The 57,671-nt window shown below is 54.2% G+C and carries 49 protein-coding genes and 2 tRNA genes (2 of these 51 only partly in view); 24 read left to right on the top strand and 27 right to left on the bottom strand.

The window, feature by feature from the left end; translation table 11 throughout:
* The 11 genes from MTP39_RS03200 to MTP39_RS03150 all read right to left on the bottom strand — a co-directional run.
* On the bottom strand, positions 1-367 hold the 5' end (the start) of the coding sequence (locus MTP39_RS03200) for a polysaccharide biosynthesis protein (RefSeq protein ID WP_249241420.1). The gene continues 680 nt to the left of window position 1, outside the view; only the first 367 of its 1,047 coding nucleotides appear in the window; its start codon is at positions 365-367; the stop codon falls past the left edge of the window.
* Between the two features lie 2 nt (positions 368-369).
* Positions 370-1,782 carry an oligosaccharide flippase family protein gene (locus MTP39_RS03195; RefSeq protein WP_249241419.1) on the bottom strand — a complete coding sequence of 471 codons (1,413 nt, stop codon included), beginning with the start codon at positions 1,780-1,782 and terminating at the stop codon, positions 370-372.
* Positions 1,779-2,888 carry a polysaccharide pyruvyl transferase family protein gene (locus MTP39_RS03190; protein ID WP_249241418.1) on the bottom strand — a complete coding sequence of 370 codons (1,110 nt, stop codon included), beginning with the start codon at positions 2,886-2,888 and terminating at the stop codon, positions 1,779-1,781. The genes MTP39_RS03195 and MTP39_RS03190 overlap by 4 nt, the downstream gene beginning before the upstream one ends.
* The gene (locus MTP39_RS03185; protein WP_249241417.1) at positions 2,885-4,072 is read right to left on the bottom strand and encodes a glycosyltransferase; all 1,188 of its coding nucleotides are present in this window, start codon (positions 4,070-4,072) and stop codon (positions 2,885-2,887) included. Before MTP39_RS03185 ends, MTP39_RS03190 begins: the two co-directional genes overlap by 4 nt.
* 9 nt (positions 4,073-4,081) lie before the next feature.
* Positions 4,082-5,257 (bottom strand): O-antigen ligase family protein, encoded by a 1,176-nt coding sequence (locus tag MTP39_RS03180; protein ID WP_249241416.1) that lies wholly within the window; start codon positions 5,255-5,257, stop codon positions 4,082-4,084.
* A 39-nt stretch (positions 5,258-5,296) separates the two neighbouring features.
* Complete coding sequence (locus MTP39_RS03175; RefSeq protein WP_249241415.1) at positions 5,297-6,457, bottom strand: glycosyltransferase; 1,161 nt, start codon at positions 6,455-6,457, stop codon at positions 5,297-5,299.
* 17 nt (positions 6,458-6,474) lie between these two features.
* Positions 6,475-7,566 carry a hypothetical protein gene (locus MTP39_RS03170; RefSeq protein WP_249241414.1) on the bottom strand — a complete coding sequence of 364 codons (1,092 nt, stop codon included), beginning with the start codon at positions 7,564-7,566 and terminating at the stop codon, positions 6,475-6,477.
* Positions 7,563-8,774, bottom strand: a complete 1,212-nt coding sequence (locus MTP39_RS03165; protein WP_249241413.1) for a glycosyltransferase family 4 protein — start codon at positions 8,772-8,774, stop codon at positions 7,563-7,565. Before MTP39_RS03165 ends, MTP39_RS03170 begins: the two co-directional genes overlap by 4 nt.
* Positions 8,775-8,798: 24 nt before the next feature.
* Positions 8,799-9,857, bottom strand: a complete 1,059-nt coding sequence (locus tag MTP39_RS03160) for a polysaccharide pyruvyl transferase family protein (RefSeq protein WP_249241412.1) — start codon at positions 9,855-9,857, stop codon at positions 8,799-8,801.
* Positions 9,858-10,538: 681 nt separating this feature from the next.
* The gene (locus tag MTP39_RS03155; protein ID WP_249241411.1) at positions 10,539-11,894 is read right to left on the bottom strand and encodes a sugar transferase; all 1,356 of its coding nucleotides are present in this window, start codon (positions 11,892-11,894) and stop codon (positions 10,539-10,541) included.
* A 90-nt stretch (positions 11,895-11,984) separates the two neighbouring features.
* Complete coding sequence (locus tag MTP39_RS03150) at positions 11,985-14,210, bottom strand: Helicase associated domain protein (protein ID WP_249241410.1); 2,226 nt, start codon at positions 14,208-14,210, stop codon at positions 11,985-11,987.
* Between the two features lie 261 nt (positions 14,211-14,471).
* On the opposite strand from MTP39_RS03150, the gene MTP39_RS03145 reads away from it, so the two are divergent.
* Complete coding sequence (locus tag MTP39_RS03145; RefSeq protein ID WP_249241409.1) at positions 14,472-15,623, top strand: tyrosine-type recombinase/integrase; 1,152 nt, start codon at positions 14,472-14,474, stop codon at positions 15,621-15,623.
* 404 nt (positions 15,624-16,027) lie between these two features.
* On the top strand, positions 16,028-16,363 hold the full coding sequence (locus MTP39_RS03140) for a hypothetical protein (RefSeq protein ID WP_113992188.1): 336 nt from the start codon (positions 16,028-16,030) through the stop codon (positions 16,361-16,363).
* Between the two features lie 35 nt (positions 16,364-16,398).
* On the opposite strand, the gene MTP39_RS03135 is transcribed toward MTP39_RS03140, so the two are convergent.
* On the bottom strand, positions 16,399-16,725 hold the full coding sequence (locus MTP39_RS03135) for a hypothetical protein (RefSeq protein ID WP_249241408.1): 327 nt from the start codon (positions 16,723-16,725) through the stop codon (positions 16,399-16,401).
* Here MTP39_RS03135 and MTP39_RS03130 point away from each other — a divergent pair.
* From MTP39_RS03130 to MTP39_RS03075, 12 genes are all read left to right on the top strand, one after another.
* Positions 16,697-18,577 carry a DUF1887 family protein gene (locus MTP39_RS03130; RefSeq protein WP_249241407.1) on the top strand — a complete coding sequence of 627 codons (1,881 nt, stop codon included), beginning with the start codon at positions 16,697-16,699 and terminating at the stop codon, positions 18,575-18,577. The genes MTP39_RS03135 and MTP39_RS03130 overlap by 29 nt on opposite strands.
* Positions 18,578-18,846: 269 nt before the next feature.
* Positions 18,847-19,299: a hypothetical protein gene (locus MTP39_RS03125; RefSeq protein ID WP_249241406.1), complete on the top strand. Its 453-nt coding sequence runs from the start codon at positions 18,847-18,849 to the stop codon at positions 19,297-19,299.
* 4 nt (positions 19,300-19,303) lie between these two features.
* Entirely contained in the window at positions 19,304-20,683 is a 1,380-nt protein-coding gene (locus MTP39_RS03120) for a hypothetical protein (protein ID WP_249241405.1), read from the top strand.
* A gap of 52 nt (positions 20,684-20,735) precedes the next feature.
* Positions 20,736-20,876 (top strand): hypothetical protein, encoded by a 141-nt coding sequence (locus MTP39_RS03115; RefSeq protein WP_249241404.1) that lies wholly within the window; start codon positions 20,736-20,738, stop codon positions 20,874-20,876.
* A 14-nt stretch (positions 20,877-20,890) separates the two neighbouring features.
* Positions 20,891-21,532 (top strand): hypothetical protein, encoded by a 642-nt coding sequence (locus tag MTP39_RS03110; protein ID WP_249241403.1) that lies wholly within the window; start codon positions 20,891-20,893, stop codon positions 21,530-21,532.
* Between the two features lie 16 nt (positions 21,533-21,548).
* On the top strand, positions 21,549-22,874 hold the full coding sequence (locus MTP39_RS03105; RefSeq protein ID WP_249241402.1) for an FtsW/RodA/SpoVE family cell cycle protein: 1,326 nt from the start codon (positions 21,549-21,551) through the stop codon (positions 22,872-22,874).
* A 2-nt stretch (positions 22,875-22,876) separates the two neighbouring features.
* Positions 22,877-24,283 (top strand): penicillin-binding transpeptidase domain-containing protein, encoded by a 1,407-nt coding sequence (locus MTP39_RS03100; protein ID WP_249241401.1) that lies wholly within the window; start codon positions 22,877-22,879, stop codon positions 24,281-24,283.
* Positions 24,280-25,161 (top strand): PP2C family protein-serine/threonine phosphatase, encoded by an 882-nt coding sequence (locus MTP39_RS03095; protein ID WP_249241400.1) that lies wholly within the window; start codon positions 24,280-24,282, stop codon positions 25,159-25,161. The genes MTP39_RS03100 and MTP39_RS03095 overlap by 4 nt, the downstream gene beginning before the upstream one ends.
* Positions 25,162-25,175: 14 nt before the next feature.
* On the top strand, positions 25,176-26,414 hold the full coding sequence (locus MTP39_RS03090) for a protein kinase domain-containing protein (protein WP_249241399.1): 1,239 nt from the start codon (positions 25,176-25,178) through the stop codon (positions 26,412-26,414).
* 13 nt (positions 26,415-26,427) lie between these two features.
* Positions 26,428-27,186: a transglutaminase domain-containing protein gene (locus MTP39_RS03085; protein WP_249241398.1), complete on the top strand. Its 759-nt coding sequence runs from the start codon at positions 26,428-26,430 to the stop codon at positions 27,184-27,186.
* A gap of 224 nt (positions 27,187-27,410) precedes the next feature.
* Positions 27,411-28,157 (top strand): hypothetical protein, encoded by a 747-nt coding sequence (locus tag MTP39_RS03080; RefSeq protein ID WP_249241397.1) that lies wholly within the window; start codon positions 27,411-27,413, stop codon positions 28,155-28,157.
* Positions 28,158-28,818: 661 nt separating this feature from the next.
* Complete coding sequence (locus tag MTP39_RS03075) at positions 28,819-29,109, top strand: DUF6465 family protein (RefSeq protein ID WP_249241396.1); 291 nt, start codon at positions 28,819-28,821, stop codon at positions 29,107-29,109.
* A 119-nt stretch (positions 29,110-29,228) separates the two neighbouring features.
* Here the strand turns inward: MTP39_RS03075 and MTP39_RS03070 are convergent, their stop codons facing one another.
* Both MTP39_RS03070 and MTP39_RS03065 read right to left on the bottom strand, forming a co-directional pair.
* Positions 29,229-29,879 (bottom strand): metallophosphoesterase family protein, encoded by a 651-nt coding sequence (locus MTP39_RS03070; protein WP_249241395.1) that lies wholly within the window; start codon positions 29,877-29,879, stop codon positions 29,229-29,231.
* Between the two features lie 35 nt (positions 29,880-29,914).
* Positions 29,915-31,846, bottom strand: a complete 1,932-nt coding sequence (locus MTP39_RS03065) for a BMP family ABC transporter substrate-binding protein (protein WP_249241394.1) — start codon at positions 31,844-31,846, stop codon at positions 29,915-29,917.
* 175 nt (positions 31,847-32,021) lie between these two features.
* Between MTP39_RS03065 and MTP39_RS03060 the strand changes: the two genes are divergently transcribed.
* The 4 genes from MTP39_RS03060 to MTP39_RS03045 all read left to right on the top strand — a co-directional run bounded on the left by MTP39_RS03060 (position 32,022) and on the right by MTP39_RS03045 (position 33,475).
* Entirely contained in the window at positions 32,022-32,585 is a 564-nt protein-coding gene (locus MTP39_RS03060) for a DUF1643 domain-containing protein (RefSeq protein ID WP_249241393.1), read from the top strand.
* A 27-nt stretch (positions 32,586-32,612) separates the two neighbouring features.
* Positions 32,613-33,149 (top strand): phosphatase PAP2 family protein, encoded by a 537-nt coding sequence (locus tag MTP39_RS03055; protein ID WP_249241392.1) that lies wholly within the window; start codon positions 32,613-32,615, stop codon positions 33,147-33,149.
* Between the two features lie 167 nt (positions 33,150-33,316).
* Positions 33,317-33,390 (top strand) — tRNA-Arg (locus MTP39_RS03050).
* An 8-nt stretch (positions 33,391-33,398) separates the two neighbouring features.
* A tRNA-His gene (locus MTP39_RS03045) sits at positions 33,399-33,475 on the top strand.
* Between the two features lie 103 nt (positions 33,476-33,578).
* On the opposite strand, the gene MTP39_RS03040 is transcribed toward MTP39_RS03045, so the two are convergent.
* The 10 genes from MTP39_RS03040 to MTP39_RS02995 all read right to left on the bottom strand — a co-directional run bounded on the left by MTP39_RS03040 (position 33,579) and on the right by MTP39_RS02995 (position 43,167).
* A complete protein-coding gene (locus tag MTP39_RS03040) occupies positions 33,579-34,919 on the bottom strand; it encodes a cell envelope biogenesis protein TolA (protein ID WP_249241391.1) in 1,341 nt (446 codons plus the stop codon).
* An 18-nt stretch (positions 34,920-34,937) separates the two neighbouring features.
* On the bottom strand, positions 34,938-35,123 hold the full coding sequence (locus MTP39_RS03035; protein WP_055185609.1) for a hypothetical protein: 186 nt from the start codon (positions 35,121-35,123) through the stop codon (positions 34,938-34,940).
* Positions 35,111-36,991, bottom strand: coding sequence for a hypothetical protein (locus tag MTP39_RS03030; protein ID WP_249241390.1), 1,881 nt, complete (start codon positions 36,989-36,991; stop codon positions 35,111-35,113). The genes MTP39_RS03035 and MTP39_RS03030 overlap by 13 nt, the downstream gene beginning before the upstream one ends.
* Positions 36,992-37,003: 12 nt before the next feature.
* Positions 37,004-37,387, bottom strand: a complete 384-nt coding sequence (locus tag MTP39_RS03025) for a hypothetical protein (protein ID WP_249241389.1) — start codon at positions 37,385-37,387, stop codon at positions 37,004-37,006.
* Between the two features lie 66 nt (positions 37,388-37,453).
* On the bottom strand, positions 37,454-37,666 hold the full coding sequence (locus tag MTP39_RS03020; protein ID WP_005927203.1) for a hypothetical protein: 213 nt from the start codon (positions 37,664-37,666) through the stop codon (positions 37,454-37,456).
* 10 nt (positions 37,667-37,676) lie between these two features.
* Complete coding sequence (locus MTP39_RS03015) at positions 37,677-38,675, bottom strand: N4-gp56 family major capsid protein (RefSeq protein ID WP_249241388.1); 999 nt, start codon at positions 38,673-38,675, stop codon at positions 37,677-37,679.
* 24 nt (positions 38,676-38,699) lie between these two features.
* A complete protein-coding gene (locus tag MTP39_RS03010; protein WP_249241387.1) occupies positions 38,700-39,626 on the bottom strand; it encodes a ribosomal-processing cysteine protease Prp in 927 nt (308 codons plus the stop codon).
* A 1-nt stretch (position 39,627) separates the two neighbouring features.
* A complete protein-coding gene (locus tag MTP39_RS03005) occupies positions 39,628-41,412 on the bottom strand; it encodes a portal protein (protein ID WP_249241386.1) in 1,785 nt (594 codons plus the stop codon).
* Positions 41,413-41,437: 25 nt separating this feature from the next.
* On the bottom strand, positions 41,438-42,883 hold the full coding sequence (locus MTP39_RS03000) for a terminase large subunit domain-containing protein (protein WP_249241385.1): 1,446 nt from the start codon (positions 42,881-42,883) through the stop codon (positions 41,438-41,440).
* Positions 42,880-43,167 (bottom strand): chemotaxis protein, encoded by a 288-nt coding sequence (locus MTP39_RS02995; RefSeq protein WP_249241384.1) that lies wholly within the window; start codon positions 43,165-43,167, stop codon positions 42,880-42,882. The genes MTP39_RS03000 and MTP39_RS02995 overlap by 4 nt, the downstream gene beginning before the upstream one ends.
* Positions 43,168-43,878: 711 nt before the next feature.
* On the opposite strand from MTP39_RS02995, the gene MTP39_RS02990 reads away from it, so the two are divergent.
* From MTP39_RS02990 to MTP39_RS02965, 6 genes are all read left to right on the top strand, one after another.
* Entirely contained in the window at positions 43,879-44,925 is a 1,047-nt protein-coding gene (locus MTP39_RS02990; protein ID WP_249241383.1) for a substrate-binding domain-containing protein, read from the top strand.
* Between the two features lie 158 nt (positions 44,926-45,083).
* Positions 45,084-46,625: a sugar ABC transporter ATP-binding protein gene (locus MTP39_RS02985; RefSeq protein WP_249241382.1), complete on the top strand. Its 1,542-nt coding sequence runs from the start codon at positions 45,084-45,086 to the stop codon at positions 46,623-46,625.
* Positions 46,626-46,643: 18 nt separating this feature from the next.
* Entirely contained in the window at positions 46,644-47,642 is a 999-nt protein-coding gene (locus MTP39_RS02980) for an ABC transporter permease subunit (RefSeq protein WP_249241381.1), read from the top strand.
* Positions 47,643-47,756: 114 nt separating this feature from the next.
* Positions 47,757-48,068, top strand: a complete 312-nt coding sequence (locus MTP39_RS02975) for a hypothetical protein (protein ID WP_249241380.1) — start codon at positions 47,757-47,759, stop codon at positions 48,066-48,068.
* Between the two features lie 48 nt (positions 48,069-48,116).
* Positions 48,117-50,870: an insulinase family protein gene (locus MTP39_RS02970; RefSeq protein ID WP_249241379.1), complete on the top strand. Its 2,754-nt coding sequence runs from the start codon at positions 48,117-48,119 to the stop codon at positions 50,868-50,870.
* Between the two features lie 300 nt (positions 50,871-51,170).
* A complete protein-coding gene (locus MTP39_RS02965) occupies positions 51,171-52,541 on the top strand; it encodes an NCS2 family permease (RefSeq protein ID WP_249241378.1) in 1,371 nt (456 codons plus the stop codon).
* Positions 52,542-52,870: 329 nt separating this feature from the next.
* On the opposite strand, the gene MTP39_RS02960 is transcribed toward MTP39_RS02965, so the two are convergent.
* The 3 genes from MTP39_RS02960 to MTP39_RS02950 all read right to left on the bottom strand — a co-directional run.
* Positions 52,871-56,137, bottom strand: coding sequence for an FtsX-like permease family protein (locus tag MTP39_RS02960; protein WP_249241377.1), 3,267 nt, complete (start codon positions 56,135-56,137; stop codon positions 52,871-52,873).
* 5 nt (positions 56,138-56,142) lie between these two features.
* Positions 56,143-56,847 carry an ABC transporter ATP-binding protein gene (locus tag MTP39_RS02955; protein WP_005927166.1) on the bottom strand — a complete coding sequence of 235 codons (705 nt, stop codon included), beginning with the start codon at positions 56,845-56,847 and terminating at the stop codon, positions 56,143-56,145.
* 166 nt (positions 56,848-57,013) lie between these two features.
* On the bottom strand, positions 57,014-57,671 hold the 3' portion of the coding sequence (locus tag MTP39_RS02950; RefSeq protein ID WP_249241376.1) for a ribose-phosphate pyrophosphokinase. Its footprint extends 485 nt past the window's final position; the window shows 658 of its 1,143 coding nt (coding positions 486-1,143); its start codon lies off the right edge, out of view; the stop codon is at positions 57,014-57,016.

Genomic DNA, 57,671 nt, shown 5'->3' with positions numbered 1-57,671 from the left:
CGGCATCAATAGCAGCGTGCAGGACGTTATCGGTACCGATGATGTTGGTCTGGACGGCCTGCATGGGGAAGAACTCGCAGGAAGGAACCTGCTTCAGAGCAGCAGCGTGGAAGATGTAGTCAACACCGGGCATTGCGTCACGGATGGACTGAGGATTGCGGACATCACCGATGTAGAACTTGACCTTCTTGGCGTTCTCCGGGTGCTTGGCCTGAAGCTCATGGCGCATATCGTCCTGCTTCTTTTCGTCACGAGAGAAGATACGGATTTCCTTCAGGTCAGAATCCAGAAAGTGCTTCAGAACGGTAGAACCAAAAGAACCAGTACCACCAGTGATCATAAGGGTTGCGTTATCAAATGCAGACATTTTTATTTCCTTCTTTCTATAATTGTCGTAATCTTATCATACAAAATACTATTCCTTAGTTTTTTGTATGCGGCAGCAATGACAAGTAGTACAATAACAAATGACAAAAACATTTTGTACTCAAGAGATGACAATTCAATCACTATTTGAAAAGCAATCAGAACCATTATTATCAGAGAGTTCCTGTCTATAAATCCTTTTTCCATTTGTTTTTTTGCAAGCAGTGCACGAATGAGCCAAACGCATACATAGCTGACAAGCGTTGCAAATGCAGCTCCATACAAACCGTAGCACGGAATAAGAATAATATTTAGTGCTATATTCACACATGCTGCTGCCAAGGTTGAATAAAATAAAACGCTCGTCTTTTTTGTTGCAGTGTATATCGTACCAATAAGAGATGACAGTGAATTAAAAACAAATGCAAAAATTAGAATACAGCCAACCATCCAGGCGCTATAAAAACTATTTTTGTATAGAACAACTGCTAAATACTTAGATGCAAAAATAAGCATGGAGGCAGCCACAAGCAGTGCCATCATAACGCTTGTATATACAGTTTTGAAGAAATTCGAGCCATCTTCTTTTTTGAACTCGTCAAATATTGATATTTGAAAAGCAGAAACAAATAGAGACATAACCATCGTTAGTAGAGTAGGAATTTTATACGCAATCGAGTATAATCCAACTTCTGCAGATGACAAAAACCACAGTATTACATATTTATCCGACGAGTCACTTACCCACCAACTTATGGAGTTCGGGATCATAGGGACGGAAAAACGCAACATATCTTTATATACATTTCTCGGTATCGAAAGCGGATTGACTACATACGTCCACAATTTGTTATGGATGATAATTATGAGCGATACAAGCAGATGTGACATCGTTGTCGCTAGAAGATATCCCACAATTCCGTAATTTCTAATAACCAGAAAATAAATATTCAAACTCAGGGTTGTCATTGTGCTAATAACACCCATTATTGAATATTGCATCACCTTATTAATTCCCTTCAGGAACTGAATTAGCACCGTGTGCAAATTCATCACAAAGAAGAAAATAACTATCCAGATTCTATACTTCGCTATTGACCCAACAAAGGAAAATATTGGTGACAGCAGGATAAGAACTCCACTACCCAGTACAACTAACGTTACACCAATAGTAAGTACATATCGATTGTCGTAATCATTGTCTATTGCGAAACGCAGGATAGCTTCAGATATTACAAGCGTCAGAAATGGTGTCAATAGTGTAACGGTCGTTACGATTATATCGTAAATTCCATACTCCTCTGTAGAAAGAATTGACGTATATAATGGTATAAGAAGGAAGCTAAGGATCTTACTAGAAAATTGGCCAACTGTCATTGCAGCTGTATTAGATAGGAGTTTTTTGTATTTATTCAATCAGTATCACCTCCTAGTGCTTCTCTCAAAAAGCTTTTAGAAGAAATCTCAATTCTTCTTATCCTGTCTTCAATCGCTTCATAATCAATATGTTCAAAGTTCGATTCGCACTCATTTGCTGCCACAATACGGTTCATCAATCCTATTTCGTTTAGTAAATCAATAACGCGGCTTGTTCTTGTTCTTGGTAAGACTACGTTGAAATCTTTTTTGTAAATCAGCGAAAATGCCGTCCCGTGAAAAGAATTTGTGAGAATATAGTCAGCATTCTTTATAAGTGATAAAAATTCAGTCGGTCCTGCATCTCGTACTTCATATGATTTCTTCCTCGAGTAACTTATATACCCGACAAGCATTCGAACTTTGAGATTTTTTTCATTTGCAATTCTAAACGCAAGTTTTTCCATTTCCTCATTCTTTTGCAATTCATATACGAGAATATACGGATCAGTTTCTTGCGCCTTATCTTGCACTAAGGTATTATAATCGTTGGCAGAAAGCAAGAAAGTTGGATCCAATGTACAGGTATTATTAACACCCTTTTCATGAAGAAACACAGAAAGACTTTTTTCTCTTACTCCCACATAATCCAATTTACTGGTATATTCAATTAGGTTATTAGTCTGAGCTTCAGATAAAGCAGAAACATCCCCACAACTTGCAGCATATGCCACATTGGTTTTTCCTTTGATAAGCTTTGACTGTCCAAAAAATTCTGCTTGAAAGCCACCTGTAATATCCGGATTCCATATTTGATCACTACCAAGTACCACAGCATCATATATGTGAGTCTTATCGTATGAAATCACCGATAGGTTACGTTTTTTAAATTCCTGAAATCGTAGATACTTTCTTCTGTAGCTTTTTTCGAAGTACAAAGACATCATTATTTTTTTATAAATTGATACGATTTTTTTCTTACTTTTACAAGCAATTTTTATAAACTCAGTTGGTTCAAACTCAGATCCATTTCCTTCACATTGAAAGTCCATAATATCTACATGATAGCCAAAACTCGCCTCAATATAATGCGCCAGGGCATATGTTTGAAGAACCGCACCATAATTAGGGACATTATGAAACGTAAAAATACACGCTTTTTTCACTTAATCACCTCCAAATACAAATTTTCATATGCTGTCGCCATCGCTTTATCAGAATACATATATTCAGCTTCAAGTGCTATTTGGTTTGAATGAGTATCCTTATAGTCAATCCACTTGTTCCTTATTATGTCTGCCAGTTTCTTAACATCGCCAAACTCAACAAATTGTGTATGATTAGAAAGCGCAATGCTCTCGGACCCACCATTTTTAAACCCCACAACCGGAGTTCCGCAAAGCAGCGCCTCTGCAACAGTCATTCCATATGTTTCTCTCTGACTTAGTGTTAATGCCACATCTGCCTTCCGGTAGAAATCAGCTAATTCATTCTTATCATGCACGGGTCCAATTATTCGAACATTATCCTCTTCTACCTTTTTGCTTGCTGTTCTTCCTACAACTTCAAATCGTATTTTTTCATTTTTCAGGAGTCTTGCCAATTCTAGCAGATAAAATCCACCCTTGCTGTACTTGTCTGTAGTGCTGAAATCAGCTGTAACAAACAGAACTGTACGCCAATCATCCGCCTTCAAAAATCTCTTTTCAAAGAAGATACTTGCATCTATTCCATTCATTATGCAGCGTTGCTGCACTCCCGAAAATATCGGTGATTCCAACGCCCTCTTCTTTTGCCATGGGGAAACAGATACCACATAGCATTGTTTGGCTCCGGCAAATGCCTTTTTCATTTTCTCCCATGCGTTTGCCGTTATGTCTCTCCATGTATTTGCCGCAAACCTTAGCTGAGGACAGTTTCCGCAACCGGACTTCCACTTTTCACAATTGAATGCATGGCTACACGATCCCGTATAAAAAAACTCTGCATGATTGGTAATGATAAAAGGAATCTTATTCTGTTTAAGAAATCTTAATAAAGAGTATATATTAACAACATTGCAATTTGCCGAGTGAATATGAATAACGCTTGGATTCTCCTTTTTAATAATCCGTTTAATTTTAAGTGTTGATACAGGTGCAAATCCGTACTGATAGCCCAAAACATACGCTATACGTTTGTACACTCCCAGTTCATGCGGTACACACACACCATACGTCTTCAACTTCTCATGTTGCTTAGTAATATAAGGGGTACATAACACATGCTCGAATTCGCTATACTTTGCAATGCTGTCAATTATTGCACCTGTACTCCCGTAATCGGCACAATTAATATGCAAAACTTTCATTTAGTTACCTCATCCCCCTACTGAAATTCGCTGATCCTTTTCATACTCTGAAAATCCAACGGATATAATAAACAACAAGAAAACATTATAAGTTGGATATATAATCAAATGACTAACACAGGATAGAGTGATATAAATTAGTAGCGCAGCTGTAATGGCTGCAAAGGATTCACACTGTGCTTTTCTCAGTTTTACTGCTTCAAAAATGAAATTAAACAAAAGTAAGACATAAAAAAGCAATCCGATTGCACCATAATCATAAAGCACTTCCAAAAAATCATTGTGCGCAGATGAAATCGATATTTTATCAAGATAAACAGCATTATATCCATGCCCGATTACCTGCTTAACAATGTTTGAACTCTTAAATGCTTCCCAAACAAGTGCATAGGTTGTTGTCCGACCTGACCCCCCATCCTCCTGCAAACTTTGCATACGTTCAATAATAGTTATATTTATTGATTTAGATAGATACTCCGATACATACACAAGCATTATACACACGATCATCAAGAGCACCATTGTCCCAGTTTTTTTCTTTCCTCTTTTATCGTCTTTTTCAAGCAGCGGTGGAAGGAATCCACAGAGAATAATGGAAATCAACGCTGTTCTTTTTCCGGAGATAATTGTCAACAATGCCGCAATGAAAATCATTGAGTATTTGACCGTCTTTTTATCAGCCAAATAACATAATGGCAAGAGGAGAACGCAATAATATATTGAATTTATTCCCCCAGAACTCCAATATCTATTGCTACTCAGAAGCCATATAGCATATCTTAGTGAGAACACATAAAATGCGATTACTCCAATGTTAATTATTTTCTTTCTCTCATCATCCCTGACTCGTATGAGAAGTAGGTACGAAATGATCAAGAAAGATGCCCACCACATCTGGGTTAGAAAGTTTGTCAGTATATCTATTGCACCTGAATAGTTTTGTAGCCCTGTTAAGAAAAACCAAAAACTACTTCCCACTGTGAGAATGATCATGCTTTTATTCGGAATGAACTGTACACGAAAAATTAACAAAAACGAAAGTGCAATAATAGCAACCCTTCCAATAAGTAAGAATTGCTCGATAGTCGACCCTCTTGTAAAATAGGAGTTCATTCGAAAAAACAGATACACAAACACTATCAGTATATAGTCCCTGAGTTTTTTATAAGTCAAAGATTGATTCATATTTTGAATTTCCTCTCTCGTTACTGCAACATCGCCCTCTTACTTTGCCTCCAGCATTGAGAGAACACGTTTACTTTGAAATAAATTATTTTTCTCATTTAAAACAAATTCTTGTGCACTATGTCCTTTTCTGTCTCTTTCGCTTCGCACAGTATCGAAAGTAGTCTTTATTGCTCTTGCAATCCCCTCCGCCGACTCGTCCTCGATCAAGTAGACATACTGCTTATATTCTTCTGGCATACCGGGAAGATTCGTCGTAAGAACTGGTGTGCCAGATGCCATATATTCCATATTCTTTGAAGGGAACGAATACTTGGTAAACTCTTCATGGGTCGGGCGCGGATTGATAAGCAAGTCGGCCTCTATTTCTGCCTGAACCACTTCATCATTCATAGCAATTCCGTGGTAAATCACATTCGGATGCTCCTGCGTCACCTTCTGCAACTCATCCACATAAGGACCATTTCCATAGATATGCAGTTCTAAATCCGGTACATTGGCAAGGACAAATCCATCCACCATAGCCTTTACTCCGTATCGAGCATCTAGCAAACCAGCATACATACACTTCTTAGTACAACTCGTTTGCGCTTTTACCTCCGGCTGCGGTTTTATCGTTGAATCGCACAATGCTTCAACAATCACATAAGGTTTATGTTCAGGGTTTACCGGTTCGTTCATCGCTTCTGTAAGGAGAACATATCCGGTACACTTCTGCATAATCTTCCGCACGAGCTTCACATGGTTTTGGTTTGTTCCAGTTACCATTAATTCCGGAAGATCGGTCACAATCCCGATACATGGTTTCTTTCGCAAACGAGCTGCTGTCACAGCGCCATAGGCCACCGAAGCATTCAGTACATCCGTAACGACCGCATCACAGCCGCCAAACACAACCGTTACGAACGCAGAAATCGTCTGCCATAAGATCTTGATACCCTTTACATTCAGTACTGAACAATAATGGTATCTTACCTTTCCCCGTTGGACGCTATTGGCTGAGAGGAACTTGCTCGGACAATTCGTTCCAGTCACAGGTCGTGCCGTCACAGCCCGTACTACTGCACCATTTTCCGCTAAGCCTTGTATCATCAGACGGTTGAATTTCTGTGCCTGCTGCCCCGGTGCTTTCGGACTATTCTCAAATAGGTTTGCGAAGTCTTGCGCATCCATTGCGCTGGACGCATAATCAATTCTCATCTGAGTTCTCCACCCTATTAACCAATAAAAGCTAACAGCCTTGCTTTTGTCATTTTCTGCTCATTTAGAACGCTTTCCAAGGCATCCTCGCATTTTACCTCAAACTTTTCCCAATCGATATTGTGGTAATATGCCCAAATTTCATCTGCCATGTTATTACTGTCAAGTGACACAGCCATACCGACCTGTCGTTCCGTAACAACATCGCCCATATGGGAGCCTACCGTGCATATCTGGGGAATGCCAAAAATAATACCGTCATAGTATTTATTGCCCATTGCATTCCCCGTAGTGTGCCCACAGTCATAAACGTTATGGATCATATCTGTATTTTTAGCAAACTCATACCGATCAGTTGGCATATACGCGCCGTGGAAAAACACATTATTATATTTCTTACCCCGGGCATACTGTTCCATATCTCTTCCGTCCTGCTGCATTCTTCCGTAATAATGCAGTTCAAAGCGAGGATCATTTCCCAATGCGTCCATCAGTTTTTTATTCACGTCGACCTGTCGGACAAGCCCCCAATAGCTAATGCGAATCGCATTGCGCTCTCTTGCATCCTGTTTACGGAGCATTTTATGATTCAGGGAATCCTCCAGATAGTTATGAATCGTCATAACATTCTTTTCCGTGGGGAGAAACTTCCGGAACGCATTGGAGCTGACGAAAGTCACGGCGCTGTTTTTAGAAAGGATACCAACCAGCTTATGATATACCGGGATATACTCGTAAGATACATCTCGAAAATCCAGAAGATACCGTCCTTTATACTTCCGCACCAGATAGTCCAGCAAAGTCAATCCCGGTGTCGTATGCAGCACAATAATTCTGTCATAGGAATTATTTTTTAAGACATTCAATGCAAACCTACGATACTTTGCAAAATACTTCAGTTTTTTCTTGAACGGAAGTTGCTCTTCCAGATGCTCCTCGAACTTATATGCCTTTGAAATTCTCTGTGGCACTTCCGCATCAGACTTCCCGTCACGATCCCAGTAAATCAGTTCAAACTGAATATCCCGTTCCTTGAGTGCATCCAGATAAAAGTTCATATAAGGCATATATGCAATTTTTCCAAAGCCCAATAATAGAACTTTCATCATGCTTTTCCTCCAATTCTGCGATACAGATCCTCATAAAGCTTGGTGTTCACCGTTCTTGTGTAGACGGCTTTTCCATATTTTTGGGCGTTATCGGCTAATCGACTGCAATACTCCGGCTCGTCCCTCAATTTTAAAATACCTTTGGCAACGCCATCCGAATCGTCGCAATCAAACGCCATACCAATCTGTTCTCTTTTGAACATATCGTTGTAATCCGATCCCTCATCTGCCGAGGTCACAATAACTCTATGACATGCCATTAAAAGTCCGGCTTTGCTTGGAACTGAATTTCCAATAACTCCACGAGGAAGCGGAATCAAACATGCTGAACAAGCACTATACACATGTGGAACCATCTCTTGCGGCTCCAGTGGCAGAAACACGATATTATCAAGCTTTTTTTCTTGCGCCGCATGAACAAAGTCATCCTTCTGGCTTCCCTGACCAATCATCTGGAACACTATTTTCTTTTCCTGTTTCAATTTCTCAGCAACTCGAAGCACCATCTTATAATCAAAGTTCATGCCCATAGTTCCTGCAAACTGAACATAGAAGCAATCTTTTTTCAAGTCGTATTTTTTTACAAACAAATTATCTTCCCACGGAATTTCTCGAACGCTCTTATCATCATACCAGTCTGGGATAACTGTAATCTTGGCAGCCGGAACGCCCTGCTCTATCACTTTTTGCTTCATATCCTCTGAAATCACAGAAATATGATCTGCTCTTCGATATGCAACCTTCTGAAACATATAGAAAATCTTCTGCATCCATTTCTGCTTCATTGCACCATTCGCTATAGAAGCCCCCGGAAACATATCTTGACTATTATAAATCACCGGAGTCTTCACGTAGCTTTTTGCGAATGTGATCGCAAAAGGTGCCCACGGACACGATTGAACCATCATTACATCAAAATTCTGCTGAGCCTTAAAAACCTTCCGAGCCTTAAAACAGTATTTAACACCCACCAGATATCTCTTGGCGAATGCTTTTTTTGCAACCGTTTCTATATTGATGGTTTCATAAGAGAAATTTTCAAGTCCTTTCAGTCTTTCAGGACAATCCGGATTAATTCCGGTAGAATGGCTCTCGATTAAATGTACCTTATGTCCATAAGAAACAAGATCTTCGATTAGCGCCGTGTATAGATGCCATGAAGGACCCGGTGTATCAAGGCCGCTGGACATGAACAACAAAATATTCATTAACTTCTCCTTTTCGACAACACTTTATAGAAGCACAGTTTTTAACCACTGAACAAGTTTATTTTTCTCTTCTGAAATAAGTTCCATATCCAATTTGACAGGTTTCTTTGTTATTTCACCTGCTCCAACTCGCTCGAGCAGACCCACCCGATTGGTCTTCACAAAGAGCATTGCAGAATGACCGTATGCAAGCGTCACAGCACAGGAATGTACTCTATCGGACAGAGTCAACTGAGAATTTGCATACAGATTAATATACCCGTAAGGGATATCTGCACAGAAGGAGTTTTTATATGCGTAGATTTTGCTTCTAAAATGCGGGTGGAATCTTTGATCCGTTCTTACCAACTTATACCGCCCGATTTCGTTTTCACGTTTCGGTGCTGGCAGAAGGCTTCGTACATAAATCAATGCATCTGTAAACCGATCTGTTTTTGCTGCAACCGTAGAAGGCGAATTAACGAAAATCCTTTGATTGTCAAATTCAAATTCATGGGTGTGTTTACGACTAGAATCATCGGTCCAGATTTCCGGCTCAATAATTTTATCAAAATTAGAAATCCAGTACGGCTGCCCGAAATCAATCTTGCAGGGAGCATAGTAATCCGGGGTAAAGAAGGAGAAGCAAATTCCATCATACGCATTAGTTGCGTATTTCCCAAATGCCTCATAGGTTTCACGTTCTCTAGACGAAAAAACAAACGGAGGACACTGCTTAAAGAATTCTTCAACCTCACATCTGGCAGTAGCATCAAGCTTCATAGTACCAGCACTCAAAATCATATAACCTACGCCACGTTCTTTGAGTTCCAGCAGAATGTCTTTCCACAGTGGGAGGAAATACTTAGAAATCACAGGTCCGGCAAGCACAATATAATCCACATCGAGCTTTGCGATGTACTCAAGCTGATTCTTATGAGGATACAGCCGCTTTCCGTAACTTGTTGTGTAAGTTTGATAATCTGAAACGACTGTCACATTCTCTGCGCCCAGAATTTTCTTAAGCACATACTCTACACCCAAACTAAAAAAGCCGTTTCCGATATTCGTGCACCAAAATCCAGTGCAATACGCCACCTTCATATCTTTGTACTCCTCATCAATGAAATATTATCAACCACAAAACAACCCAGGCTCATCTCAAAGAGTCTGATCCGTTTATTCCTTATAAAGCTCTACTAATCGTCCTCAGCAGTGTGAGTCACACTGCCGCTATGTCTTGTTGAACTGGTGCACTGGGTCTCCACTTCGCTCTAAATTGCACCATTTTAATGTCCCTTTGTTATGGAAAGACCTTTGTTTATTCCTGATGTCACATTCTCGAAAAATCATTGTAGCACCAACGCTTTTCGGTGTTTTCTACGTTCATATCATCTCGGTGGACTCTGGCATAAACTCAACCTACTGTAACAATCATCTGTGAGCCTCATTTTCGGCTCATCGTCCCGCAACAGTAACCGCTTCGTTTATGCCTGACTCCACAGAACCTCGAAATATGCCGTAGTATCAATACTTTTCTGGGTTTTGCTCATCTTTTCCGCTTCGGTGTACTCTGGTATAAACACCTCTTTACCGTAGCGTCTTTATGAGCAGCACACTCTTATCTTCAAGACCAATTTCAGTCTCAGATGATATTTTCATCGTCCCACAAGGCCCGCAGAATGATATTGTCATCGAAAGCCCTATGTTTATTCCTGATGTCACATCAGGCGGATTTCTGCTCGATTTTTGTCTATATCGCTACGAAATTAAGCCATTTACCCATCACTTTTTGCCACTCATGGCAGTAGTCTGCCCCTCGGAGACGCCCTCTGTGGACTCTGGCATAAACAGGATCTTCACAGTCGCCAGCATGATTTTCAAATCCTCAATCAGACTGGGATGCGCAATATACATCAAATCCATCTGCAGCTTATCGTAGGGGGTGGTGTTGTACTTGCCATACACCTGCGCATAACCAGTCAGACCAGCCTTTGCCTGCAAGCGCAGTGCAAACTCAGGCATCTCCTCGCAGTACTGAGCAGCGATCTCCGGCCGCTCCGGGCGCGGACCAACAACAGACAAATCACCCTTTAGGATGTTCAGCAACTGGGGCAGCTCGTCCAGGCGGCAGGCGCGAATAATGTGGCCGACCTTTGTAATACGGTCATCTTTGTCGCCGGTGGAAAGACGTGCCACGCCATCCTTTTCCGCATCCACACGCATAGAGCGGAACTTCAGAATCTCGAACTGCTTGCCGTCCTTGGTCAGGCGAACCTGCTTGTAGAAGGCGGGACCACCATCGGATTTGACCGCAATGGCCGTGATCAGGAACAGTGGGCTCAAGATGATCAGTGCCACCAGCGAGATCACAATATCCATCGCACGCTTGATGAACAAGAATTCCGGACTTGCCATGTAGCGACCGACGCGCAGCATCGGCAGATGGAACATATGCATGGGCCACGCGCCGCTCATAATAACGTCGCCAACGCGGGGAATGACGAACATATTGATGCCCTTCCCTACGCAGTGCTTCAGGATAATGTTGCGCTCATGGCTGTGAACACCACTGACAAAAACAGTCTCCATGCCGTCCAGAATGCTCAGGTCTGCCAAGCACTCCGACACGCTCAGGGTAACCTGCACGTCGTATTTCTGGCTCAGACCATACTCGTTGATGAGCTTTTCCATACCATGACGTACATCGTAGACAACTGCGGTCTTCTGCGGCGGGAAGGTCTTGTAGTACCATTTATGTGCACAAGATGCCCAGATCGCAGCCATCACCAGCTGCCCTACAATTGCCGCAATACCCGGCAACAGATTGCAGAGCTTTGCCGACATCAGGCAGATTACAATGTATAAAATACCATCGGTTGCCATAGCGCCAAGTATCTGGCCGTACACCAGTTCTGAGACCCGCTGCATCGACATCCAGAACGCATCGTAGATTTTACCGAGTACAATGTACAGGATAAAAAACAGGCCCAAAATCGCAAAATGACCCTCCCATGCCAGATTTGCATAGGTCTGGTGCGAGTAGTACAGGAACCAGCAGGCCGCAAACGGCAGCTCGATCATCAGAACATTCAAGATCTTTACAATCCGCAACATTACATCATGCTGAAACTTTGACATAATCCTCTCCAATAACTCCTTTAGATTTTCTTTTTACGACTCACGTAACTTCTCCGACCCAAATTGCAGCAAGTGCTTTGGATCGCGCTATCAACTACACAAACCGATATCTTCCCCCGTTTTGTGGTTAGCTGAAACATTCAGTTTTTCGCTTTCCCTATGAGGTCCTTGTGCCAACTCCAACCGGCGCGGTCTCAAATCCGCTTTCTCCCACCGCATCCCGATGGTATCCAGCTTTGCAATACGCTCCTCTGTCAGCACAGCACAGCTTTTTTCGGGGTTATGGCGGGTATACCGCTGCCGCTTGACCCAATTTCCAAGGTTGTAACCGCCCGGTGACACATAATCAGCCGGGACGTTCAGATTGCCGTGGGCATCAAAATAGCGCTTGGCTTCCTGATATCCTTCGTTCCACTGGCGGTCATTGCGGTTGCCCCAGTACATTCCGATACGGTTGAGCCGTTCGACCTGCTCGTCTGTCAGCTTTCCTTTCGGGTACGCCCATTGCTGGCTTGCGACCCATTGCCCCAGCCGTTCACCAGCCGCTGTCACATAGGAACGTGGGATATTCAGGTTGCCGTTTTCCTCATAATAAGCCGCAGCCAGCGCATAAGCCTTTTCCCACTTGGCATCGAAAATGTTCCACACCATGCCGATCTCATCAAGCTGTGCAATGCGTTCTTCCTTTAAGCGTCCGTTCAGTTTTTGCTGCCGGGTCTTGATGATCCACTGTCCCAAGGGATAGCCGTCCGGGTCTACATATTTTCCGGGCACCATCAGGTTCCCGTAGGTGTCGTGGTATTTTTTCGCAACCTCAAATCCGTGCTGCCACGCGATTTCTTTCCGGTTGCCCCAGACCATCCCGATGCTGTTCAGCCGCGCGATCTGCTGCTCGGTCAGGTTGCCTTGGATCTGTCCCTCGCGCACCCGGCGCTGGGTCACCAGCCACACACCAAGGCTCAGACCACCGGGCGTCGTATACAGTTTCGGGACGTTCAAATTGCCGTGCTCCGCATAGTAGATGCTCGCCTCAGAGAAGTAGTGCTCCCAACCGGAAGAAAGGCTTGCCTGCAGCTGCTCAAACAGCACCCGGCAGTCGTGCACCTGTTCGATGACCTCGAACCGTTCGGTCACGATCTTGTCGCCCTCGCCGTTGGCATACAGACGATGGACTGCTTCCTGCATCTCGCTTTGCAGACCGGAAATACTGGTCAAGCCCTCAAAGTTGTTGACCACATCGAGAATCAACGGGGCTGCGGTGTCCCCGGCGGTCAGGGCACGTCCGATCTGTTGCTTGTAGATGATAGGAGAAATGGTAGGTCGGAACAGGATGACCCCGGAAATCCCCTCCACATGAACACCCTCGTTGAGCATATCAATGCAGAACAGCAGCTTCAGCCGGTTGCTGGTGTCTGTCTTGAAGTCCGCAAAAGCCTTGTCGGTGTTCGGGTCATCTGAATAGGCCTGATACACCACAACGTCCGGGTTGACCCCTGCAAACCATTCCGGCACATGGGATACCATCTCGTCCATGTGCTCCTTGTTGGCGCAGAACACGATGTACTTGCCAGCCTTATTCGTGATATGATGTGCAAAGACCCTATCCAGACCATCCGCTTGTTCCAGTGCGCGGCGCAGCGCGTCCAGATATTTCTGATTCACATCCTGAATGCCCGGTGCCCGCAGGTTGTCCACCCGTGCCTGATACTTTGCAAGCGCTTTCTGGTACTGGTAGACCGTAGTCACATATTTCGGGGCAGGCAAAATGCCCCTGACGACTGCTTCGCCAAGGGTCATGTTGCTCGCAACACGGCTATCGAAAAGTTCTTCGGCCATATCGCGGTTATTATCCAGATAACGGATGTTTGTTGCTGTCAGCCCCAGAAGCTTTGCATCCGGGCATAACTTTAATAAAGCCACCGTGCTTTCGCCCCAACATTCCGCACCGGCACGGTGAAATTCATCGAGTATAATATAGGCAGGCTTCTGCGCCGCAATTTTCTCCAGCTGCGCCTGGGTGCAGCACATCAGTTTGGCGTAGGTGTAAAAGTGGACGTTTGCCAGCGGAAAGCCCGGGTCGTTCTTTTTCAGGTTTTCCAGCTGGGTCTTGAAGATATATTCACTGGGGGAAAGCCAGAGCACGACCTTCTCCGGGTTTTCCTCGATCAGCTTGAACGCAATGTAGCTCTTTCCGGTGCCGGTGGGATGAACAATGGCAGCCTTGCCATACTGGTCCATCATCCGGACTGCCGCATGATATGCTTTCTCGTTGTGCTCAAACAGACATAATGCCACCTTGTTCACCCCTTCCCGCATAAAGGGGTATCCTCCACAGTGATAATGGAGGATACCGATCTTTCGATATCGTTGTTTGAATTCTTCTCTTATTTTATCATGGTTATATCTGGGAATCAATAGAAATCCTTACAAATGCATCCCACCTGACCTTAGAAAAAAACTCGCAGAAGCTAAAAGTTTTTTGCACATTGCCCAGTTTCGCATGAAAAATTCAGCAAAAAACGAAGGTGGACAGAATAAGTGGTCAGGTGGGTGTCCAAGCCGCAGGAGGAAACAGAAATGGCACGACGGGGAGAAAACATTCACAAACGCAAGGATGGCCGGTGGGAAGGCCGCTACATCAAAGCGCGTACACCGGAGGGAAAGATCCAGTGGGGCTACGTCTATGGCACGGTCTATGCTGAGGTCAAACGTGTGCTGATTCAAAAGAAAGCAGAGGCAGGCTTCTACAATCTAAAGAGAACCGACCTGACCTTTGAAGCACTGGCTGAGGTATGGCTGCACTCCCAGCGGAATGCCGTAAAAGAATCCACCTATGCGCATTACTCGTACACGCTGCACAAATATCTTCTTCCAGTTTTGAGTAAAGTGCCAGTTGCATCTCTTGAGGAAAGTTTTCTGGAACAGGCTATGCAGCAGATCATTGCGCCGATAGATGCCGCACACAAGCCGCTGGGGAACTCCTCTGCCCGGGAATGCCTCTCCATGCTGCGCCGTATCTGCAAATATGCCGCGCACTTGCGCCTGATCCGTCCGATGGAGCTGGAAGTAGCGCTGCCAAAAGCCATCGACAAAATTTCTGTGCCCCTCTCCCCGGCGGAGCAGCAGCGGCTTTATCAGTATGTACAGGAGAACCCAACGCCTCGTAAAATCGGCTTATTACTGGGGCTTGAATTAGGTCTGCGTATTGGCGAGATTTGCGGCTTACAGTGGGGTGATTTTGACCTGAAACTCGGAACGCTGAAAATCAATCGGACGGTCTGCCGAATTTCCTGCGGAAACGGTCACACGAAGGTAGTCATCCAAACGCCCAAATCCCGCACCTCCCGCCGGGAAATTCCAATCCCAAAGCAGCTGCTTATTATGCTGAAAAAGCTGCGCGGATGTGTCAGCAATGCTGCATGGTTTCTGTCCGGCAACGAGTCCAAGCCCACCGAACCCCGTTGCTACCGAAAAAGCATCAAAGCATATCTGAAACAGGCAACTGTCCGGCAGGTACGTCCGCACGCGCTGCGCCATACCTTTGCAACGACCTGTCTGCAGGCGGGGTGCGATGTAAAGACCCTCAGTGAATTGCTAGGACATGCTAACGCCAACATCACTTTGCAGCGCTATGTGCACTCTGACCTGACCCGAAAGCGCCGGGAGATGAACCGAATATTCTCCCATCAGGTGTCCATGAGGGGCAGGAGCATGCTAAATATGACGTAGCGGCGCACGATTTATTTGCCGTTCCTCCATTATCACTATGGAGGATACTTTTTTATTAAATATATTCTTTGCAATTACGCGGCTGCACATTCTCTGTATCATAAAATACTTTTGCATCATACACAGATGCGTATGCATAGCTGCACGGATTTCTGTAACATCATAGTGAGGTGAACTTCATCACGACTGTAAAAGATGCCGTTGCCAAATGCTTTGAACAGTTCTACGACCAGCGGGAGATACATCCCAACGAGTTAGCAACCCACGCCGGTGCATATTCCAAAATCGATTTATTGTTTAACACATAAACATAAATATATTTTTATTCTACAAACTGCACCTCTTGCGAACACAAAAAACGAGTGTTATACTAAAGCCATCAAAAAACATTGGAGGTGTCCCTTATGCCCCGTCCCAAAGGAAGCAAGAACAAGACCAAGACCGTAAAAGCAACTGTTGACTTTGCTGCACAGATTGCTGAAAAGCAGTCTGCAAAGGAAGCCGCTGCTGCCGAAATTGCATCGATCACCGCTAATATCGATGCGCTGAAAGCTGACCTGAAAGCCAAGAAATCCGAGCTGAAATCCATCGACAAGGAAATCGCCAGAATCGAGGCTAAAAAGGTCAAAGCTGAAACCAAAGCAGCGGAATCCGCAAAGAAAGCCGAAGCAGAGGATGTTCTGAAAAAACTGCTGGCAAGCGGCGTGAGCGCAGACGATATCCTCGCAAAGCTGAAGTGATTTAAAATTTCTGACACAGCAGTCGATGAGATCATCTACGTCGCAAGCAGTGCAACTTGGTACCAACTTGCGATTTTTGAATCGGATTTTTCAAAATCCAAATTCAAAATGCTTGTTGGGCTGTGCCCAAACCCCTTGTGTTCTGCATCCGGTGGATGCAGGCTGCGCATTTTTGCAAAATGCTTTTTTGATCTGAGTGCCGATGCCTGTGGTATCGGCACTTTTTGCACAGATAGATTCCCGGAAGCAGATAATAGTGCTATGCAGCACATCCGGGATTGTGCTATACTTGATTTACACAAACCTGTTTGTCCTAAAAAGTTGGAGGTGTTCATGGCTACACGAACCATTTGTTTTCCCATATCCGGCTACCCCTATTGCAAAGAACAGCCGGTGACATTCACATGGATAAAAGGTAGCAAGCGGCAGAATATCCGTGCCGTCCATGATGCCGTCCATACAACAGACCCGGATGTTTCCATTCTGGAAGTCAGTTCCGCATCCGTTCAGCCGGAAGGGGAGGCTGTTTCTTCTCTGCGGCTTCTGCTGCGTCTGGATTCTGTTGCGCAGGATGTGCCCATCAGCACAGTTTTTGAAGCTGCCAAGGTATTTGAACATGGTGGGCCATTCGCTGACCTTCTGACCTGTGCGCCATCCAAAGTCCATAAGGACGCTCGGCTGCGAACCAATGGAAAGTTGCTGCGCTACTCTCTGGAAGGAAGTGAGTATCCGGCAGAGCCATACCCAGATTCATTTTTCGAGTGGCTCTACTGCCGTGCGTTGAAGCAGTTCCCGGAAAAGGCTGCGCAGCTGAGCAGATATCATGCCTTTTCTGATATTGCTGCCGCAGCAGATTCTAAAAAGTATTATGGTGATTCCTCGCGGGCGGCTGCAATCTATGTAGGACTTGCAGCGGCTGGAAAACTTCCGTGCATCGATTCCTATGAATCATTCATTGCGGAAGTTTACACGGAGCCAAAGCCCTTGCCCAAGTCTGGAAAGTCTGAGACTGCTTCAAAAAAGACGCCCGAGGTTTCTGCACCGGCAAAGGAGATTCCGGCAGACGAATCGTCGCAGTCCGATAATGCAAATATTCCGGACTCTGCGCAGATGGAGCATATCCTTGAGCTGCCCAAAGCGACCGGTCTGCTCCTCTCTTTGGCAAAAAATGCTGGTCTTTCTGCAAATAATTCCAGTGAGCTGGCGTATAAGGGAAAGGAATTTTTTCTTGCCGCTTATCAGAAAGCACTAAAAAACAAAACGCTCCAAATCAATATTCATAAGAACAAGATCACTTTTCCGATGGAAGAGCATGACAGCGGATTTCATGCGGTCGGAGTGCTGACCCGTTCGCCTGCTTGGGAATACGGATGGAAGTTCAACTATCTGGCCGAGAATACATCCGGCGCAGAAAAGCCCGAAGTCAAAGCAAAAATCCAGAAGCCTTTGACCGCATTGGAGCATCTGGAACGCTGTGGGTATAAAATCGTTCAGCAGGTCGTGCCGGAAAAACTCCCACCGATTGCTGTTCAGCGGATGGCATGGAAAACAGGCGAAGCTCTTTGCGACCCGGTGGTGGTGGATTTCTTGCAGTTTATCCGAACACATATGCAGAGCGACGGCTCTTTTTCGTTCCGTATCCCAAAGGGTGCGTCCAAAAAATCGTTTACCACACTTTCAGAGATTGCTCAGACGTGGGACAAAATGGGACTTTTTGCAGCCATTGTGATCTACCCGCAGAATATCGTCTATGAACTTGCGCAAAACGAAACCGTCCGGCATTTTTTGAGCGGAAAGTGGCTGGAGCTTTTTGTAGAGCATCAGGTTCAGCAGATCCTGAACCGCTATCAGGAGGAGCAGGGCGCAGAAGTTTCGGTTTGCTCCAATGTGATTCTTTCAGAAACGGCATCCGCAGGGAGCACGCATGAGCTGGATGTCGTGTTCTCCATCAATGGAAAATTTTTCTGGGTAGAAGCCAAATCCTCCAGCCGAAGCATTGATTATGGAAAATATGCTTCTCTGTGCGAAAAGCTGAACGTGACACCAGAAAGCTTGCTTTTGGTCAACAGCGATTTGTCCGTGGAAGAGTGCGAAGGTGTTTCTTATTTCTGGAATTACCGCGTTGCAAATTGTGCAACCATCACGCAGGAACTGGAAAGCATGATCGCTAAACAAATTGAAAGCACCTGGAATACTGCTCTGAGTACAGACTGAGCAATAATCAAAAAAGACCCTGAGAACCCTGCCGGATAAGCGGCAAAGTTCTCAGGGTCTTATTGTTTATCAGGCTGCACAAAGCTTGCAGCCCGATGTTGTGGTGTATGACAGAGCAGCCCCCACAGCACAGCAAAACCGGCATTTTCCATAAATATTCGCAGCATCGCTATTTTTTATTTTTAGAGGTGCGAAAGTGTTTTTGAGTATAATAGAATCGTCCCCGGGGGGCATCGGCCGGGAATAGCAAAACAGAAAGGACGTTGCCTATGAGCAAAGATAAATTTCTCGCAGCCTTGCGGCTGCTGCTGTGCATCGTGCTTTGCATGATCGTAGGGGCTCTCATGGTGTGGTTCCTCACATTGAGCGGGCTGGCAGAGCACGCTGGAACAGCAATTGCATTTATCCGCTCGTTCCCTGGGCACCTCGAAGATGTTGCCGAGGTAATGACCGGCGCGCTTTGCATGGCTCTTGTAGGCGGGATGATATGGGAACTGGTGGTGCACTGGAGGGACCTGCTGGCACTGCTGGATGGTCTGTTTGCGATGGTGGGAGCGCTTGTCAGGATCTTCGATCTGGTCAGCGACGATCCCGGGGAGATTTTTGACAAAAAAAAGACCAAACCACAAGATACAAAAAAAGACAGCAAACCGCCTGAAATCGATCTTTGTGCGGACATTGATGAACTTGCAGACACAATTTTGACAGAGGAGGCATCATAAAAAAATGAAGCTTGAAAAAAAGGAACCCAAACCCGGTATGAGGACTGAGACCCGCCTGTGGGTGCTCTCGTTCGTGTTTGTGCTGGCATCGTTTCTCTCTTGGTATTCCACCCAAAAAGGCATGGTCACGCTGTTTTTCGTGGGTCAGGCCGGGCTAGCACTTCTGGCATCTGCTGTCGTTCAGATCACGGAGATCGTTTTCAGCGGCCGCTGGAAAAGCTTCAGCTTTTGGCTGGCATTTCTGATTTCGGTCAGCCTCTCTTCTTTCCAATTTGTGGAAACTGCCTACCCCGCCGGGCAGTTCAGAGAAGTAGCTGAAACCGGCGTAAACCATATCTACACAGAGCTTCTGCCCAAAATCCAGAAGGACACTGCCGCCCAGCTGGATGACCTGCGCACGACAGTTTTTTCCGAGCTGGACGCATTGGAAGCCGCCGCCGCGGATGCCGAAGGGGCGGCAAGCAGCGGAAATATTTTTACTACAACAGATGCGGAGGCTCTCAACTCCCGGTATGCACAGCAGACAAGCCGTTACCCCAAAGGATATGAAAACGACATCATGTTCCAGAATCTCCTTACGGCGGCAGCGCTGGTGCACAGCGGAGACACCCAGAACGCCCGACTGCTTATCGAGCAAAGCCTTGGCGCACTGGATGAGCTGGTCGATATTGCAGCCACAGGCAAACAAAAAGCCTTCTACCGTGATATCAGAACCGATTTCAATGTCCTTTTGGTCTCTCTGGGTGTACAGGAAAATACCGGTGCAGCAGCGGTGAGCGCCGGTGCCAAGGCGATGCGCAGGGCACTGATGAAGGGCACACTGGACACCGCTGCCTTGCGTGCAGATGCGGACACCCTTGTGGCACAAGCCATGGCAGTGGAGCTTCCCATTGATACCGCGAAATTGGCCATTCTGCGCGACAGCGTGCTGGATTTTGCAGCCTTGGTCGAGCTGAACACCAGCCTGAAGGAACATCAGGCGGAACAACCGGCGCTTGCGCAGCGCCTTGCCGCCGCCGGTGCAGCGGAGGATGACCAGCAGGCGCTGGAAGGGGTGCAGACTGTATGGCGCGAGGAGCTGGAAGGGCTCCGCGCCGAGATCGCGGCCTCTCCTCTTGCGAACCGCGAGAAGCATTTGACAACACTGGATAAAATGACCAGCGTCTATCTCCAAAAAGAGCGTAATTCCATCCAGGCAACGTGGGCTGTGCTGCACATCCAGCAGGTTGGTATCAGGAACGCTCTGCCTGCCATCGGTTCCATCTTACTTGCTGCCCTTTTGGATCTTTCTGCCAGTGCAGCTTTTAAAAGTGCAAAAGAGCTGCGCCGGCAGCGTGCCAAGGAGAGATTTTTTGAAGGCACACAACCAAAAACGCTATACTAGGATCATAGGATCATCGGAGATCCTCTAAATTCATCATATAGGAGAGAAAAGCATGTTTACAATCGTAATTTTTTTGGTGGTCCTAGCAGCAGCTTTGGCGGCGTTGATGCTCATTCTGGATAAGGCTTCAATCAATGATGCGATCGACCGCCTCACTCGTCCCGCCACGCGTAATTATCGTAGTAAAAAGTGAAAGGAGCAAACCCTATGGAACTGTTTTCGGTGTTGGCCGCCTTTTTGGTAAGTCTTGCGGCTATGCTTTTTCTGCTCGCTCGCTCTGGGCGCATTCGTATCAAGCTGCCTTCTTCCCATCATGACCGGGAAGACTGGGAGGATGAGGCGGCCACCGTTGGGGCGGAATGTGTCGTTGTCCGTCAGATTTCTATCGCCAGTCAGCACGCAACCACCGTCGCAACGCATCTCGTCCCTCTCCCTGTGAAGGAGGGTTCCTACACCGCCATCATCCCGCCCCGAGGGAAGGCTGACCCTGAGGCAACCGCAGTGGTCACCCTGAGCAAAACGCCCACCATCGCAACGGTCAGCCATGACGAGCCGCTTATGATCTACAAGGGGCGTAATCAAACCTACTACATCAAAGTTAACCCCGAGAACCTGAACAAAAGCCGTTTTCGCGGAGAGATCGTCGATGAATTGCCCCTGGCTGATGTCTTTTCCGCTAAGGGCAGCTATCAGCCCTTCTTCCTTGGAAAAGAAGCCCTTCTTTTCCAACGCCGCGAGAAGAAGCCGGAGGAAACTACCGGGACTGTGATTCTCGACGACGATACATCTAATAACAAAAAGCAGGCTGCCTTTGAGCGTCCCGCGAAAAAACACAATTTCAAGAATTAAAGAGGAGGGATAAAAGGTGGAAAATATTTCCTACAAGGTCGCCCTTGGACAGCGCCGTATTTTCAGTAGGGAAGGGGCAAAAAAGCTGGTGCCATGTATCACTGCCGTGGTCATTGCGTGGGTCATCAGTGTGCTTTTGACGCTCAGGGCACAGGATGCTGCTGCCGCACAGGCTGCAACGCAGCTCTGGGTGCTGCCCTGCCTCAGCATCGCGGCCATGGTGATCTCCGTCTCCGTCGGGGGAGAAGCAATGATCATCCTCTTCGTAACATTTGTTGCGAATGTAGGCATCAGCGTCCAGCTGCTTTTGGATGCAAGTGCAGCCCAGAGCTTGGAGGCGGCGTACCTTACGGGCTTTGTACTCGCTGTTATTGGTGCATGTGCGGTGAGGTTCATTTCACGCTGCAAAGCGCCCACCGTTGAAGCAATTTCCATTGTGGGGTCGCTGGTCTTGTTTATGGGGGCAATGTTCAGTCCCGCTGTCAATGGCTCTCATATCGCAGTAAAGGTTATGGGGCGCTCGGCTCTGGTCGGTCAACCGATGCTGATGATTGCTCTCGTGGGTATTGCAGCGGCCGTCACAGACATGGAAAGCGGCTCCCCTCAGCGAGTGCTCCATGCAGGTATTCTTTTGTTGACCAATGGGTTCTTCTTTGTGTTAATGAACGAGCTGGGCTCCTTGCTGATCCTTCTCATCACCGTCTCTCTTGTGCTCATCGCAAGCGATGGAGTAAAGCCGATCGATTTGATCCCGGTGGGGTGCCTCTTCGCCAGCCTCAGCTTTTTGGGCTGGAAAGCCCTAAGCATTCTGGGAACGAAGCTCCCTCATTCGCTCTTTGGGAAAATCTGGAATAAAATCAACGCGCGGTTTGCCTATGTTAACGTACTCTCGAAAATGGACAGCCTTTCGCAAGAAGAAACGTTAGGGGCAGCGTATCAGCCAATTCAGGGGCAAAAGGCGATCTTGACCTCGAAGTGGCTGGGACACAGTCCGTATGACATCAGTATCCCAGCGAAAAGCTCGGACTACGTTACATGTTGGATCGCGAACAGATTAGGGCTGGCGGCTGTTTTGGCCGTGGTCGTGCTCGTGTACATTATTTTCATTTATGGCTTGATTTTCAGCAGCAGAAGCCATGGAATGGTGAGTGTGATGGGCGTTGCCTGCGCAAGCGCACTCGCAGCAGGCGGAGCGTTGAACCTTTTGGGCGCGACGAACATCTTCCCGGCAGTCGGCGTATCCTTCCCGCTTCTGAGCGAAGGAACGATGAATATTATCGTGAATTCGATGATGACGGGAGTAATCGTGCTTTCGACCATAAAAGAAAGAGAGGAGAATTGAAGATGCTGAACCTGCCCCGGAAATATTTTTCTCGACGCGCGTTCCTCGGTGCTGCAGCTGCAGTAGGTCTGGCCGCAACGACCGGCAAGTTTTTCCAGCAGGCGGGAGCTGTCCCCTCTGCTGAAAAAGAAAACATCGAAAACTGGCGGACTAAATTTACCAAGGAAGCGCAGCGCAGCCAGACCATCGAGGGCGCCATCGTAGACCGGAACGGTGAGCCCCTGACCGAGCCCGGCGACCCCGGCACCCCGGCCAAGGTACTGGATATCAGCTACGGGTCGCTCATCGGCCTGCGCACCGCAGGCGGCGAGCTGACAGGCTTGCGCAAGACCTATCAGGAGGAGTTGGTGTACAGTACCCTTCCCGGTAAAGGTGCAGGACGCACACTGCATTTGACCATTGACAGCGAATTGCAGAAGGTTGCTTACAGCCTGATTTCTGGCACTCGCGGTACCTGCGCGGTGATGAACGCGCGTACAGGCTCTATGCTGGCCTGTGCCACAAGTCGTGGTACGCTTGAGTTTGACGTAAACCATTACGCAGAGTTGTATGACGTTTATAAGCGTGAGCCAAACTTTTTTGCAGACCCGCTTATCACACCTATGGCACCCGGCAGTGTGATGAAATTGATCACGGCGTCTGCCATGTTGAAAAACGGCGTAGATATGACGTATTACGATGATGGGCCTTACCATGGAATCAGCAATTTCAATAAGAAAAGCTATGGAAAACTTGATTTAAACCGCGCGGTAGTTCATTCGTCCAACACATACTTCGCGCACGGCGCAGAAATGGTCGGTACATCAAACTTTTTGAAAGAAGCCGGACAGTGGGGCTTCGCGGACGCGGTTCCTGCTCCCACGGTGATCCCTTCTTACGAAGGGACGGCTCTGAAGTCCTCTCTCGGTCTCCAAGCAGATAGCAGCGAAGCAAACCTCCGCCAGATCGGCTTCGGCCAGGGCAGCGCCCTTGTGACGCCCATACAGGTCTTGCTTTGGTACGGTGCACTGGCTCTGAATAATGATGAAGCTGTTGGCGCTCCGCATATTGTCGATTACATCGAAGATCCCAATACTGTGGAGGATGCGAAATATATTGAGACAAGACCTGCCCTGCCTGCCATGTTTGCCGGATACGGCAAAACTCAAGAGACCCTGCGCGCGGCTTTTGCAGGCGCGGCCGAAGCTTATAAGCTGAAAAACGACAAATTAAAGGCAATTTATGGAAAAACCGGCACGGCGACCCAGCCCGACGGAAAAAACACGACACTGCTTGCGTTTTCCTTCATCACACAGCGTAAGGAAGCCTATGTAGCCATTATCACCCGGAGCGGTACCGACAAAACATCGGCCATTTTGAAGGAGCCAGCACGGGCACTGTTGAAACACACCTTGGAGGTGATTGAATGAAACTGAAGGTCAGCTGGGCTTCCAGCAGAAACCGGCGCAAAGAGAATCAGGATAATCTCTCCATCGGTGAACAGGCAGCCTTTCCGGAGGGCATCGAGGAGCGCCACATCAGCGGGCAGGTCCTGATGGATATCCGTGAGAATAATGAGGTGCTTTTTGCCACAGCAGACGGCCTTGGGGGGTGCACCAACGGAAAATATGCCGCAGCCCGCTGTCTGGAAGTGCTGAGAGAGAGCTTTTACAGCTTTTATAATACCGCCACTGAAACCGAAGCAGAGGAACAGACGGCTCTCTGTGAACCGCTGCATACCTGTACAACGGGCGAGTCCCCGCTGCCAGTGCTGCGGCCGGTGAGCCAGCTGTTGCCGCTGCGCGCAGCCTCCCTTGAGTATGAAGAAGAAGCAGAACCTGCGCCGTCCCGGCTGATGGCGGCAGCCATGGAGGCGCGGGATGCGCTGGCAGAAACCTACCGCTATGTTGACGGGGGGTGTACGCTGTGTGCAGTCTCGGTGTGCGCAAACGGAGAGGTGGAATGGGTTTCGGCTGGCGATAGTGGCATCTGGTTGCTACACAGCGGCAAATTTACTCTCATCAATCATCCGTTGGATAACCGCTATTATTTCCATAAAGCGCTTGGACTACCCGCGGATCCAAGAGAGAAAAACATTCTGTTGAATTATATGGGGGCGACTGACACAGAGCTTCACGCAGGACACTTCCGCCTCCAACACGGAGACACTCTCGTACTTTGCACAGATGGCGTGGATCTGAATCCGCTCAGCCGCTTTTTGTTAAAGCTAAAGGGCAGCGCTGACCAGCTGTGCGCCATCAGCAATGCCAGCGACAATGCCACCGCAGTGCTTATCAGGTTCGTATAAAAAGGAGTTTTTCTATGGCTGAGAGAAAATACTATACCGCCCCCGATGTGGCAGAACGAGCCATTCGAGGTTGTTGGCCGGAGCTCAACTTCAGGCTTGGAGAGCAGATCGGACACGGCGGCATGTCCGATGTATACAAACTGGCAGCCGGCGGCAGGGTCGAAGCGCTCAAGGTCACTAATAGCGCCGCCCGTGCGGACACGCCGGAGCTGTTTGAAGACCTTTGCTGGCGGGGCGCCAATGAGCTGGAATACGCCCGCCGCATGTCTGAAGCGGGCTGCGGCGTGAAGGTTTATGACACGGCAGAATTTGCTCTTTCGGATTCGGATCGCAATCGCAGGCTGTTCCTCATCCGAATGGAATACCTTCAGTCGTTGCCGAAATACCTCGAACAACTTCAGGAGGCTGAACGCACTGCGACCGTGCTTGCTGCACTGGAGTCCGTCGCAAAAGCCATCCAGAAAATGGAAAAAGAAAAGACGCTGCACCGGGATATCAAGCCGGAAAACATTCTTGTAAAAAACTGCGGTGCATCGCCGGAGTTTTTTCTGACAGATTTCGGGCTGGCCCGGCCGAATTATCTGGAAAGCAAAATGGATAATTTTTCCATCAGCGGGACAGGCTGCTACCGCGCCCCTGAGCTGCTGGAAGGCCGCGAAATTGTTGGCAACAAAAGCGACATATACAGCCTTGGGGTCAGCTTGTACAAGCTGCTGGTGCATAAAGGCAAGAAGCGGCTGCAATTCGACCCGCTTATCTTTGCTCGTCAGGTCGATCAGTACAAGGACGTACCGGACGACATTCTGGAGGTCATCCTTGCTTTGACAAAGAACGACCCGCAGGAACGGCTCTCTCCCCAAAAGGTTGCCACGGCGCTGCACAGAGCGCTGTTGGTACATGACAAGGAACGATATGCCGCAGCGCTTAAAACCGCACTGTATGCTCTCCGCGGGCGTTGTGCCAATGCAAACGAACTGGTCAACAGTCTGCCGCGCGGCGCAGCAGCCACCTTGCTGGCAGCAGCAGCAGCCCTGCAGCACAAGGACGCCAAAACCGCGCAGCAGCTTCTCGCAGGAAGCGATCATCCCGCCTGTTGGTTCTACCTAGCTGGAGTTATTCCCGAGCAGGCGCAGAGCCTTCTCGAACGCGCTGCGCGGGCAGGCTACGCGCCAGCGCGTGCAGCCCTGCTGGGGCTGCCAAGGAACCCCCAAAAGCAGCTGGCAGCCCTGCGCGCCGCCTTGCAGCAACTGTAAAAGGAGATAGGAAATGTCAGGTCCTGCTTTGCCCTGGTCGAAGGGCGGTTATTACTACGCGTACCTCTCCTCTTCCCACGAACAGGAATGCTATTCGTTGATCTACGGGAAGTTGATCGAAGATGAATTCGACGTGGTTCTGCCCTGCAAACTTTCTTCCGAGGAGATCACGCGCATCATCAACGCCCTCAAATATGACAAGCCAGAGCTTTTCTGGGTGGACTTCCGCCACACCCATGTTGGATCCACCGCACTGCGGTTTGAAGCGTTTTACAGCGGAGCAACGCTTGAGCGCTGCAAAAAAACAACATTGAACCGTATGGAAAGCATTCTGACCCGAAGCAAGCAGGCTGCCGGCACGACGGACCGTGAACGGGTCTGCTGGCTGCACGATGTGATCGCCGCTGAGACCACTTATGGCTCCAGCAGCGCCAGCCCCTCTCACGATATTCGCGGCGCTGCCGGCGGCACCAGCGTATGTGAGGGCATCGCCCTGTGGTACTCCGCGCTGGCTACTCGATTAGGTATACCCAACCGGGTGGTGCTGGCTGACTGCCGCAATGCAGGACGGCTGAACCATGCGTTTAATCAGGTCTGGCTGCCGGACGAAGGTTGGAGAACACTGTATATCGACGTTACCGCCGACCTGCGGCATGACATCCTTACACCACCTTCGCGGCTGCATATCGCACCTCCCGATGCTGCTATTTGGCAAGAGCAGGGGTATGCTCCGCTGCCGTCAAGCCAGATCCCGCGTGTACTCTCGTTTTAACGGTCGATGGAAACGCTGCCGGAACTTGACCCGGAGGAACAAAGCGATCTGCGGGAGCTTTGCTGCATCCCATCCACCCCGCCGCCTGCGCCATAAAGCAAGGGACTGTTGCGCAAAAACGCCGCAACAGTCCCTTCGCGCTTTATGCGGCGTTTTTTGGTGCTGGCAGCACAACTATGGTATCATAAAGCCGAAAGCTGCACATCCAGTCAAGGAGGAGGAAAATGAGCAAAAAGGAAAAGCGCGTAACGCTCATCCGTTTTGACCCGCGGCGGATACGCAGGCTGCGGCCGCTGGCAAGGCTGGTCAGTGGGCTGCTGCCGTGGTGCGGTCCGCTCTCGCTGCTGGCAGGCTGCACCGCCATGGCGCTGGCGAGGCTGTCGCTGCGGCAGCTGCTCTTAGAGCTCTGTATGACAGAACTGCTGGTGGCGCTGGCACTGGCGCTGCCTGGGATCGCTTTGCATGAGATCGGCCACATGGTTGCAGCCATAGCCGATGGGTGTGCCGTGGACGAAGTTGGGATCTACGTCTGCGGCTGGCGGGTGACCAGTGCCTATGTAAGCATGGACAAGCATCGTAACGACCGCTCAGGGGTGCAACAGGCGTTGGCGGGAGTACGCGCAGAGAGCCTTTACGCGGGCGTACTGCTGCTTTTGGGCACAGTATGGAACCGCCCTGTTTTCGTTGCAACGAGCGTATGCCACATTTTCTCCATCACGGAACAACTGCTTCCGCTCGCGCAGCATGACGGCGAAGCGGCACTGTCGGCACGGCTCGGGGTGGAAAGTATTGCCGCTCTGGCAAAGATCACCTTTGCACAGCCTGTCCGCTGGCGGCAGCTGCTGCACCGGGGTGCAGACGGGCGGCGAGCGCTGGTGCTGCTGGCGCTGGTGCACTGGGCAGGCTTCCTTGCGATACTGTTCGTCGTGTTGTTTGCCGTATTTCAGGTTCTGGCACTGTTTCTGTGTTGAGCGCGGCCTGATATCATTACTCCCGCTTTTCAGCGTCATCGCATTTTTGTACGGTTTCTTTTCGCTGTATCTGTTATATTTTTTCAAGCAGTTTTAATTGTCAACCGCAAGTTTTGCAAAAATATTTTCGAAATTCTGTTAATTTTACGCAGATAGCGTTCCACAACACGAGCGACGACCTGCCGTAGCAAAAGAAAGCTGCCGCACTGCTTTTTGTGCGGCAGCTTCTGCTTTTTCTCTGCTGCGCCTCTGCGTGCGCCGACAGTTCCGTTCCGCCTTATTCTGCCCCCGCAAAAGGCCGTTTTTGCCCGCCGTATTTGTGGCCGCAGTGCTGCCCGGCTTTCCCGGGAATGGCTGCCTGTTTTGCCGAAAGGTCGTACTATACCCGAGGAAAAAGCATCAGAACACCGCTCCGGGCATTTATTCTACTGTTTCCTCCCGTTTTTACAATGTTTTTTATAAAAAAGTCTTTACAAATGAATTTTAAAAACTTATTATATGATTATAAGTTCAACTTCTTTACGCAAACATTTTCGTTCCGATTCGTATGGGGCAGCGAGGTCTGCGCTTTCCGCGCCGCTTCTGCCTTGCGATAGATCATTGGAGCCCGCCGGTGCAGCCCCGCTGCATCAGATCAAATACAGAAGGAAGGTTATGTATTATGCCTGAAAAGAAAGTTTCTGCTTCTGCAGCTGAAGCTCCGGCTGCCGAGGGCAAGACCCGCAAATCCACCAAGGCTCCCGCCCGCCGTGGCCGTCCGCCGCTGGCACCCGAGCTGTATGTAGAGATGGGCGGTGAGCAGTACAACATCACCGACATCATCGACCGCGCCAAGGCAGACTACCGCACCACCCACAAGGTCGGTGTGCAGTCCTGCAAGGTATACGTCAAGCCCGAAGAGGGCGCAGCTTACTACGTCATCAACAAATTCTCCGGTAAGCTGGAACTGTAATTTTTAAAGGACACAGGCAGCACCGCACTGCTGCCGCGCCCGCCATTCCCGCAATAAGGCTCCATCAAAAAAAGACACCGCACAGCTGTGCGGTGTCTTTTTTTATAGGCAGCAGTCGCTCAGAACCCCAGCATCCGCCAAAGGGACTTACGCTCTTCGGCCGGATCCGGGTCCGGGATCTCGAACACATAGCGCTCGGTGGCGTTGATCACGGTGGTGTTGCCGCGGGTGCATACCCGGGGCAGCTTTGCATCGTAATTCAGGTGTATATGCCCGTGGATGAACCATTTAGGCTGGTACACGTCCAAAATCTCGTTGAAGCACTCAAAGCCCCTGTGGGCACAGTCGTCCCCATCGTTCAGTCCCTTGGCCGGGGCGTGGGTCAACAGCAGGTCGATGCCGCCTTTTTTGTGCGCCTGATGCTCCAGCTTGTGCACACGGCGGCGCATGGCCTTCTCGGTGTACTGGTAGGTATCCTCTTTATTATAGCGCTGACAGCCCCCCAGCCCCATGATGCGCAGACCCTTCCATGTGTACACCTGATCGTCCACGCAGATGCAGCCGCCGGGTTCACCCTGAGTCTGGTAGCTGCCGTCGTGGTTGCCGTGCACATACAGGATGGGTGCAGCGGTAAAGTTTGTGAGATATTCCAGATACTTTTTGGGCAGATCCCCGCAGGAGAGGATCAGGTCGATGCCTTCCAGCCGGGCACGGGTGTCATAGTCCCACAGCGCCTTGGACGGGACATCTGAGATGGCAAGAATTTTCACGTTCGTATGCTCCATTCTTTTCCGATCAGGCCGGCTCATTTCTCCAGACCCTTCACGTTGTCCAATCCGTTGATGGCCAGCACGGTACGGGTCTTGACGTCCAGTTCATCGTAATGGGGCAGCTTGCCGTGCACACAGGCATCCAGCCAATCCATCTCCATCAGCTCTTTGGGGCTGTAAACTTTATTCTCCGGAGAGCGCAGGTTGTCCTCGTTGTCATACAGCTTTTCCGGGAAGATGTGCACATTATCCGAGCCCTGCAGCGTTTCCAGCAGATCCAGCAGCTGCCGCGTACCGCTGGGCAGCGCTTCCTGATACTCCAGATCCTCTGCGCCGCTGCGCAGACCCCACCAGTAGTTCACTGCGCGGGTGGTGGCTGCATTGTCCCAGCTGCCGTCAAAAATGGAGCGCACGATCTGCACATAGAAGGTATCCCACCGCCAGATCGGCAGCCCCAGCGGTTGCAGGCTGCCGTCCGGCAGCTTGCGGCACAGGCCGTAGTCCCGGTGGGTGTTGGCAGGCTCCCGGCTGTCCCGGGCGTAGACCATGTCGATCTCCGGGCAGTCGGCAAAATCCAGCGGATGGGCGGCATCTGGCTGGCAGGCCCAGCGCAGCCAGATACGGCCTGCCGGGCGCACACTCTTCAGCCCCTGCGCAAAGGCGTTGATCGCAGCGGGCACGCCGTACACGGGGTTTGCCGCCACATAGCCGATGTGCCCGGTCTTGGTCATGATACCGGCCAGCATACCCAGCAGATAGGTCACCTCATAGGTGCGGGGGTAGTAGGTGCGCACCAGCGGGTGCGGCGCGTTCAGCGAGCAGTTCAGGATGCGGGTCTTGGGGTGCTGCGCCGCCACTTTCAGGCAGGCGTTGTACATCCGCACGCTGGTGGCGAACACCACGTCCGCATTGTTGTGGGCTACTTCCTCCAGCACCTGCTCCGCGTCCACCTCCGGGTTCACATCCTCGTAGCAGCTGATATACACCTTGTCCGGGAAAACCTTGGCCAGCGCATCGCGCCCTTCGTCATGCGCGCGCACCCACGCGCTGATCTTGGCGTTGTACTCGTGGATAAATGCCACCCGCAGCTCACTGGGCTGTTTGCTGGGGCTGAAGATATTCAGCTTGGACAAAAGCGGCTCTGCGGGGCTCTTGGGCGGTTCCAGCGAAAGCTCCACACCGTGGGGCTCGGTGAGCACCTTCACCTCGTTCCACAGCTTTTCCAGGTTCTGCCGCACCTGCGCCGGGGTGGCGTCGTAGGTATCGGAGTAGCGGTACACCGACAGGTACACCAGCAGCGCATCACCGGTGGTCAGCCCCATGGAAGTGCCACCCAAGGCTTCGAACTGCTGGTGGAACATGGTGTAGAAGGCGGCAAAGTTCAGCCGGTCATCCTCCGACCACGTCTCGCCGCTGGCCTTGCACACCAGCGTCTGCAGCTTGCTGTAGCCGCCCAGCTTGGAAAAATGCACATAGTTCACTTTGGACAGCTTATAGAAATCCAGAAACTCATAGTAGATCTTATTTTCCAGATCCTCGGTGCGGGCAGGAATGAGCCGGGTGACCGTGCCCGGGATCTTGACGGCACCATAATACTTGAGCACCGAGACCCGCTTGTTGCCCTCCTGCACATAGAACTGGTTCATGTACTCAAAGGCGATGATGGGGGTATGGATGCCCTCTTCCAGATGCGCGTCGCACAGGTTCGACCACTTGGCGGCAAACTCGGTGTCCGGCTCCAGCAGAGGCATAAAATCATACGAAAAGGCGGTGTGCCGTCCGCTGGTCTTGGTGCCCACAAGGCTGTCTGACGGGATCTCCACCAGACCCAGCGGCTCCTGTGCCACGATATCCACGCCCTTGAGCACATCGTCCAGAACAGCCAGATAGGGCGACTGGCCGCGGGCTATGCGGGCACGATAGGCGCGCTGCCCTGCGCGCAGTGCACTTTTATAATCTTCCAGCATAAGAACTCCTTCTTTATCATAACCGCAGTGCCGCAGTCCCCCTGCCGCACCGGAACACCCCCAGTATACCACAAAAACAGAAATAAGGCAGTATTTTGGGGCTAAAACTGTTGATTTTCCCGGTAGATTCAGGTACGATAAGAATGCTATTCAAAACCGACAGGAGTTTACGATCATGCAAACCGTTTCTCTGCCCGTGCTTACGGCGGGCGAATACGCCGGTGGCGTCTGGTATTACGAGCCCCACACCTACCAAAACTACCGTTATGTCCTTGGCCGCGTGGGTAAGCACCCGCTGGTGTGCATCGGCATCAACCCCAGCACCGCCCAGCCCGGCGCACTGGACCCCACCTTAAAAAGCGTGGAGCGTCTGGCTGCCGCCAACGGCTTTGACAGCTGGATCATGTTCAATGTCTACCCCCAGCGCGCCACCGACCCCAACGATATGGATAAAGTACCCGACCGCGCCCTGTGCGATGAAAACCTGCGCTGGCTGCGGGCGGTGCTGGCCCAGACCGAGCCTACCATGTGGGCGGCATGGGGCACCCTGATCGAAAAGCGGGACTACCTGCCCGGCCTGATGCGGGAGATGGTGGCCCTGACGCGGGAGCGGGAGATCCCGTGGGTCACCTTTGGCAAGCGCAGCAAAAAGGGACACCCGCACCACCCGCTGTACCTGCGCAAGGATTCCACCCCGGAGCCCTTTGATGTGGAAAACTATCTGGACACCTGTTTCTGATGTCCGCCCGACAGGAGGGGACCTGCTTTGACCGCAGAACAGTATAAGCCCATCTATCACTGGTTCAGCGCCCACCCGGCTGTAAAGCGGCTGGTCGTTTTTCTGGACCGGTGGCTGCCGCTGGTACCCTTTGTGTGCTACCCGGTGCTGCTGTGCCTGCTGAACGTCCGGCTCTCGCGGCTGTTCCTCACCCAGAAGCAGGCCGCGCTGGACTTCATGGTGCTCATCGCCCGCTCCGTCTTTGTGCCGGGGCTGGTGTTCTGGGGCGGCACGCTGCTGCGCACCCGGCTGCACTTCCCCCGCCCCTACGAGCAGCCCGGCTTCACCCCGCTGGTGGCAAAGGAGAGCCGTGGGCACTCCATGCCCTCCCGTCACGCGCTGAGCGCCGCCGTGCTGGCGGCGGTGTGGCTGTATTTCTACCCCGCTGCGGGCTGCGTGATGGTGGGCATCGCCCTGCTCATCTGCTGTCTGCGGGTGCTCACCGGGGTGCACCATGTGCGGGACGTGGTATGCGGCTTTGCACTGGGCTTTGCGCTGGGCTGTGCCGGAATGTGGCTGCTGTAAGGCCGTTTTGTGCACGCCGGAGCGTCTGTTTTTGCCCGCAGCACAAAAAAGTTGAAACTTTTTTCAGATTTTCCTTGACAGAATGCGATGGGTATGGTATTATTTTTCTCGCAGCCTGTGCCGACACAGAACTGCCGCCATAATGGAACCCATTGGGATAACAACGTGCGCCCGTAGCTCAGGTGGATAGAGCAACTGCCTTCTAAGCAGTGGGCCGGGGGTTCGAGTCCCTTCGGGCGCATCTATGTGGTGCCCATAGCGTAGTCGGTTAACGCGCCAGATTGTGGATCTGGAGACCGTGGGTTCGAGTCCCACTGGGCACCCCACCAAAAAGTCCGCTGTTTTCACAGCGGACTTTTTCTTTTGGCAGGATATTATAAAAGTACGGCACCCCGGCAAAGCAGCTGCTTTGCCGGGGTGCCTTTTCTCTTATTTATTCACCTCCTGTAAAATCTTTGCGATCTGGGCAGGGGTATAGCCCTCCTGCCGCAGGGCGGAGGTGATGGCCACATCGCTCTTGCCCTGACTGCGCAGCAGCGCTGCCGTGTAGGGCACCCCTGCGCTGACGGTGCTGCGGCTGCCGCCAGAGGCAGAGCCGCTGCTGCCGGTGGCCTTTCCGCTGCCGGAACTGCCGGACTTTTTGCCCGCAGCCGCCGCCTTACCGGCAGCCTGTGCGGCCTTCTGCTGGGCGTTAGCCTGCTTCAGCGCCCACTCGCCCTTGGCGATGTTCAGCTTCTGGGTGGTCACGTTGTTGTTGAAGGCCTGCTGCTTCAGCGCATCCTGATAGGCACGCTCGCTGGCGGTATTGTCGTACTGCTGCTGGGTCAGTGCGTCCTGCCGCTGCTTCTCCTGCATCTGCTGGCTCCACTGGGTGTCGGCGCGCTCGGCCTCGTAGGCGCGGTTGCCGGAGTAGATGTTGTACCCGGTGTTCAGCAGGCTGCCCGCCAGTGTGCCCAGACCGGTGGTGCCACTGATGGCCAGCTGCACCACGTCTCCGATGACCCCCAGCACGGTCATAACATTGTTGAACGCCTGCTGGCGCTGGCTGATCTGCGCCTGTTCCTGCGCGGTGTAGTAGCCGTGCAGGGTGTCCAGCCGGTTCAGATGTTCCTGATACTGGCCGTAGTCCTTGGCGTAGGCGTCGTTGTAGGCCTCGCCCTTCTGCTGCAACTGGGTGTAGTAGTCCTGCAGTTGACTGTCGTACAGGGTCTGGGCGTTCTGCTCCTGTCCATTCAGCTGATCCAGCCGGTTCACCAGCTCCTCGCCGCCGCTCTGGTAGGTATCCAGCGCCAGACTGTACAGGGTGGGGATGGCGCTTGCCAACCCGCCGATCTGCTGCTGATAGGCCTGCTGCGCCGCACTGGTGGCATAGCTGGAACCGTAGCCGCCGGTCAGGGCAGCAGCCTGCGCCGCCGCGTCCGCGCTGGCGTTGTGGGCGTTCTGGGTGTACAGCTGCTCGTACTGGCGGTAGAGCGGGTCACGGGTGTAGCTGTACTGAAAATTCTCCCGTTCCAGCAGCTGCCCCAGCAGGCTGTTGATCTTATCCTGATAGTTGCTCTGGTAGTCTGCGGGGCGGTTCTGCTGCCACTGCTTCAGGGCATCTGCCGCATCCGTCACCTGCTGACCGGGGCGGTAGCTGGCGTTTGCCATGGCCTTTTCCACCTCGGTGCGGCTGTTCAGCCCCTCCGTGCTGTAAGTGGGCTGCGCGGCAGGCTGTGCCTGCGTTTGCACCTCCGGCTGCAGCAGTTCCTCCTTCTTTTTGGATGCCATAAAATTCTCCTTTCATGCTTATAATCCCTGCAGCTTGCTGCGCAGGGTGTCGGACATATTTTCCGTATCCAGATTGGTCAGTACATACTGCAGCTGCTCCTGCATCTGGTACAGATAGCTGCGCAGTGCCCGGGCATCCTCCGGGTCCATGTGATCGCTGAGCTTGGGCAGGCCCAGCTTGCTCAGGCCGTTCATGCTTGCCATGAGGCATCCTCCTCCCATAATTTTCCCTTTGCCGGGGCGATGGTGCGCACAAGTCCCCGCAGGGTAATCTGTCCTTTGCCGCGCAGCCGCAGCCGCAGCGCCCCGCACCGCCGGGGCACAAAGGGCAGGTCATAGCAGCGGCGGCTGCCTTGGGCGGCAAGGGAAGCTACCGTCTCCCACGCGCCGCCGTCATAGCTTACTGCCACTTCTACTGTGCTGGTGCGTTCGGCGTCCAGACGCAGGGTCAGCCGGGAAAGATACCGCTGCTCGGTGCCGTCCAGTCCCACATCGCCGGTGACCAGTTCAAAGGGGATATCCGTTTCCACGCCGTCGGTGGTCTGCCAGTCCGGCTCGCGGGTGGGGTCTGCCGCCCACAGCGCCTGCCCGTCCCACAGATAAAGCTGCCCGCCGGTGCTGGTCATATCGCAGGAGCAGACGTCCTCCTCGCTCCACAGTCCCTTCTCGGTATCATAGACCAGCAGTCGGGCGCTCTCCCGGGAGATGTGCAGGTAGTACCGGCCATCCAGCGCACCACCCACAGCGCTTTGCACGTTGGCAAGCTTTGCAGCGTCCAGCGCGCCGGACACCTTGGTGGGCAGACTGCCGTCCCACGCCATGACGCCGTCCGGCGAGAGATAATACAGCGTCTCGTTCAGCACGCACAGGCTGCGGGCGGCGTTTTTTGCCACACCACGGCAGCGCAGGCTGGAAAGCTGAAAATCCGAGGGCTTGGAGCCATACAGCTTGTGCAGGGTGTTCTCTTTAAAGAACAGCGCATAGCCCATGCAGGAAGCCGCCCCGGTAAAGGCACCATCGCTGCCCACGGTGACGGCGTAGCTGTCTGCGGCAATGCCCCGGTAGCTGAACCAGTTGGTGGGGTCGCCCAGCTTGCAGCCGTAGATGACGTTCTCTTTGCTGTTGCAGCCCCACACCCGGTTGTCGCACTCGGTCACAAAATCCAGTTCCGGCACCCGGCGCTCCATGGATACCGTCTGTGCGGCTTCCACGCTGCGGCGCTGCTTGCCGTCCATGCTCTGCCACTGGGCGGCGGCGGCGTTCTGCACCAGTGTACCGTAGAAATACTCGCCCTGTGGGGTGCAACGCACCCGCAGCCAGTCCTCGCCCACGTCATACACGATCTGATCTCCGTTCAACTCCGGGCTCTGCCCCGCCGCCTCGGCGGCTGCGCCCTGTACGGTCACGGTGTCCCACTGCCGGAACAGCTTGCCCAGCCCTGCCGCCGTGATGCGGCAGTATTCCAGCGGGATAGCCGCCCAGCTGCCGGAGTTTTTGCTGTACATCTCCAGCGTGCTGTCGTACCGCCACGGATGGTCGGCATCCTCTACCTTTAAGAAAAGCTGTCCGTCTGCCGGTTCGGCGGGCTCCTCCCGGCCAAAGGCCTCCACCTGGTAGGTCTTGCCTGCGGCATCGCAGGGGGCAAAGGTCACGCTTTTGCCCGCCGCCGTCCACAGTGCCCCCAGTGCGGCAACGCTGCCGTCTGCCGTATCAAAGGCCAGCTTGTCCGGGAAGATCAAAATTTTTGTACCGATACCCACCAGTGCCTTGCGGCCGTCGGTCACGGCATCCGGCTTTGTCACCACCGGGGCGGCGGCATCGTCCGGGGTATAAATGATATCCCGCCCGCAGACCGTCAGCAGACCGTTCAGGTGGTACATCCCGTTCAGCCCGGTCAGCGCCCGCAGTCTGCGGCGCGGGGTGCGGGTGCTCAGGGCGGGAAAATCCCGGGTAGAAAAGTTCACTCCGGCGCTGTACTCCGCTTCCGAGCAGCCGTAAGTCTCGTTCAGGCCGCCAAAGGCCCGCAGCAGCTGCCGGGTGTTGGCAAGCCGTATTCTGTCTGCCAGTACCATCGCCTCACCCCCTTACCAGCGCCACTGCGCCCGGCTGCGGGGCGGGTAGTTCTGCCGCAGCCAGACCGCCAGTTCTGCGTACAAGGCGTTGTACTGTGCCTGCTCCCCGGCGTAGCGGTCGGTCTCGCCCAAGGCGGCATCCATCTGCGCACACAGCAGGTGCGGGTACAGGGCATCAAAGGGCGGCGGTGCCAGCAGCGTCTGGTCATCCTGTACCGGCTGCTCCCACGGACGGTCTGCGCCCACGGCGTCAAACGCCCCGGCGGTGGCGCGGTCAAACAGCTTTGTGCGCAGCAGGGCGTCTGCCTCCCGCAGCCATTGCAGCCGGGTCTCGGTTTCAATGCGGCAGTTTGGGCGCAGCTGCTCGGCACGCTCCAAAGCCTCTCCTACAGTCATCTCATCACATCCTTTTTTATAAAAAGCCCGGCCGGGGGCATTTCTCCCAGCCGGGCAGCGTTGTTTTTACTGTGCCGCGTTCTCCGCAGCGGCAATGCGGGCAGCGGTCAGTTCGTCCTGACGCTGGCTGTGCTCCAGCACCTCGGCCACAGCAGGCGGCACTTCCACCTCCACGCCCCGGCGGATCTTGTAGTTCACGCCGTTGACACTGACGAACAGATCGCCCTTGTAGCGGCTGTTGTCCTTGAACAGCCGGATGCGCACGTTCTTTTCAGCCATGGGCACCTCCTTAGTTGGCAGCGGCGGTGGCAGAGTAGCTGGACACGCTCTCGATGCGCACCATGTACTGCTCCACCAGACGCTCGGCGGCGCGCATCCCCTTCCAGCCCACAGAGGCGCGCTGGTTCAGCGGGTCGTCGCCGTAGCCCAGCTGCTTGACGATGTGCTCAAGGCCGCCGCCCTCCAGCTCGGTCACGCCGTAGGCGTGGGCGCCCAGCACCAGCGTACCGAACACCGCAAGACCCGTCGGGCAGGTATCGTCCTTCCAGATCTTGGCCTCGCTGGTCTCGATAAAGCGGATGTTGCCCAGCTTGCCGATCTCGCCGCGGAACATGGTGTCGGGGTCGGCGTACTTGTGCACCTCCATGAACTCCTTGCAGGTCTTGAGGTCGTAGGCCGCATAGGGGTGGATGATGGCAACGTAGCTGTCACCGATGGGGTCGGCGTTCATGGCGCCCAGCTGCGCCGCTGCCTGAAAGAAGAGCTTCGGGGTCAGGGTGCAGCTCTTGTCCAGTGCCTTGCGGCTGGTAACGGCGGTCTCGGCACCGTCTGCGCCCTGCTTCGGGGCGTAGATGACGTTGGTACCGCCCGCCAGCACATCGCGGGTGATACTGTCCATGGTGCGGCCGGCCTGACTTGCCAGCACGCGGGTAGCCTGCACCACATTGTTGTCGATGGCGGTCATCTGCAAAACATCGGTCAGCGGAGTCCAGCCGCCGTACTGGTGCAGGTCGCTGGTGATGCTGGTCACGTTCAGAGCCTGACCGTTGGGGGTAACGCCCTCGGTCAGCGGGGTGCTGGCCTTGGGCAGGCTGTCGTACTTGCGGAACTCGATGGTCTTGCCGCCGTTCTGGGGCACAGGGTAGTAATCCGCAAACTGGTCGTGCACAAGGCGCGGCTCTGCCTGATCGATCAGGCGCTTCTCGTAAAAAGTTTTCATCTCCACCGACATGGTGCCGGTGGTGTTGGTCTGCGCGTCCGCAAACAGCTGGATGTTGAAATTCATCATGCTTTTTTCCTTTCTTCTTTTGGCTTACAATTCGATCTGTGCACCGTGCAGCACACGGCGCTCCAGGGCTTCCCGCTGGGCGCGGGTCATGGCGGCTACGTCCGGCCGTACCGAAGCGGCAGCGCCGGGGCGCAGGCCGTTTTCCAGCGGACGCGCGGCGCGCTGCTGCACCCGCTCCACCACCCCCTGCTCCACGGTCTGTGCCGTGGTGCGCAGGGCATCCTCGTAGTGGGCAAGGCGGTAGGCGTCCTGCACCCGCATCCCGGGCAGCTGCATCAGGCGGCGCATCTCCGGGTTCTTCAGCTCTGCCTTCAGGTCAAAACCCGGCTGGCTGCGGCGCATGGCCGCTTCCTCTGCCGCCCAGCGGGCGTGCAGGCTGCGCACCGTGTTTTCCACCGGCAGCGGCAGGGGCGGCAGCACCGGGCGCTCCGGCTGTGCGGGTGCTTCCGGCTGCGGCTCCGGCTCTGCCGGGGTCTGCCGGGGCGCTTCCGGCTGCGGGGCGGTGGCTTCCGGTTTCAGGGTGCCCGCAGCCACCGCCTGTCGGCTCTGCTCCGGGCTCAACGCGGGGGCAGCTTCCCCCTCCGCAAACAGCTGCAGATCCATCATGCTCTGCTGTCCGCTGCGGCTCACATCCGCAAAGCGCAGGTTATCCGGGTAGCGCTCTGCCAGCAGGGTAAAGCCCGCCTTGGCCAGCTCAAACGCACCCTGCACCCACGGCGCTACCGGAGCCTGTGCCGCCACGGCAAGGCGCGGACCCTCCGGCTCATCCCAAGCATCGCTGCGGGCGCTCTCCTCCCCTGCCAGCAGGTACACCAGCGCCTGCATCAGGGTGCTCGCACCGGCGCATACGATGTCCTGCCCGGCGGGCGCGTAGCCCGCGTGACCGGCGGCTTCCAGACGCAGGCTCAAGCCCTTGGGGCCGTCCAGCTCGCTGTAACACACCTTGATCATCTCACTTCACCTCCTTTCCGTTCCAGTTCATGGCGCGGGCAGCCGCCGCTACCGGCAGCTGTGCTGTCAGACCGGCAGCATCCTGCGCCGTTTGGGTGCTGCCGGGCTGCTGCGCAAGAGCCGCAGACAGTCTTGCCATCTGCCCCTGCAGCTGCACCAGCTGCTGCGCCAGTGTGCCGTTCTGCCGCACCCGGGCGCGCACCTTTTCCACCCCTTCAAAGTCCATCATTTCCAGCGCCGCAAGGGCAGCGTCCGCGTTGGCAGGGTCGAAGAAGCCCAGCTTGTAGCACTCCTTGGCGGTCTCGTTCTGGGACAGGCGGCTGAAGGTGCTCTTTTTGGCGGCGCTGACCACGATGTCAAAAACAGGCTCCCGGCTGCCCAGCTCCACCCCGCCCACGGCGGACACAGGCTTTGCGCGCAGCCCCTGCGCCGAGAATGGCACAAACTCGCTCTCGCCGCGCTGCCCGGTAATGCGGAACACCCGCTGCTCATCGTAGAACTGCCGCATCAGCTCAATAATAAGGTAGCACTGCCTTGCAAAGGCGCGGTAGGCACTCTTGAGCATATCCCGGCTCAGCTTGCTGCCCGCCTCCTGCAAGGCGGCGATGGCGCTGGCGGCGGTCACGCCGCCGCTGGTGCCACCCTGCGTCAGGTCGCGGTTGCCGCTGATCTCCTTCAGCTCCTCAATGCGGCTGTTGCGATAGCTCAGGCTGTTGCCCTGCAAGCCCGCCGTCTGCAGCGGACGGAAACTGTCCTCGTTCAGCCGCCCCACAACGTGCACGATGTCCCGGCTCAGATCGGCCAGTTCCTCCTCGTTCACCCCGGCGGTGTCGCTGAGCACATACCGCTGGCGGGAGGCCAGCAGCACGTTCTCGTCCATGGCGTGGTTCATCTTATCAATGGCGTTCTGGCAGTCCTTCATCACGTCGATGTAGCCGAATCCGGCGGGGGAATCCTCCTCAACGAACAGCGGGTCGAACACAAAGGGGTACTTTCCGTGGTCGTACAGGCCGCGCGCCGCCAGCGCCGGGTCGTTCTGGCTGGCATACAGCACCACGCCGTTGCACAGCTTGCAGTAGTGCAGCCGCAATTTGCCATTTTCGTCCGGGCGCTTATAGTACCAGTCCACCACCACGCTCTTGTTGGCGGTGGTCTGGCCGTCCTCGTGGATGTACCGGGGCACATCCACCACACCAGCGGTGTGCCCTGCCAGCTGCGGGTACTGCGCGGTCAGCCGGGCTGTGTCCTCAAGACTGAGGTGGAAGAGATCCGGCGAGTCCTGAATATCCTGCACGCCCGGCTCCCAGTAGAGCATCAGCAGGTTGACGCTGCGCACCGCAATGTCTCCCAGCCCGCCGCGCGCCGCCGGGTCCCAGAAGATGCCGGTAACGCCGGTGCCCTGCTTGAGCTTGCGCCACCAGACGTCGCTGTACACCTGCTCGTAATCCGCCTGTTCCAGCACCACCGGCAGCACGCTGGAAAGCGCCTGCGCCGTGGCCTGATCATCTGCCGCCCGGGGCAGCACCATGGGCTCGGGGTAGTTGTCCATAGCGTCGGCGTGCTTGTTGGCGATGCTGTTGAACAGCCACCCGCTGGAGGGCTGCGCCTTGCCGGGCATCAGCGGGTCGCGGTAGTTTTTCCAGTGTCCCATGCGGAACCACAGCTCGTTGTCGATCAAACGCTTGTCCAGCGCCGCCTTGCCTGCCTTGTAGCGCTGCAGCGTCTGCAAGGCAGCCGCCGCCTCTGCCGCGCCGATGGGCAGGGCTTCTGCTCTTGTATCTTCCATAATCTTTCCTTTCTGTCCTGTTTTTTCAGATGCGGTAGAACCGCGCCTGCCGGTGCAGTTCCAGCGGGTCGTCCGGCCTTGGCGGCGCGGCAGAAGCCTCGGGCGGGCTGATGGGATGCTCCATCAGCACATAGCGGCACTCGTCGTAGATGTGGTCCTCCTGCCGGGTGTCGATATCCTCCACATTGCTCTCGTCGTACACAAGGTTCGGCAGAGTGCGGATGAAATGCTTGCAGCTGCTGAACACCTGCAGCATCGGCCGCCCGTCCGGCGCAAACCGCAGCCGGTAGTGGAACTGCATCTTGCCCGCCAGCCGGGTGTGATCCCCGGGCTGCCAGCGCAGAAAATGCGGGCTGCGCTCCATCATGGCCGCGATGCTCTCGCCCCGGCTCTCGTCAAAGATGGCGGGGTCTGCCACCCCATGGATCACCCTGCCCCGCAGCAGCGGGTCATTCTGCTCTGCCTCCCGGATGCGCTTAGCCTGCTCTACCGGGTCGATGCGCAGTCCCTCGTTGGGGCGTCCGGTGCAGCCGTACAGCTCCTTGATGCGGTACAGCCGCCCCTCCTCGTCCACCGCGTACCACCCCACCGAAAAGGGCTTGGAAAAGCCAAAGTCGTACCCGCGCCAGATGGGCCAGTGCTTGGGGATGGCAAAGGGCGCGATAACGTGGGTCCAGCGCTGGTCCTGATAGTGTGCCGGGTCGTTGCGCCATTCGGTGAACACCTGCCCGGAAAAGCTGTCCCAGCTGCCGTAGAGCAGCGCCTGCTTTTCCGCTTCCGGCAGGCTGGCAAGGCTTGCCAGATACCCGGGGTCATTCGCTAAAAGGGCGGGGTTATCGAACACACTGGACGGGATGAACACCCGCGCCCGCTCCATCTGCTGGTCGGTGCCGTCCGGCAGACGCACCGTGACGGTTTCCACAATGGGTGTGCCGGGCGGGGCGGGGGTGATGAACCGCGCCTTTACCCAGCCGTGGCCGATGCCGCCGGGGTTGGTGGTGGCACGCATATACACCCGGGTGCCCGGCCCGGTGGGACGGTTGCGGCTCATCATGTAGCTGTACTCGTCCCACTCAAAGTGGGTCAGCTCGTCAAAGCCGATAAAATCGTAGGCTTTGCCCTGATAGTTGGTGCGGTCCTTGGTGTACTGCATGGAGCCGAACCAGATCTTTGCCCCGCTGGGAAAGACCCATACATGGGAGGTGGCGTTGTACTGCGCCTCCGGGAACGCCCGGCGGTAGTACATCTGGCTCTTATCCACAAGGTCGGAAAGCTGTGGGTAGGTCTTACGCAGGATCAGCGCCCGGTAATGCGGGATATGCACCTGCCGCAGCGCCTCGATCAGCAGTGCATCGCTCTTGCCGCCGCCCGCCGCGCCGCCGTACAGTGCCTCCGGTTCCGGTCTGCGCATAAATTCCAGCTGCCGGGGCTGCGGCCTCCACACGATGACTGCACGCTCGGTTCTGTTCATGGTTTTTCCTCCTGTTCCACCGGCGGCAGCAGCACCACACCGCACTCTGTCCCTTCCAGTTCTGTGCCCTGATCGTTCAGGGTCTTTACCACGCCCGCCAGATCCTTGAGCACGGCGGTGGCCTCCTTCAGCCCCTTCATCATCCCGGGGTCGGGGGTGTTCTCCCGCCGGGCGGCCTTCTGCCGCTCGTTCAGTTCCTTTACCTCCTGCGCCAGCAGGGTGCTCAGGGTGTCGGCGGCGCGGTTCAGGCTCTTCAGCCCGGCGGCGGGCTTTGTCTGCCCCATGATGTTCTTCCTCCTTTCGTCCGGTGTCCCGGGCTCTGTACATAGGATATCATCCGACCGCCGCACCCGACAGTGTGCACTTTTGCAGGGCCATCAGGTATTTTCGTGCAAGTATTATCCAAAATGTATATTTTGCATTTTTAAGGCGCAACGCAGCTGCGTCAATTTTGTTGTTCCGGGCAGTGCAGCACGCAGAAAACGGCCGCTCGTATTTCGGGCGCTTCCCACAAAAACGTTCGCTGCGCCCTGACCGCCCTGTTACTATAAAGGTACAGTGCTGCCCCACCCGGGGAGTAAACATTTTTCTCGACCCGTGTTGCTTTTCCCGTCCGGTAAGAGTGTATAAAAGGCGTTTTCTTTCCGCTGTGTAGTATCCCTGAAAATATCTTTCAAGAAATGTATCGCCCCTTTTCGCGGTTTTTTAGCAGCCATGCAACATTCCGTCATGTTCAAGCATGTTTTTTTACATACCTTCATCATATTTGTATGTTGGTTGCATCGGCATGAAAAATTGTGATAATTCGCGAAAAGATTTTGTAACCTTTGGTCCGCTTTTGTAGAAACGTAACAAAACATTTGCACTAATCTTGTGAACTTATTCTCTTGCGGAACACCCCCACACAAGGGTATAATACTGTCAGGGATTACGGACGTATGCGACAAATGCGTCTGTGAATATGCTGTGACACACAAATGAAGGAGATTACTATTATGAAAATGATTTCTCGCCGCGACTTCCTGAAGGCTTCCGCTGTTGTGGGCGCTACCGCTGCTATGACCGCTTGCGGCGGCTCTTCCTCCACCAGCACCGCTGCTTCCAGCGTTGCTTCTTCTACCGCTGCTTCTGCCGCTGCTACCAACGGCTCCGCCAACATCGGCGTCTGCATCTATCAGTTTGCTGATAACTTCATGACCCTGTACCGCGCTGATCTGGAAGGCTACCTGAAGGATATGGGCTACTCCGTCACCATCATGGACGGCAAGAACGACCAGAACACCCAGACCGAGCAGATCAACACCTTCCTGCAGCAGGGTGTGGACGTACTGGTCATCAACCCTGTCCAGACCACTTCCGCTCAGACCATCGTTGATACCGTTTCTCCCTCCGGCACTCCCATCGTGTTCATCAACCGTGAGCCCGAGGAGAGCGTTCTGGATTCCTACAAGGGCAAGTGCTGCTACGTTGGCGCTGACGCTCGTCAGTCCGGTACTTATCAGGGCGAGCTGATTCTGGAGACCGAGACTCAGGGCGATATCAACGGTGACGGCAAGATCACCTACATCATGTGCAAGGGCGACCCCGAGAACATCGATGCTCAGTACCGCACCGAGTACTCCATCAAGGCTCTGACCGATGAAGGCAAGGAAGTCGAGTGCCTGTACGAGTACCTGGACAACTGGGATCAGACCACCGCTCAGCAGGACGTTGCAAACGCTCTGTCTCAGTACGGCGAAAAGATCGAAGTCGTCTTCTGCAACAACGACGCAATGGCACTGGGCGCTCTGCAGTCCATCCAGCAGGCTGGCCGCACCGTTGGCAAGGACGTCTACCTGGTCGGCGTCGATGCTCTGGTAGAGGCTGTGCAGAACGTTGTCGATGGCAACATGACCGGTACCGTTCTGAATGACGACGTTGGTCAGGCTACCAAGGCTGCCGAGGCTACCAAGCTGTTCGTCGAGGGCAAGGATGTTGAGAAGTACTACTGGGTCGACTACGTCAAGGTCACCAAGGACAACGCTTCTCAGTACCTGAAGTAAGACCAAAGTTTCCCGGAACCAATGCAAGGTGCGCAGCAGGCCTTAACGGCTTGAATGAAAGCTAAAAAGCGCGTGCGTGCGAGAAAGTTTCTCCGCGCACGCGCCTTATTTTAGCCTACCTGCCGCCTGTCAACAACCAAAAAGGAGGCTTTTGCGGAATGTCAGAATACCGTCTGGTAATGAAAGGCGTGGTCAAGACCTTCCCCGGTGTCAAAGCCCTTGATCATGCACAGCTGGAGCTCCGTCCCGGCAAAGTCATGGCTCTGATGGGCGAAAACGGCGCCGGTAAGTCCACTCTGATGAAATGTATGTTCGGCATTTACAAGATGGACGAGGGCGAGATCGAATACGAGGGGCAGAAGGTAACCATCCCCACCCCGCTGGATGCACTGGACCGCGGCATCGCCATGGTGCATCAGGAGCTGCAGCCCATTCCGGCCCGTACCGTGGCTGAGAATATCTGGCTGGGGCGCTACCCCACCAAGAAATACGGCATCGTCACCGTTGTGGATCATGCCAAAATGTACAAAGATACCGATGAACTGCTGAAGAAACTGAAGCTGGACATCGACCCCCATGCAAAGCTGGGCTCTTTGAGCATCGCCCAGATGCAGATGGTGGAAATTGCCAAGGCCGTTTCCGCCAACTGCAAGGTGCTGATCCTGGACGAGCCCACCTCTTCTCTGACCGCGAACGAGGTCGAGAGCCTGTTCCGCATCATGCGGGAGCTGAAGGAGCAGGGCGTTGCTCTGGTCTACATCAGCCACAAGATGGACGAGATCAAGGTCATCGCAGACGAAGTCACCATCATGCGCGATGGCCAGTACATTGGCAAGTGGGACGTTGCCAACATGACCAAGGAAGAGATCATTGCAAAGATGGTCGGCCGTGAGCTGTCTAACCTCTTCCCCCCGCTGGAGAACGTGCCCTCGGACGAGGTCATGATGAAGGTGGAGGACTTCACCTCCATCCATCCCCGCTCCTTCCGCCATTGCAGCTTTGAGCTGAAAAAGGGCGAAATTCTGGGCGTTGCCGGTCTGGTGGGCGCACAGCGCACCGAGCTGATGGAAGGCATCTTCGGCCTGCGTGCCCATACCTCCGGTAAGGTGTGGATCAAGGGCGAAGAGGTCAACATCAAGCAGCCCCGCGACGCCATTCAGAAGAGCGTTGCTCTGCTGACCGAGGACCGCCGTGCCACCGGCATTCTGGGCGTGCTGAGCGTTGCCGATAACATCTCCATTGCTTCTCTGGACGCCCTGCGCAAGGGTCCCATCATGCTGGACAACAAAAAGATCCTAGATCTGGTGGCTACCAACAAGGAAAAAATGGCCATCAAGGTGCCCAGCCCCAAGACCCAGATCAAGAGCCTTTCCGGCGGCAACCAGCAGAAGGTGCTGATCGCCCGCTGGCTGGCCAACAACCCCGATGTGCTTATTCTGGACGAGCCTACCCGTGGCATCGACGTCGGTGCAAAGTACGAAATTTACTGCATCATCGCTGATCTGGCCAAGCAGGGCAAGAGCATTATCATGATCTCCTCTGAAATGAGCGAGATCATTGGTATGTCCAACCGTGTCATGGTCATGTGCGATGGCCGCATCACCGGCTTTATCAACGGTAAGGATGCCACGCAGGAGAACATCATGGCGCTGGCTACCCAGTTCGAGACCGCACCTGACGCAGCTGCGGCAAATCAGTAATTAAGGAGGCTGTCTATCGTGGAAGCTACCAAAAAATTGAATGGCAAGGCTGTGGGCAAGTGGCTCAGCAACAACGCCATTATCATAATGATGCTGGCCGTCACTCTGATCGTTGGCATCATTCACCCCAACTTCTTCTCCGGCACCAACATGATCAACCTGTTCAAGAATGTGTCCATCCGCTACATCATCGCACTGGGCATTTCCGGCTGCCTGATCACCACCGGTAACGACCTGTCCGCTGGCCGTCTGGCCGGTTTTGCCGCCTGCCTGGCCTGCATCTTTGCGCAGACCGAAGGCGCTTCCGGCAAGTTCTACCCCAATATGCCCACCCTGTCCACCCCCGTGGTGTTCATTCTGGTCATTGCCATCTGCGCCATCGTGGGTCTGTGCAACGGACTGGTGGTCAGCTACCTGAAGGTGCAGCCCTTCATTGCTACCTTGGGTATGCAGCAGGTAGTCTACGGTATCTGCCTTGTGTACACCGGCGGTACCCCCATCGGCTCCCTGAACTCCAACTTCACCGCACTGGCAAAGGACACCTTCCTTGCCATCCCCGTGCTGATCTGGATCGCCCTGATCGTGGCTGCCTGCTTCTGGTTCCTGTACAACAAGACCCGCCACGGCAAGTACATGTACGCCATCGGCGGCAACGAAGCTGCTGCTGAGGTGGCCGGTGTCAACGTGATCGCTACCAAGATCCGCATCTACATCCTGGCCTCCTGCATGTTCGGTCTGGCAGGCTGCCTGCTGGCTGCAAAGTCCGGCGGCGCATCCGTCAACACTGCAATGGGCTATGAGCTGGACGCCATCGCAGCCTGCACCATCGGCGGTGTTTCCACCACCGGCGGCGTCGGCACCGTGCCCGGCGTTCTGGTCGGCGTTCTGGTCTTTGAGTTGATGAAGGTCGCTCTGCAGTTCATGAACGTCAACTCCTCCTACACCTACATTGTTCAGGGTCTTGTCATTATCGTGGCTGTCGCCATTGATATCCGCAAGTATCTGGCTAAGAAGTAATCTCCTCATCATCCCCCTTTGCACCCGCAGTCTTTGCACTGCGGGTGCTTTTTTTGTCCACATTTTTGTGGTATCATAAGGAAAAACATCTTATGCTTACAGGAGGGACTTTCCATGGCACAGCCCACCCCGGATACCCAGACCGAATTTGAACGCCGCGAGGCCGCACTGGCCGCCCGCGAGGCAGAACTTGCCCGCCAGCAGGCAGAATTGCAGGCGCAGAAGGCCGATTTTGAGCAGGGCAAAAAGCGCCTGCTGGACAACGGCAACAAGGACTTTGTAAACCCCAAGGAAAAACTTTACGATAAGTTCCCGCTCACGGTGCACCAGATGGATATCATCATCGGCGTGCTGTTCGCCCTGATTGCTCTTTTCCTTGTGCTGGGTGTGACCCACACCAGCTTTTTCGGCCTGTTCGGCGGCTGAGCCGCAGGCGCATCCTCTGTGAAAAACATCCCGTAAAGGAGAATAAAAATGGCACACTATCCCGGTTATACCGTCCTGCGCACCGAGGACTGCCCCGAGCAGCACGGTACTTTGACCCTGCTCACCCATGACGTCAGCGGCGCAGCCGTGCTGCTGGTGGAGAACGAGGACGTCAACAAAGCTTTCGGCATCGGCTTTGGCACTTTTCCCTCCGATGACACCGGCGTGTTCCATATTCTGGAACATTCCGTGCTGGCGGGCAGCGAAAAATACCCGGTCAGCTCCCCCTTTGTGCAGCTGCTCAAAAGCAGCATGGCTTCCTTCCTCAATGCAATGACTTTCCCGGATAAGACGGTCTACCCCTTTGCCACCCCCAACGAGACCGATTTCTGCAACCTGATGGATGTCTACCTGAACGCGGTGTTCTGCCCGCTGGCTATGGTGGACTCTGCGGTGTTCGAGCAGGAGGGCTGGCACCGGGATGCGGACGGCACGGTCAGCGGCGTAGTCTACAACGAGATGCAGGGCGCGCTGGCCTCCCCGGACGCCCAGCTGCAAAACGCCCTGCAACGGGCGATGTTCCCGGATACCGCCTACGGCTTTGTGTCCGGCGGCGACCCGGCGTCCATCCCCGCCCTGACCTATGAGAAATACCAGCGGGTGTACCGCCGCCATTACAGCGCCGACAACTGCTGCATCACCCTGTACGGCAAGATGGACATGGCCGACAAGCTGGCGCGGCTGGACAAGGACTACCTGTCCAAGATGCCCAAAGCAGCTGCCCGTCCCCGCCTGACCATGCAGGACGAGCAGCCCGGCGCATTCGTGGAGCTGCCCTACTACACCGACCAACCCAAGCCGGACGAGGTGCAGTGCGCACTGGCATGGTACACCGGCGCATTTGCCGACCGTGAGCGGCAGCTGGGTGTGGAGATTTTGCTGGGTGCGCTGCTGAGCACTAACAGCTCTCCCCTCAAGGCCGCGCTGCTGGCCGAGCAGCTGGGCGCAGATATCGACATCGGCTTTGACGACAGCACCCTGCAGCCCACCTTGGAGCTGCTACTGCGCGGTGCTACGGTAGATTCTGCCCGCAAATTTGCCCCCGCTGTACGCAAGGCTGTGGACGAGCTGCTAAAGACCGGCATTCCTCACGACCTGCTGCTGGCCGCTTTGAACGAGGCCGAATTTGCTTCTCTGGAGCGTCCGGGCAATCTGCCGGACGGCGTGCTGGACGCCATCAACGCCGCCACCGGCTGGCTGCATACCGGCGATGCCGCCCTGCTGCTGCATACGGATAAACTCTTCGCCGCCCTGCGCAGCAAGCTGGAAGAGGGCTGGTTCGACACCCTGCTGCGGGAGCTGTTTGCACCCGCCCCGGTGCAGGTGGTGCAAATCCCCACCGCACCCAAAGCGGAGGACGCCGCCGCCCCGGTGCGCACCGATGGCAAGCTGGTGTTGGAGCACCCTCTCACCGCCGCCGACCTTGGCGCGGGCGATACCGCCCCGCAGGGCAGCGCCGAGCAGCTGGCAGGTGCCACCCTGCTGCGCCACCCCTCTGCCGGCAGCCTGTACCTGAATTTCTACTATGATCTGGGCACTGTTGCCCCGGAAGAGCTGCAATATCTGAACCTGCTCACCGATGTGCTGGACGAGCTGGACACCCCCGCTCACACCGCCCAGCAGCTGAACACCCTGCGCAGCACATGGCTGGGCGACAGCCGCGCCCAGCTGGACCTTTGGACCGGGCGGCAGGAGGGTTCTCCCTGCCACGCAAAGCTTTCCCTCTGCCTGAGCCTGCTGGAACGCAGCTTAGAAAAGGCGGTGGAGATCGGCGGCGAGTGGCTGTATGATACCATCCTTACCGGCGCTGCTGCCGAAGCCGCCTATGCCCGGGTGGTCAGCCAGCTGAAGCTGCGCATGGAGCAGCTGTTTATCCAGCAGGGCAACGAGTTCGCCTCCACCCGTGCCCGCGCCCATTATTATGTAGAGGGCGCTGCGGACGAAGCCTGCACCGGCGTGAGTTATTATCACTTCCTGTGCGGTCTGCTGGAAAAGGCCGACTGGTCCGCACTGGGCGCAAAGCTGGACGCTCTGCGCAGCCGGGTGCTGCAAAACGCCGCCCTGACCGTCAGCCTGCATGGCACCGAAGCCGCACTGGAAAAGCTGCGCACCCTGCTGCCGGAAAGCCGCTTTGCCGCCGCCCGGCGCACCCCGGCGCAGCCCTACACCCAGCCCCTGACGCCCCCGGTGAACGAAGCCTTTATCATTGACGGCGGCGTGAACTACGATGTGCTGGCATGGCCCATGCCCCGGGACAGCCGCCGCCGGGTGCTGGCACGGGTGATGAGCTACGAGTACCTGTGGCACACCATCCGGGAGGTGGGCGGTGCCTACGACACCGGAATGCTCTGTGCCGACGGCATCGAGTTTTTGTACACCTACCGGGACCCTCACCTGCGGGAAAGCTACGACACCTTTACAGCCGCCCCTGCCGCCCTTGCCGCCCGGGACTATACGGCCCGGGATCTGGACGAGTTCATCGTGGGCACTGCTGCCAAGCTGGACACGCCCCGCAAGGCGCGTGCCGCTGCCCGGGAATTGGATCACCGGTATTTCTGCGGCATCACGGACGAGATGCGCGCCGCCGACCGCAAGGCGCTGTGCAGCGTGGACGCCGCCCTGCTCAAAGCACAGGCCGCAGCCCTGTCTGATGTGCTGTCCGGCGGCGTGCGGGTGGCCTTTGGCAGCAAGGACGCCGTGGAAGCCGCAAAGGATCTGTTCGACCGGGTAGAGACGCTGTAAGCGCCGGTCATTTGTAAAAAATATTTTATTTGTAGTTCCGAAACACCCGCAGGGTGTTTCGGAACTACTTTTTTCCGCACACATTTTTTCTGCACAAATTGCCTGCATTCCGTCCAAATTACCAAAAAATGCCAGATTTTTTGTCAGATAAGTCATACTCATTTAAGAAAATTTGAACAAATTGCGAAATTTGTGTGTTTCCAGTGTGGACAAAAACGTTTTCAGCTGATAGAATGGGAGCTGTTCTTTCTCCGCCGTCCGCAACCGGCGGAGTGTTTTATTGGAAACAGGAGGTTTCTCATGTTAGAAAAGTTCTTTCACCTGAAAGAAAACCACACCGATGCAAAGACCGAGATCATGGCTGGTATCACCACCTTCATGACCATGGCTTACATCCTTGCCGTCAACCCCAACATCCTGTCCGCAGCGGGCATGGATTCCAAGGCTGTGCTGATCGCCACTGCGCTGGCATCCTTCATTGCCACCGCACTGATGGCTGTGCTGGCCAACTACCCCTTTGCACTGGCTCCCGGCATGGGTCTGAACGCCTACTTTGCCTACACGGTCGTGCTGACCATGGGTTACAGCTGGCAGCTGGCTCTGATGGCTGTCTTTGTTGAGGGCGTCATCTTCATCGCACTGTCCCTGACCAATGTGCGCGAGGGCATCTTCAACGCCATTCCCATGACCCTGAAGAGCGCCGTCAGCGTGGGCATCGGCCTGTTCGTGGCCTTTGTCGGCCTGCAGAACGCCAAGCTGATCGTCAACAGCGATTCCACGCTGGTCACCTACCAGCACTTCAAGGGCGCAACCTTCCACAGCGTGGGCGTGGGCGCCATCCTTGCTCTGCTGGGCGTGGTCATCACCGCCATCCTGCTGGTCAAAAAGGTCAAGGGCGGCATCCTGTACGGCATCCTGATCACCTGGCTGCTGGGCATCGTGTGCGAGCTGACCGGCATCTACGTCCCCGATGTGGAAGCCGGCATGTACTCCGTGATCCCCACCGCTTTTGTCAGCTTCGACTTCTCCGCACTGGGCGAGACCTTTGGTCAGGTGTTCAAGACCGACTTCTCCGGTGTCGGCCTGCTGAACTTCTTCGCCGTGATGTTCTCCTTCCTGTTCGTGGACCTGTTCGACACGCTGGGCACCCTGATCGGCGTGGCCTCCAAAGCTGATATGCTGGACGAGGACGGCCGTCTGCCCCACATCAAGGGCGCACTGATGGCAGACTCCATCGGCACCTGCGTGGGCGCTGTGCTGGGCACTTCTACCACCACCACCTTCGTGGAGAGCGCCTCCGGCGTTACCGAGGGCGGCCGCACCGGTCTGACCGCTATGACCACCGGCGTGCTGTTCCTGCTGGCTACCATCTTCAGCCCGCTGTTCCTCACCATCCCCAGCTTTGCTACCGCTCCGGCTCTGATCATCGTGGGCTTCTACATGATGGGCTCTGCCATTAAGATCGACTTCAATGATCCCAGCGAGGGCATCCCCGCCTTCCTGACCATTCTGGCTATGCCCACCGCTTACAGCATCTCCGAGGGTATTGCCATCGGCATTATCTCCTGGACCATCATCAATGTGATCACCGGCAAGGCCAAGGAGAAGAAGATCAGCCCGTTGATGTATGTGCTCACCGTGCTGTTCATCCTCAAGTATGTGTTCCTCTGATTCCCTGCGCGTCTAAAAAGCCAAGCACCCCCTGCGGTCTGCCCGTACAGACTGCAGGGGGTGCTTTTTGCAAGTCAAAAATATAAATTTTCTGCGCTCTGCGGAGCGCGTCAAACGCATTTCCACAGGAAGAGACCGTAGCCTTTATAAAAACAGCCGCGCCCCATCTGCTGGTTCAGACGAGGCGCGGCCTTTTGCGGTATTTGGTTTGGGGTATAGGAGGAATCATGTCCCTGAGAGGGGGCTTGCGGCTCTCCCCCTCCCGGTGATTTTATGATACACGAAAGATCCTACGAAATTATGCTCATTTTATGAATGAGCTGTAAACATTACTCCGGTGCTTTCATGCTTTCCACCATGCTGATGCACCGGACGTGCCGCCGCATCACAAAGCAGACCACTACGGTAAACACCATGGTCAGCGCCACCGCCAGCAGGTAGCTGCGGGGAGCGATCGTGCGGATGAACATGAGCTGATCCATCTCCACGGTCAGCACGATGAACTTGTGCAGCGGCACACCCAGCGCCAGACCCACGCCGGAGCCGATAAGCGCCAGCAGCTCGATCTCGCGGAAGATGTAGCGGTACACTTCCTGATCGTAGAAGCCCAGCACCTTGATGGTCGCCAGCTCCTTTTTGCGCTCCCCAAGGTTGACGCTGATTAGATTATACAGCACCACTGCCGCCAGCGCCGCCGCGCAGATGATGATCAGCACCACCACATAGCCCAGACTGACGATAAGATTATCGAACAGTTCGGTGGTGTCCTCGGTAAAGCTGATGCTGCTGACGTAGTTGCAGTCCAGCAGGTCGGTGCGCAGGGCGTTGTACCCGGCAGCATCGGTGCAGGTGGTCTGACCGTAGACCGTGTTCCACGGGATCTCTGCCGTGCCCAGCAGGCTTTCCAGCTGTGCGCGGGGGAGGTACAGCCGGGTGAACATATAGTTCTCGGTAATGCCGGTCAGGGTCAGCTCCACCCGGGCACCCTCGGCGTTTTCCACCCAGAAGGTATCGCCTGTGTGCAGGCCCAGGTTCTCGGCGGTCTTTTCGGTCAGGATGGCGCTGCCGCTGTCAAAGCTGATGGCCTTGTGCCCCTTGCGGGTGCGGAAGGTGACGTACCGGGTCAGGTCGCTGTCCTTGGCGGCGGCCACGATGCTCACGCTGGCGCTCTCGCCTTCGGCATTGTAGATGGTGGTGGATTTGGTATACACCGCGCTCCAGTTCTGCACGGCGCTGTTGCTGTCCAGCTCCTCTGCCAGCCCCTGCTCCATGGTCAGGGCTTTGGGGTCGCTGAGGGTGATGGACATATCGTTGTGGGTCAGCTCGGTAGACTGCTTTGTGACGATGGGCAGCAGGGAATCCTGAATGCCAAAGCCGATGAGCAGCAGCGCGGTGCAGCCCGCCACGCCCAGCACGGTCATGAAGAACCGCTTTTTATACCGGAACAGGTTGCGGGCGGTGGTCTTTTGGGAGAAGGACATCCGGGACCACAGCGGGGTGATGCGCTCCATCAGGATGCGCTTGCCCGCCACCGGGGCCCGGGGCAGCAGCAAAGCTGCGGTCTTTTCGGCCAGACTGGAACGGCAGGCGTACCATGTGGCAAAGCCGATGACGGCAGCGCTGATGCCCACGCTGGCAGCTGCCATGCCCGGGTAGAAGTGCAAAGTGAAGGTAGGCAGGCTGAACACCAGCTGATAGGCGTTCCAGATAATCACCGGGAAGATGACAAAACCCACCACCATACCGGCGATGCTGCCCAGAATGGTGGCCAGCATCGCGTAGAACAGGTACTTGCCCGCGATGCTGAAATTGGAGTAGCCCAGCGCCTTTAAGGTACCCATTTGCAGGCGGTTCTCGTCCACCATGCGGGTCATGGTGGTGGTAGCCACCAGCGCCGCCACAAGGAAGAAGAACACCGGGAACACCCGGGCAATGGCGTCCATGCGGTCGGCGTACTGGGCAAAGGTGACGCAGCTCATGGTGGAGGTGCGGTCCAGCACATACCACTCGCCCTTTTTGATCTGGCTCACCTGCTCCTCGGCATCGTTCAGCTGGGCAAGGCCGTCTGCCAGTTTCTGCTCTGCCTCGGCCTTCTGGCTCTCGTACTCGGTGCGGGATTCTTCCAGCTGGGTCTGCCCGGCGTTATACTCTGCCCAGCCCTCTTCCAGCTGCTTTTGTGCGGCATCGAACTGGGTGTAGGCACTGGCGGTGCCGGTGGTCAGCTGCAACTGTCCCTGCAAAAGCTGCAATTTCATCTTGCGCAGGGCAGCTTTGGCTTCGGTCACCAGCTGGTCGTTGGAGAGGTTCGGCGAGGAGATCAGTCCCTGCTTGTACATCTGCCGCTTGCCCGCGTCCAGCTGCTGCTGATAGCCCTGCAGCTGGTTATAGATGTTGTCGTAAGCGGCCTGCGCCTTGGCCAGCGCATCCCGCAGTTCAATGTAATCCTCGTCCTCCGGCTCGGCTTCGTCCAGCGCCTTTTCGGCGTTGCGCAGGGCGGCTTCTGCGTAGGTCAGCAGGGGGTCTGCCACCTTTTTCAGGTTGACCAGCAGCTCGATTTGCTGTAACTGTTCCTCAAATTCCAGCACCTGCGCTTCGCTGCTCACCAGCTTATCCGCACCGCTCTGCATGGTGTCCGGCAGGGCGGCTTTCTGGGCGGCAAGCTCCTTTTCCCCGGCTTCCAACTGCGCCTTGGCAGCGTCCAGCTGCTGCTGCGCGTCTGCCAGCTTTGCCTCGGCCTCGGCAAACTGGCGCTCTGCTTCGGCCTTCTGGCTGTCGTACTCGGCGCGCGCTTCGGTCAGCTTGTCGTTGGCGGTGTCCATCAGCTCTTCCCGCCGGGCGGTGCACTGCACACTCTGGATGGCCTTGAGGTTTTCGGCTACGGCATCCACTGCGGCCTGATATTCATCGGAATAATTATCATACAGTCCGGTGTTTTCCGCTTTGATATAGCACGCCGTATAATAATCTGCGGTCAAAGTGCCCTCCGGCACAAACAGGATGTAGTCCAACTGACCATCGCCCACGGTGCTGCTCTCGGAATCGGAGGAAAAATGCAGCGGGTCCTGCACCGTGCCCACCACCGTGAACACCCGCCCGCTGACTCCTTCGGTCTCTTCCGGCAAAGTCAGCTGGGTGCCCAACTCCACCGGACTGCCGTGGCCCATCACGTGCACCACGCACTCCCCGGCCGCTTCCGGCATCCGTCCGGACAGCAGCACCGGACGGTTCATATTCTCCGGCGTATCGGCCTGCGGGTCGGCAGGCAGCTGATACAGCCGCGCCACCGTGGTCTGCTCGTCCCCTGTCCAGTTTCCTTCTACGTCCTGATACTTTACCGCCTGCACGGCATCCACCCCGTCCACAGCGGCAATGGCGTCGATATCGCCCTGACTCAGGCCAAGGGTGGACAGCACCCGCAGGTCGAACACATTCTGCTGCACATAGTACTTCTGGGCAGCGGTGCGCATATCGGGGGCAATGCACATCAGGCCGGTAAGCATCATCACCCCCAGCGCCACGATGCCAAACAGGGACACCACCCGGCTGATGCTGCTTTTCATCTCGCGCAGGATATTTTTGCGGTAACTTTTCTGCACAGTTCTCACCACTCGATCTGTTCCACCGGCACCGGGTGCTCGTTGACCTGATTGGACACGATGCGGCCGCTGCGCACCTGAATGATGCGGTCAGCCATACCGGTCAGTGCCGTGTTGTGGGTAATAACAATGACGGTGCGTCCGGTCTTGCGGCAGGTATCCTGCAAAAGACCCAGCACCTGTTTGCCGGTGCGGTAGTCCAGCGCACCGGTGGGCTCGTCACAGAGCAGCAGCTTGGGGTTTTTGGCCAGTGCGCGGGCAATGGACACCCGCTGCTGCTCGCCGCCGGAAAGCTGCGCCGGGAAGTTGTTCAGCCGCTCGCCCAGACCCACGCTGCGCAGGGTCTCGGCGGGGTCCAGCGGGTCGCGGCAGATCTCGCTGGCAAGTTCCACATTTTCCAGCGCGGTCAGGTTCTGCACCAGATTGTAGAACTGGAACACAAAGCCCACGTCATACCGGCGGTAGGTGGTCAACTCTCGGGCTGAAAAGCGGCTCACGTTGCGGCCATCCAGCCAGACGTTGCCCTCGTCGCAGTTGTCCATGCCGCCCAGAATGTTCAGCAATGTGGTCTTGCCCGCGCCGGAGGGCCCCACGATGATGCAGAACTCGCCCTTGTCCACATAGAAATTCAAATGGTCGGCTGCAGCGATCTTCACACTGCCGGTCTGGTAATATTTACAGACATCTTCAAACTCCACAAAATGCTCCATGGCGTTTTTCCTTTCTGTCAGAATGCAAAGTATTTCAACTTAAATATAGCATAAACCCACCGGGATTTGCAAAGCCCCCGGTGCGAATTTTCAAAAACTTAACAGAAGTTTTCATAAAAAGCAAAAAGCCCCCGCACACAGGGTGCAGGGGCTTTGGAACAGCTTTTTACTTGCGGTTTGCCAACAGGCTCTCGATCTTCTTCAGGGGGTCGATGATGCTGGAAACGGACATATCGTGGTTCAGTGCCACTACAAAGTAGGCAGCGTACTTGGAAACATCCACGTCCACATACCAGTCGCGGGTCAGCAGCTCGGGCATACGGTAGGTCAGGTTGGTACCCACAACGTAGGTCAGGGTGCCGTCTGCCACAGCCTTGTCGAACTTCTCCAGACCGCTGGTGAACAGGGGGAAGGTGGCGTTGGCAATGATGTTGGCAGCGCCGCGCTCCTTCAGGTTGCTGGCAACCTCCAGCATGCTCTCACCGGAAGCGATGATATCGTCTGCGATAAAGACGGTCTTGCCCTCCACGCTCTCGCCCAGATACTCGTGTGCAACGATGGGGTTGCGGCCGTTCACCACGCGGGTGTAGTCGCGGCGCTTGTAGAACATACCCAAGTTGCAGCCCAGCACGCTGGAGAAGTACATATTGCGGTTCATAGCGCCCTCGTCCGGGCTGACCACGGTGAACTTCTCCTTGTCGAAGGACAGGGTGGGGTCCTTCTTCAGCAGGCTCTTCAGCACCTGATAGGTGGGCATGGCGTTATCAAAGCTCATCAGGGGCACTGCGTTCTGCACGCGGGGGTCGTGTGCGTCAAAGGTGATG

Source organism: Faecalibacterium sp. I3-3-33 (assembly GCF_023347295.1).
Lineage (GTDB): Bacteria > Bacillota > Clostridia > Oscillospirales > Ruminococcaceae > Faecalibacterium.
Note: the sequence above shows the minus strand (reverse complement) of the source record. Positions and strands in the feature narration are given on the sequence as shown.

Bases quoted from the DNA above. Each gene is read 5' to 3' on its own strand.
- MTP39_RS03185 (WP_249241417.1), bottom strand. From the start codon at position 4,072: ATGAAAGTTTTGCATATTAATTGTGCCGATTACGGGAGTACAGGTGCA.
- MTP39_RS03180 (WP_249241416.1), bottom strand. From the start codon at position 5,257: ATGAATCAATCTTTGACTTATAAAAAACTCAGGGACTATATACTGATA.
- MTP39_RS03175 (WP_249241415.1), bottom strand. From the start codon at position 6,457: ATGAGAATTGATTATGCGTCCAGCGCAATGGATGCGCAAGACTTCGCA.
- MTP39_RS03170 (WP_249241414.1), bottom strand. From the start codon at position 7,566: ATGATGAAAGTTCTATTATTGGGCTTTGGAAAAATTGCATATATGCCT.
- MTP39_RS03165 (WP_249241413.1), bottom strand. From the start codon at position 8,774: ATGAATATTTTGTTGTTCATGTCCAGCGGCCTTGATACACCGGGTCCT.
- MTP39_RS03160 (WP_249241412.1), bottom strand. From the start codon at position 9,857: ATGAAGGTGGCGTATTGCACTGGATTTTGGTGCACGAATATCGGAAAC.
- MTP39_RS03155 (WP_249241411.1), bottom strand. From the start codon at position 11,894: ATGTCAAAGTTTCAGCATGATGTAATGTTGCGGATTGTAAAGATCTTG.
- MTP39_RS03150 (WP_249241410.1), bottom strand. From the start codon at position 14,210: ATGCGGGAAGGGGTGAACAAGGTGGCATTATGTCTGTTTGAGCACAAC.
- MTP39_RS03145 (WP_249241409.1), top strand. From the start codon at position 14,472: ATGGCACGACGGGGAGAAAACATTCACAAACGCAAGGATGGCCGGTGG.
- MTP39_RS03140 (WP_113992188.1), top strand. From the start codon at position 16,028: ATGCCCCGTCCCAAAGGAAGCAAGAACAAGACCAAGACCGTAAAAGCA.
- MTP39_RS03130 (WP_249241407.1), top strand. From the start codon at position 16,697: ATGGCTACACGAACCATTTGTTTTCCCATATCCGGCTACCCCTATTGC.
- MTP39_RS03135 (WP_249241408.1), bottom strand. From the start codon at position 16,725: ATGGGAAAACAAATGGTTCGTGTAGCCATGAACACCTCCAACTTTTTA.
- MTP39_RS03125 (WP_249241406.1), top strand. From the start codon at position 18,847: ATGAGCAAAGATAAATTTCTCGCAGCCTTGCGGCTGCTGCTGTGCATC.
- MTP39_RS03120 (WP_249241405.1), top strand. From the start codon at position 19,304: ATGAAGCTTGAAAAAAAGGAACCCAAACCCGGTATGAGGACTGAGACC.
- MTP39_RS03115 (WP_249241404.1), top strand. From the start codon at position 20,736: ATGTTTACAATCGTAATTTTTTTGGTGGTCCTAGCAGCAGCTTTGGCG.
- MTP39_RS03110 (WP_249241403.1), top strand. From the start codon at position 20,891: ATGGAACTGTTTTCGGTGTTGGCCGCCTTTTTGGTAAGTCTTGCGGCT.
- MTP39_RS03100 (WP_249241401.1), top strand. From the start codon at position 22,877: ATGCTGAACCTGCCCCGGAAATATTTTTCTCGACGCGCGTTCCTCGGT.
- MTP39_RS03095 (WP_249241400.1), top strand. From the start codon at position 24,280: ATGAAACTGAAGGTCAGCTGGGCTTCCAGCAGAAACCGGCGCAAAGAG.
- MTP39_RS03090 (WP_249241399.1), top strand. From the start codon at position 25,176: ATGGCTGAGAGAAAATACTATACCGCCCCCGATGTGGCAGAACGAGCC.
- MTP39_RS03085 (WP_249241398.1), top strand. From the start codon at position 26,428: ATGTCAGGTCCTGCTTTGCCCTGGTCGAAGGGCGGTTATTACTACGCG.
- MTP39_RS03080 (WP_249241397.1), top strand. From the start codon at position 27,411: ATGAGCAAAAAGGAAAAGCGCGTAACGCTCATCCGTTTTGACCCGCGG.
- MTP39_RS03075 (WP_249241396.1), top strand. From the start codon at position 28,819: ATGCCTGAAAAGAAAGTTTCTGCTTCTGCAGCTGAAGCTCCGGCTGCC.
- MTP39_RS03065 (WP_249241394.1), bottom strand. From the start codon at position 31,846: ATGCTGGAAGATTATAAAAGTGCACTGCGCGCAGGGCAGCGCGCCTAT.
- MTP39_RS03060 (WP_249241393.1), top strand. From the start codon at position 32,022: ATGCAAACCGTTTCTCTGCCCGTGCTTACGGCGGGCGAATACGCCGGT.
- MTP39_RS03040 (WP_249241391.1), bottom strand. From the start codon at position 34,919: ATGGCATCCAAAAAGAAGGAGGAACTGCTGCAGCCGGAGGTGCAAACG.
- MTP39_RS03035 (WP_055185609.1), bottom strand. From the start codon at position 35,123: ATGGCAAGCATGAACGGCCTGAGCAAGCTGGGCCTGCCCAAGCTCAGC.
- MTP39_RS03030 (WP_249241390.1), bottom strand. From the start codon at position 36,991: ATGGTACTGGCAGACAGAATACGGCTTGCCAACACCCGGCAGCTGCTG.
- MTP39_RS03025 (WP_249241389.1), bottom strand. From the start codon at position 37,387: ATGACTGTAGGAGAGGCTTTGGAGCGTGCCGAGCAGCTGCGCCCAAAC.
- MTP39_RS03020 (WP_005927203.1), bottom strand. From the start codon at position 37,666: ATGGCTGAAAAGAACGTGCGCATCCGGCTGTTCAAGGACAACAGCCGC.
- MTP39_RS03015 (WP_249241388.1), bottom strand. From the start codon at position 38,675: ATGATGAATTTCAACATCCAGCTGTTTGCGGACGCGCAGACCAACACC.
- MTP39_RS03010 (WP_249241387.1), bottom strand. From the start codon at position 39,626: ATGATCAAGGTGTGTTACAGCGAGCTGGACGGCCCCAAGGGCTTGAGC.
- MTP39_RS03005 (WP_249241386.1), bottom strand. From the start codon at position 41,412: ATGGAAGATACAAGAGCAGAAGCCCTGCCCATCGGCGCGGCAGAGGCG.
- MTP39_RS03000 (WP_249241385.1), bottom strand. From the start codon at position 42,883: ATGAACAGAACCGAGCGTGCAGTCATCGTGTGGAGGCCGCAGCCCCGG.
- MTP39_RS02995 (WP_249241384.1), bottom strand. From the start codon at position 43,167: ATGGGGCAGACAAAGCCCGCCGCCGGGCTGAAGAGCCTGAACCGCGCC.
- MTP39_RS02990 (WP_249241383.1), top strand. From the start codon at position 43,879: ATGAAAATGATTTCTCGCCGCGACTTCCTGAAGGCTTCCGCTGTTGTG.
- MTP39_RS02985 (WP_249241382.1), top strand. From the start codon at position 45,084: ATGTCAGAATACCGTCTGGTAATGAAAGGCGTGGTCAAGACCTTCCCC.
- MTP39_RS02975 (WP_249241380.1), top strand. From the start codon at position 47,757: ATGGCACAGCCCACCCCGGATACCCAGACCGAATTTGAACGCCGCGAG.
- MTP39_RS02970 (WP_249241379.1), top strand. From the start codon at position 48,117: ATGGCACACTATCCCGGTTATACCGTCCTGCGCACCGAGGACTGCCCC.
- MTP39_RS02965 (WP_249241378.1), top strand. From the start codon at position 51,171: ATGTTAGAAAAGTTCTTTCACCTGAAAGAAAACCACACCGATGCAAAG.
- MTP39_RS02955 (WP_005927166.1), bottom strand. From the start codon at position 56,847: ATGGAGCATTTTGTGGAGTTTGAAGATGTCTGTAAATATTACCAGACC.